This is a genomic window from Blastococcus xanthinilyticus (genome assembly GCF_008124835.1).
Lineage (GTDB): Bacteria > Actinomycetota > Actinomycetes > Mycobacteriales > Geodermatophilaceae > Blastococcus > Blastococcus xanthinilyticus.
On record NZ_VNHW01000010.1, the window covers coordinates 56,205 to 111,361 of the forward strand.

Annotated in this window: 59 protein-coding genes and 3 tRNA genes (2 of these 62 cut by a window edge); 40 read left to right on the forward strand and 22 right to left on the reverse strand. The window is 75.1% G+C overall.

What is annotated here, in order from left to right:
* Together ppc and BD833_RS15470 are read left to right on the forward strand one after the other, a co-directional pair.
* Positions 1 to 254: the end of a phosphoenolpyruvate carboxylase gene (ppc, locus tag BD833_RS15465; protein ID WP_166534045.1), read on the forward strand. Its footprint begins 2,548 nt before the window's first position; 254 of the gene's 2,802 nt are visible here — the last part of the coding sequence; its start codon lies off the left edge, out of view; the stop codon is at positions 252 to 254.
* Positions 247 to 1,350 carry an inositol monophosphatase family protein gene (locus BD833_RS15470; protein WP_166534046.1) on the forward strand — a complete coding sequence of 368 codons (1,104 nt, stop codon included), beginning with the start codon at positions 247 to 249 and terminating at the stop codon, positions 1,348 to 1,350. The genes ppc and BD833_RS15470 overlap by 8 nt, the downstream gene beginning before the upstream one ends.
* Positions 1,351 to 1,357: 7 nt before the next feature.
* Here BD833_RS15470 and BD833_RS15475 read toward each other — a convergent pair whose 3' ends face one another.
* Positions 1,358 to 2,515: an aminotransferase-like domain-containing protein gene (locus tag BD833_RS15475; protein ID WP_243737695.1), complete on the reverse strand. Its 1,158-nt coding sequence runs from the start codon at positions 2,513 to 2,515 to the stop codon at positions 1,358 to 1,360.
* A gap of 45 nt (positions 2,516 to 2,560) precedes the next feature.
* Positions 2,561 to 3,967 carry an FAD-dependent oxidoreductase gene (locus BD833_RS15480; protein ID WP_243737696.1) on the reverse strand — a complete coding sequence of 469 codons (1,407 nt, stop codon included), beginning with the start codon at positions 3,965 to 3,967 and terminating at the stop codon, positions 2,561 to 2,563.
* Between the two features lie 71 nt (positions 3,968 to 4,038).
* Here BD833_RS15480 and BD833_RS15485 point away from each other — a divergent pair, with 71 nt between their 5' ends.
* Entirely contained in the window at positions 4,039 to 4,347 is a 309-nt protein-coding gene (locus BD833_RS15485) for a putative quinol monooxygenase (RefSeq protein WP_166534048.1), read from the forward strand.
* 3 nt (positions 4,348 to 4,350) lie between these two features.
* On the opposite strand, the gene BD833_RS15490 is transcribed toward BD833_RS15485, so the two are convergent.
* From BD833_RS15490 to BD833_RS15500, 3 genes are all read right to left on the reverse strand, one after another.
* Positions 4,351 to 5,241, reverse strand: coding sequence for a glycoside hydrolase family 25 domain-containing protein (locus tag BD833_RS15490; RefSeq protein WP_166534049.1), 891 nt, complete (start codon positions 5,239 to 5,241; stop codon positions 4,351 to 4,353).
* A gap of 64 nt (positions 5,242 to 5,305) precedes the next feature.
* Positions 5,306 to 6,115, reverse strand: coding sequence for an Fpg/Nei family DNA glycosylase (locus BD833_RS15495; protein WP_166534050.1), 810 nt, complete (start codon positions 6,113 to 6,115; stop codon positions 5,306 to 5,308).
* Positions 6,116 to 6,143: 28 nt separating this feature from the next.
* Positions 6,144 to 6,464 carry a GNAT family N-acetyltransferase gene (locus tag BD833_RS15500; protein ID WP_166534051.1) on the reverse strand — a complete coding sequence of 107 codons (321 nt, stop codon included), beginning with the start codon at positions 6,462 to 6,464 and terminating at the stop codon, positions 6,144 to 6,146.
* A 183-nt stretch (positions 6,465 to 6,647) separates the two neighbouring features.
* On the opposite strand from BD833_RS15500, the gene BD833_RS15505 reads away from it, so the two are divergent.
* The 3 genes from BD833_RS15505 (at position 6,648) to BD833_RS15515 (ending at position 9,421) form a co-directional block, all read left to right on the forward strand.
* Positions 6,648 to 6,720 (forward strand) — tRNA-Arg (locus BD833_RS15505).
* 290 nt (positions 6,721 to 7,010) lie between these two features.
* Entirely contained in the window at positions 7,011 to 8,405 is a 1,395-nt protein-coding gene (locus BD833_RS15510; protein WP_166534052.1) for a hemolysin family protein, read from the forward strand.
* Positions 8,402 to 9,421, forward strand: a complete 1,020-nt coding sequence (locus BD833_RS15515) for a hemolysin family protein (protein ID WP_166534053.1) — start codon at positions 8,402 to 8,404, stop codon at positions 9,419 to 9,421. The genes BD833_RS15510 and BD833_RS15515 overlap by 4 nt, the downstream gene beginning before the upstream one ends.
* A 75-nt stretch (positions 9,422 to 9,496) precedes the next feature.
* On the opposite strand, the gene BD833_RS15520 is transcribed toward BD833_RS15515, so the two are convergent.
* Positions 9,497 to 10,036: a DUF4396 domain-containing protein gene (locus tag BD833_RS15520; protein ID WP_166534054.1), complete on the reverse strand. Its 540-nt coding sequence runs from the start codon at positions 10,034 to 10,036 to the stop codon at positions 9,497 to 9,499.
* Between the two features lie 89 nt (positions 10,037 to 10,125).
* Here BD833_RS15520 and BD833_RS15525 point away from each other — a divergent pair, with 89 nt between their 5' ends.
* The 8 genes from BD833_RS15525 to BD833_RS15560 all read left to right on the forward strand — a co-directional run bounded on the left by BD833_RS15525 (position 10,126) and on the right by BD833_RS15560 (position 15,010).
* Positions 10,126 to 10,491, forward strand: coding sequence for an ArsR/SmtB family transcription factor (locus BD833_RS15525; RefSeq protein ID WP_166534189.1), 366 nt, complete (start codon positions 10,126 to 10,128; stop codon positions 10,489 to 10,491).
* A complete protein-coding gene (locus tag BD833_RS15530) occupies positions 10,488 to 11,186 on the forward strand; it encodes a cation diffusion facilitator family transporter (RefSeq protein ID WP_166534055.1) in 699 nt (232 codons plus the stop codon). The genes BD833_RS15525 and BD833_RS15530 overlap by 4 nt, the downstream gene beginning before the upstream one ends.
* A gap of 88 nt (positions 11,187 to 11,274) precedes the next feature.
* A complete protein-coding gene (locus BD833_RS15535) occupies positions 11,275 to 11,973 on the forward strand; it encodes a response regulator transcription factor (protein ID WP_243737697.1) in 699 nt (232 codons plus the stop codon).
* A 50-nt stretch (positions 11,974 to 12,023) separates the two neighbouring features.
* Positions 12,024 to 12,389, forward strand: a complete 366-nt coding sequence (locus tag BD833_RS15540) for a hypothetical protein (protein WP_166534056.1) — start codon at positions 12,024 to 12,026, stop codon at positions 12,387 to 12,389.
* 29 nt (positions 12,390 to 12,418) lie between these two features.
* Positions 12,419 to 12,865, forward strand: a complete 447-nt coding sequence (locus BD833_RS15545) for an SRPBCC family protein (protein WP_166534057.1) — start codon at positions 12,419 to 12,421, stop codon at positions 12,863 to 12,865.
* Between the two features lie 48 nt (positions 12,866 to 12,913).
* Positions 12,914 to 13,771 (forward strand): NAD-dependent protein deacetylase, encoded by an 858-nt coding sequence (locus tag BD833_RS15550; protein ID WP_166534058.1) that lies wholly within the window; start codon positions 12,914 to 12,916, stop codon positions 13,769 to 13,771.
* Positions 13,768 to 14,058, forward strand: coding sequence for a biopolymer transporter Tol (locus BD833_RS15555; RefSeq protein ID WP_166534059.1), 291 nt, complete (start codon positions 13,768 to 13,770; stop codon positions 14,056 to 14,058). The genes BD833_RS15550 and BD833_RS15555 overlap by 4 nt, the downstream gene beginning before the upstream one ends.
* A 31-nt stretch (positions 14,059 to 14,089) precedes the next feature.
* Positions 14,090 to 15,010, forward strand: coding sequence for an MSMEG_6728 family protein (locus BD833_RS15560; RefSeq protein ID WP_166534060.1), 921 nt, complete (start codon positions 14,090 to 14,092; stop codon positions 15,008 to 15,010).
* On the opposite strand, the gene BD833_RS15565 is transcribed toward BD833_RS15560, so the two are convergent.
* Genes BD833_RS15565 through BD833_RS15575 form a run of 3 tightly spaced genes read right to left on the reverse strand, consistent with a single transcriptional unit; the run spans position 14,976 to position 16,605 of the window.
* On the reverse strand, positions 14,976 to 15,842 hold the full coding sequence (locus BD833_RS15565) for a phosphotransferase family protein (protein ID WP_243737698.1): 867 nt from the start codon (positions 15,840 to 15,842) through the stop codon (positions 14,976 to 14,978). The two genes, BD833_RS15560 and BD833_RS15565, sit on opposite strands and share 35 nt — an antisense overlap.
* Positions 15,839 to 16,252 (reverse strand): PaaI family thioesterase, encoded by a 414-nt coding sequence (locus BD833_RS15570; RefSeq protein ID WP_208092699.1) that lies wholly within the window; start codon positions 16,250 to 16,252, stop codon positions 15,839 to 15,841. Before BD833_RS15570 ends, BD833_RS15565 begins: the two co-directional genes overlap by 4 nt.
* The gene (locus BD833_RS15575) at positions 16,249 to 16,605 is read right to left on the reverse strand and encodes a VOC family protein (protein ID WP_166534061.1); all 357 of its coding nucleotides are present in this window, start codon (positions 16,603 to 16,605) and stop codon (positions 16,249 to 16,251) included. The genes BD833_RS15570 and BD833_RS15575 overlap by 4 nt, the downstream gene beginning before the upstream one ends.
* 137 nt (positions 16,606 to 16,742) lie before the next feature.
* Here BD833_RS15575 and BD833_RS15580 point away from each other — a divergent pair, with 137 nt between their 5' ends.
* Positions 16,743 to 17,423: a YbaK/EbsC family protein gene (locus BD833_RS15580; protein ID WP_166534062.1), complete on the forward strand. Its 681-nt coding sequence runs from the start codon at positions 16,743 to 16,745 to the stop codon at positions 17,421 to 17,423.
* A gap of 9 nt (positions 17,424 to 17,432) precedes the next feature.
* On the opposite strand, the gene mscL is transcribed toward BD833_RS15580, so the two are convergent.
* The 3 genes from mscL to BD833_RS15595 all read right to left on the reverse strand — a co-directional run bounded on the left by mscL (position 17,433) and on the right by BD833_RS15595 (position 18,940).
* Complete coding sequence (gene mscL, locus BD833_RS15585; protein ID WP_208092700.1) at positions 17,433 to 17,858, reverse strand: large conductance mechanosensitive channel protein MscL; 426 nt, start codon at positions 17,856 to 17,858, stop codon at positions 17,433 to 17,435.
* A gap of 23 nt (positions 17,859 to 17,881) precedes the next feature.
* Complete coding sequence (gene cpaB, locus BD833_RS15590; protein WP_166534063.1) at positions 17,882 to 18,511, reverse strand: Flp pilus assembly protein CpaB; 630 nt, start codon at positions 18,509 to 18,511, stop codon at positions 17,882 to 17,884.
* A 96-nt stretch (positions 18,512 to 18,607) separates the two neighbouring features.
* Positions 18,608 to 18,940 carry an FmdB family zinc ribbon protein gene (locus BD833_RS15595; protein WP_166534064.1) on the reverse strand — a complete coding sequence of 111 codons (333 nt, stop codon included), beginning with the start codon at positions 18,938 to 18,940 and terminating at the stop codon, positions 18,608 to 18,610.
* Between the two features lie 209 nt (positions 18,941 to 19,149).
* On the opposite strand from BD833_RS15595, the gene BD833_RS15600 reads away from it, so the two are divergent.
* Genes BD833_RS15600 through BD833_RS15610 form a run of 3 tightly spaced genes read left to right on the forward strand, consistent with a single transcriptional unit; the run spans position 19,150 to position 20,867 of the window.
* Positions 19,150 to 19,932, forward strand: coding sequence for an MBL fold metallo-hydrolase (locus tag BD833_RS15600; protein WP_166534065.1), 783 nt, complete (start codon positions 19,150 to 19,152; stop codon positions 19,930 to 19,932).
* 52 nt (positions 19,933 to 19,984) lie between these two features.
* The gene (locus BD833_RS15605) at positions 19,985 to 20,446 is read left to right on the forward strand and encodes a helix-turn-helix transcriptional regulator (RefSeq protein WP_166534066.1); all 462 of its coding nucleotides are present in this window, start codon (positions 19,985 to 19,987) and stop codon (positions 20,444 to 20,446) included.
* A 10-nt stretch (positions 20,447 to 20,456) separates the two neighbouring features.
* Positions 20,457 to 20,867, forward strand: a complete 411-nt coding sequence (locus BD833_RS15610) for a VOC family protein (RefSeq protein WP_166534067.1) — start codon at positions 20,457 to 20,459, stop codon at positions 20,865 to 20,867.
* A 12-nt stretch (positions 20,868 to 20,879) separates the two neighbouring features.
* On the opposite strand, the gene BD833_RS15615 is transcribed toward BD833_RS15610, so the two are convergent.
* Entirely contained in the window at positions 20,880 to 21,590 is a 711-nt protein-coding gene (locus BD833_RS15615) for a MerR family transcriptional regulator (protein WP_243737699.1), read from the reverse strand.
* A gap of 121 nt (positions 21,591 to 21,711) precedes the next feature.
* Between BD833_RS15615 and BD833_RS15620 the strand changes: the two genes are divergently transcribed.
* Positions 21,712 to 24,105, forward strand: a complete 2,394-nt coding sequence (locus tag BD833_RS15620; RefSeq protein WP_166534069.1) for an ATP-binding cassette domain-containing protein — start codon at positions 21,712 to 21,714, stop codon at positions 24,103 to 24,105.
* Positions 24,106 to 24,115: 10 nt separating this feature from the next.
* On the opposite strand, the gene BD833_RS15625 is transcribed toward BD833_RS15620, so the two are convergent.
* From BD833_RS15625 to BD833_RS15645, 5 genes are all read right to left on the reverse strand, one after another.
* Entirely contained in the window at positions 24,116 to 24,589 is a 474-nt protein-coding gene (locus tag BD833_RS15625) for a DUF5313 family protein (protein WP_243737700.1), read from the reverse strand.
* Between the two features lie 38 nt (positions 24,590 to 24,627).
* Complete coding sequence (locus BD833_RS15630) at positions 24,628 to 25,338, reverse strand: AAA family ATPase (protein WP_208092702.1); 711 nt, start codon at positions 25,336 to 25,338, stop codon at positions 24,628 to 24,630.
* 99 nt (positions 25,339 to 25,437) lie between these two features.
* A complete protein-coding gene (locus BD833_RS15635; protein WP_166534071.1) occupies positions 25,438 to 26,958 on the reverse strand; it encodes a carboxyl transferase domain-containing protein in 1,521 nt (506 codons plus the stop codon).
* Positions 26,955 to 28,142: a CaiB/BaiF CoA transferase family protein gene (locus tag BD833_RS15640; RefSeq protein ID WP_166534072.1), complete on the reverse strand. Its 1,188-nt coding sequence runs from the start codon at positions 28,140 to 28,142 to the stop codon at positions 26,955 to 26,957. The genes BD833_RS15635 and BD833_RS15640 overlap by 4 nt, the downstream gene beginning before the upstream one ends.
* A gap of 17 nt (positions 28,143 to 28,159) precedes the next feature.
* Positions 28,160 to 29,497, reverse strand: a complete 1,338-nt coding sequence (locus BD833_RS15645; RefSeq protein ID WP_166534073.1) for an SLC13 family permease — start codon at positions 29,495 to 29,497, stop codon at positions 28,160 to 28,162.
* 133 nt (positions 29,498 to 29,630) lie between these two features.
* Between BD833_RS15645 and galU the strand changes: the two genes are divergently transcribed.
* From galU to BD833_RS15675, 6 genes are all read left to right on the forward strand, one after another.
* On the forward strand, positions 29,631 to 30,551 hold the full coding sequence (galU, locus tag BD833_RS15650; RefSeq protein WP_166534074.1) for a UTP--glucose-1-phosphate uridylyltransferase GalU: 921 nt from the start codon (positions 29,631 to 29,633) through the stop codon (positions 30,549 to 30,551).
* A 114-nt stretch (positions 30,552 to 30,665) separates the two neighbouring features.
* The gene (glp, locus tag BD833_RS15655; protein ID WP_208092703.1) at positions 30,666 to 32,096 is read left to right on the forward strand and encodes a molybdotransferase-like divisome protein Glp; all 1,431 of its coding nucleotides are present in this window, start codon (positions 30,666 to 30,668) and stop codon (positions 32,094 to 32,096) included.
* Between the two features lie 8 nt (positions 32,097 to 32,104).
* Complete coding sequence (locus tag BD833_RS15660; RefSeq protein ID WP_208092704.1) at positions 32,105 to 32,737, forward strand: GNAT family N-acetyltransferase; 633 nt, start codon at positions 32,105 to 32,107, stop codon at positions 32,735 to 32,737.
* Positions 32,738 to 32,926: 189 nt separating this feature from the next.
* Entirely contained in the window at positions 32,927 to 33,631 is a 705-nt protein-coding gene (locus tag BD833_RS15665; RefSeq protein WP_243737701.1) for a hypothetical protein, read from the forward strand.
* A 76-nt stretch (positions 33,632 to 33,707) separates the two neighbouring features.
* Positions 33,708 to 33,784: transfer RNA gene (locus BD833_RS15670), tRNA-Ala, on the forward strand.
* Between the two features lie 135 nt (positions 33,785 to 33,919).
* A complete protein-coding gene (locus BD833_RS15675) occupies positions 33,920 to 34,564 on the forward strand; it encodes a ScbR family autoregulator-binding transcription factor (RefSeq protein ID WP_166534076.1) in 645 nt (214 codons plus the stop codon).
* On the opposite strand, the gene BD833_RS15680 is transcribed toward BD833_RS15675, so the two are convergent.
* On the reverse strand, positions 34,479 to 35,453 hold the full coding sequence (locus BD833_RS15680; RefSeq protein ID WP_166534077.1) for a ScbA/BarX family gamma-butyrolactone biosynthesis protein: 975 nt from the start codon (positions 35,451 to 35,453) through the stop codon (positions 34,479 to 34,481). The two genes, BD833_RS15675 and BD833_RS15680, sit on opposite strands and share 86 nt — an antisense overlap.
* A gap of 170 nt (positions 35,454 to 35,623) precedes the next feature.
* Positions 35,624 to 37,159, reverse strand: coding sequence for a dolichyl-phosphate-mannose--protein mannosyltransferase (locus tag BD833_RS15685; RefSeq protein WP_166534078.1), 1,536 nt, complete (start codon positions 37,157 to 37,159; stop codon positions 35,624 to 35,626).
* Between the two features lie 53 nt (positions 37,160 to 37,212).
* Between BD833_RS15685 and rsmI the strand changes: the two genes are divergently transcribed.
* Entirely contained in the window at positions 37,213 to 38,052 is an 840-nt protein-coding gene (gene rsmI, locus BD833_RS15690) for a 16S rRNA (cytidine(1402)-2'-O)-methyltransferase (RefSeq protein ID WP_166534079.1), read from the forward strand.
* Positions 38,053 to 38,180: 128 nt separating this feature from the next.
* Positions 38,181 to 39,053, forward strand: coding sequence for an endonuclease domain-containing protein (locus BD833_RS23295; RefSeq protein WP_166534080.1), 873 nt, complete (start codon positions 38,181 to 38,183; stop codon positions 39,051 to 39,053).
* 70 nt (positions 39,054 to 39,123) lie between these two features.
* On the opposite strand, the gene BD833_RS15700 is transcribed toward BD833_RS23295, so the two are convergent.
* Entirely contained in the window at positions 39,124 to 40,233 is a 1,110-nt protein-coding gene (locus BD833_RS15700) for a magnesium and cobalt transport protein CorA (RefSeq protein WP_166534081.1), read from the reverse strand.
* 175 nt (positions 40,234 to 40,408) lie between these two features.
* Here BD833_RS15700 and BD833_RS15705 point away from each other — a divergent pair, with 175 nt between their 5' ends.
* The 7 genes from BD833_RS15705 (at position 40,409) to BD833_RS15735 (ending at position 47,963) form a co-directional block, all read left to right on the forward strand.
* Complete coding sequence (locus tag BD833_RS15705) at positions 40,409 to 41,041, forward strand: hypothetical protein (protein WP_166534082.1); 633 nt, start codon at positions 40,409 to 40,411, stop codon at positions 41,039 to 41,041.
* Between the two features lie 58 nt (positions 41,042 to 41,099).
* On the forward strand, positions 41,100 to 42,899 hold the full coding sequence (metG, locus tag BD833_RS15710; protein ID WP_166534083.1) for a methionine--tRNA ligase: 1,800 nt from the start codon (positions 41,100 to 41,102) through the stop codon (positions 42,897 to 42,899).
* Positions 42,896 to 43,783 (forward strand): TatD family hydrolase, encoded by an 888-nt coding sequence (locus BD833_RS15715; protein ID WP_166534084.1) that lies wholly within the window; start codon positions 42,896 to 42,898, stop codon positions 43,781 to 43,783. Before metG ends, BD833_RS15715 begins: the two co-directional genes overlap by 4 nt.
* Before the next feature lie 82 nt (positions 43,784 to 43,865).
* Positions 43,866 to 44,705, forward strand: a complete 840-nt coding sequence (locus tag BD833_RS15720) for a hypothetical protein (protein ID WP_243737702.1) — start codon at positions 43,866 to 43,868, stop codon at positions 44,703 to 44,705.
* Positions 44,706 to 45,065: 360 nt separating this feature from the next.
* Entirely contained in the window at positions 45,066 to 46,157 is a 1,092-nt protein-coding gene (locus BD833_RS15725; protein ID WP_166534085.1) for a resuscitation-promoting factor, read from the forward strand.
* A gap of 40 nt (positions 46,158 to 46,197) precedes the next feature.
* A complete protein-coding gene (gene rsmA, locus BD833_RS15730) occupies positions 46,198 to 47,034 on the forward strand; it encodes a 16S rRNA (adenine(1518)-N(6)/adenine(1519)-N(6))-dimethyltransferase RsmA (RefSeq protein ID WP_243737703.1) in 837 nt (278 codons plus the stop codon).
* On the forward strand, positions 47,031 to 47,963 hold the full coding sequence (locus BD833_RS15735; protein ID WP_166534086.1) for a 4-(cytidine 5'-diphospho)-2-C-methyl-D-erythritol kinase: 933 nt from the start codon (positions 47,031 to 47,033) through the stop codon (positions 47,961 to 47,963). The genes rsmA and BD833_RS15735 overlap by 4 nt, the downstream gene beginning before the upstream one ends.
* On the opposite strand, the gene BD833_RS15740 is transcribed toward BD833_RS15735, so the two are convergent.
* Positions 47,960 to 48,952: an acyl-CoA desaturase gene (locus BD833_RS15740; protein WP_166534087.1), complete on the reverse strand. Its 993-nt coding sequence runs from the start codon at positions 48,950 to 48,952 to the stop codon at positions 47,960 to 47,962. The genes BD833_RS15735 and BD833_RS15740 overlap by 4 nt on opposite strands.
* Positions 48,953 to 49,162: 210 nt before the next feature.
* Here BD833_RS15740 and BD833_RS15745 point away from each other — a divergent pair.
* The 6 genes from BD833_RS15745 to BD833_RS15770 all read left to right on the forward strand — a co-directional run.
* A tRNA-Gln gene (locus BD833_RS15745) sits at positions 49,163 to 49,235 on the forward strand.
* Between the two features lie 31 nt (positions 49,236 to 49,266).
* Entirely contained in the window at positions 49,267 to 50,766 is a 1,500-nt protein-coding gene (gene glmU / locus BD833_RS15750) for a bifunctional UDP-N-acetylglucosamine diphosphorylase/glucosamine-1-phosphate N-acetyltransferase GlmU (RefSeq protein WP_243737704.1), read from the forward strand.
* Positions 50,767 to 50,779: 13 nt separating this feature from the next.
* Entirely contained in the window at positions 50,780 to 51,760 is a 981-nt protein-coding gene (locus BD833_RS15755; RefSeq protein ID WP_166534088.1) for a ribose-phosphate diphosphokinase, read from the forward strand.
* A 354-nt stretch (positions 51,761 to 52,114) separates the two neighbouring features.
* Positions 52,115 to 52,828, forward strand: a complete 714-nt coding sequence (locus BD833_RS15760) for a 50S ribosomal protein L25/general stress protein Ctc (RefSeq protein ID WP_166534089.1) — start codon at positions 52,115 to 52,117, stop codon at positions 52,826 to 52,828.
* A 90-nt stretch (positions 52,829 to 52,918) separates the two neighbouring features.
* A complete protein-coding gene (gene pth, locus BD833_RS15765; RefSeq protein ID WP_243737705.1) occupies positions 52,919 to 53,485 on the forward strand; it encodes an aminoacyl-tRNA hydrolase in 567 nt (188 codons plus the stop codon).
* Between the two features lie 212 nt (positions 53,486 to 53,697).
* Positions 53,698 to 55,157, forward strand: the 5' portion of a protein-coding gene (locus BD833_RS15770) for a sugar transferase (RefSeq protein ID WP_166534090.1). 40 nt of this gene lie beyond the right edge of the window; only the first 1,460 of its 1,500 coding nucleotides appear in the window; its start codon is at positions 53,698 to 53,700; its stop codon lies beyond the right edge, outside the window.

Here is a 55,157-nt window from a genome sequence, read left to right on the forward strand (position 1 = left end):
GCGAGGAGCACGAGCGCACCTGCCGGATGACGCTGGCGATCACCGGGGACGACGACCTGCTCGCCGACAACCCCTCGCTGGCGCGCTCGATCCGCAACCGGTTCCCCTACCTGGAGCCGCTGCACCACCTGCAGGTGGAGATGCTGCGCCGCCGGCGGAGCGGGGAGAGCGGCGCGGACCCCGACGACCTGACCAGCCGGAACATCCAGCTGACCATCAACGGCATCGCGACCGCGCTGCGCAACAGTGGCTGAGCGCTGGTTCCTCCGGCGGCCGGCGCCGGAGGGCGAGCTGCGGGTGGCGGTCAGCGGCGCCGACGTGCGCGCCGCCGCGCTCACCCTCGGCCTGCCGCCGGAGTCGCTGGCGCCGGCCGTGCACGACCCCCGGCTGCGGGTGCTGCTCGGCGGCGGGCAGGCGGCGCTGGTCCGGCGGCAGTGGCACGCCGACGGCTTCGCCGAGGCCGTCGTGCTGCGGCGGGCCGGCGTGCCCCTCGACCACCCGGCCGTGCGGGCGCTGGCCGCCGGCTGGGGCTGCGAGCGGGCCCGGCACGGCAGCACCGACCGCTCCGTGCCCGTGCCGGCCCCCGGCCCGGACGCGCCGCTGGCCGACCGCTTCCGCTATCTGGCCGCGCAGGCCGCCACCCGGGTGGAGGTCGCCGTCGCGCTCGCCCGCGACAGCGGGGAGGAGCGGACCAAGGGCGACGGCAGCCCGTCGCTGGCCGCCGACGAGGCCGCGCACGCCGCCGCCGTGGCGGTGCTGGGCGGGCTCGGGGTCACCGTCCTCAGCGAGGAGCGGCACGACCGCCCGGTGGCCGACGGGGCGCCCTGGATCGTGCTCGACCCCCTGGACGGCACCGGCAACTACTCCGCCGGGCTGCCTCCCTGGGCCTTCTCGGCCGGCCTGGTCGCCGACGGCGTGCCGATCGCGGGCCTGGTCGCCGATCTCGCCTCCGGGCGGCGCTGGACCGGCGTCCTCGGGGCGGGGGCCGAGCGTGACGGAGTGCCGGTCGGGCCGCGGCCGGGCAGCACCGTCGTCGTGCCCAGCGGGCCGGGCGGCGCCGCGGTCGCCGTCCCGTCGAGCGCGCGGCGGGTGCGGGTCACCGGGTGCACCGCGGTCGACCTGTGCCTGGTCGCCGACGGCTCGGCGGCGGCCTGGCACGACCTGGACCGCAGCGGCACGCACGTGCACGACGTCGCCGGCGGCCTGGCCGTGCTGCTCGCCGCCGGCGGGGTCGCGGTGACCGACGACGGCGCCCCCCTGCGGCTGGCGCCGGACACCGAGCGCAAGATCCGGTTCGTGGCGGCGCCCACCGCCGCGGACGCCGACGAGCTGATCCGCGCGGTGGGCTAGGGGCTGGTCAGGCCCGGGCGGCCTCGATCGCCTCGGCCAGCCGGCGCACGCCCTCGTCGACCTGGTCGGTCTGCACCGCCGAGAAGGCCAGCCGGAACGCGTTCTCCCCGCCTTCCAGCAGGAAGTCGGTGCCCGGCACGATCGCCACCCCGCGGGCGGCGGCCTCCCGCGCGATCCGGGCGACGTCGTGCCCCTCGCCGGCGGGCAGCGTCACCCACAGGAAGTAGCCGCCCTCGGGACGGCGGAAGCTCGCCCGCGGCAGGTGCCGGCGCAGCGCCTCGTCGAGGGCGCCGACCCGCTCGGCGAGCGCGCTCTTCACCGTCTCCAGCGCGCCGGCGTACCGGGGCCCGGTGACGAACTGGAACACGGTGCCCTGGGCGACCATGTTCGGCGCGATGTAGGTGTTCGTGGCGCGCACGCGGATGCGGTCGATCAGCGCCGGTGGGCCGACCAGGTAGCCGACCCGGATGCCCGGGCAGACCGTCTTGGAGAACGAGCACGCGTAGACGACGTGGGTGCTCTCCGCCCCGCCGTCGAGCTCCAGCATCCGGGGGAGGGGCTCCCCGCTGAACCGGATGTCGACGTACGGGTCGTCCTCGAAGACGACGAAGTCGAACTCGTGGGCGAGCTCGAGCAGCCGGCGCCGCTTCTCGAGGGAGAGCGTGTAGCCGGCCGGGTTCTGGAAGTTCGGGATGACGTGGGCGAACGCCGGCCGCAGCCCGCCGCGCAGCAGCTGCTCGATCTCGTCGACGGCGACGCCGTCCTCCTCCAGCGTGACCAGGTGCAGGTCGCCGCCGCGGGTCTTCAGCCCGAGCAGGGTGCGGTCGTAGGTCGGCCGCTCGGTGACCACCGCGACGCCCGGGGTGACCAGCTCGTCGAAGAGGAAGGCGTCGGCCTGCATCGAGCCGTTGGTGACCAGGACGTGGTCCTCGGGCACGCCGTGCTTCTCGGCGATCCACCGGCGCAGCGGCACGTAGCCGATCGCCGTCCCGTAGCCGGTCAGGCCGGCGGGGTCGGTGTCGAAGGCCGCGACCGCCGCCTGCTTGAGGCCCTCGACGTCCACGATGTCGGTCGAGGGCGCGCCCCGGGCGAAGGAGATGGCGGCGGGAGGCGGCGCGGGGGAGGGCGCCGTCTCGGGGGTCTGGGTGGTCCTGGGACCGGTCACGGCCCCCAGTCTTCCGTACCGCTCCGGCGGGCGCTGGCCCGAGGGTCAGCCGGCCTGCGCGGCGGCCCGCACCGCGGCCAGCAGGGCGGCCCGTTCGTGCAGCGTGGTCCGGGCCCGGCCGCGGCTGGCGCCGAGCGCCTGCTCGGCGGCGTCGATGGCGCGCCAGTCCTCCAGCAGCACCGGCTCGGCGCCGCGGGCACGGAGCGTGCGCACCAGGTCGTCGCGGTCGCCGTGCACCCGCAGCGTGCCGTCGCCGGCGTCGGCGAGGAGCGCGGCGACGGTCTCCCGCGCGTCGTGCTTGTTGTGCCCGACCACGCCGCTGGGGCCCCGCTTGATCCAGCCGGCGGCGTACTCGCCCGGCGCGGGGCGCCCGTCGCGGAGCACCCGGCCGATGCCGTCGTGCGGAACGGTGCCGGTGCGCTCGTCGACCGGCAGCCCGGGCAGAGGGGTGCCCCGGTAGCCCACCGACCGGATCACCAGGTCCGCCGGGAGCACTTCGAACTCCCCGGTGCCCACGGCCCGGCCGTCGCCGTCGACGGCGGTGCGCTCGACCTCCACCCCGGTCACCCGGTCGGTGCCCAGCAGCCGCACCGGCCGGGCGTAGAACCGCAGCCGCAGCGGGATGTGCCCAGGGGGAAGGGGGTGCCCCGCCCAGCCGCGCAGCACCGCGAGGTTGCGGCTGGCGTTGCGGTCGGTCGCGGCGCGTTCCTCGGCGTCGGGGTCGAGCTCGAGGTCGGCGGGGTCGACCAGGACCGTGGCCGCCGCCAGCTCGCCGAGCTCGCGCAGCTCCTGGGTGGTGAAGGTCGCCTGCGCCGGGCCGCGCCGGCCCAGCACGGTGACCTGCTCGACCGGTGCCGCGGCCAGGGCGTCGATGACGTGCTGCGGCATGTCGGTGGGCTCGAGTTCCGCGGCGGTGCGGGCGAGGATCCGCCCGACGTCCAGGGCCACGTTGCCCACGCCGATCACCACCGCCGACCGGACGCCGGCCAGCGCGGCCTCCACGGTCGCGCGGTCGGCGTCGGGGTGGCCGGTGTACCAGGAGACGACGTCGGTGGCGGCCAGGCTGCCGGGCAGCTCCTCGCCCTCGATGCCCAGGTGGCGGTCCAGCGCCGCGCCGTAGGTGTAGACGACGGCGTCGACGTGGGCCCGCAGCTCCTCCAGCGAGAGGTCGGTGCCCACCTCGACGTTGCCGACGAACCGGACCAGCGGGTGGTCGAGGCTGCGGTGCAGCGTGTCGCGGATGGCCCGCATCTTCGGGTGGTCGGGGGCGATGCCGTGGCGGACCAGGCCGAACGGGGTGGGCAGCCGGTCGAGCAGGTCGATCGAGACCGGCAGGGCGGTCTGCCGGGTGAGGGCGTCGGCGGCGTAGATCCCCGCCGGGCCGGCGCCGATCACGGCCACCCGCAGGGGGTGGCCGTCGGACGGGGGAGCGGGAGAACCGTCGGCGGCCACGACTGGCATCCTGACCCGGCCGGGGCCGGCCCACCAGGGGGCGGCCGGTGCTGTCGCCCCAGGAGGCCCGCGTGTCCGTCGTCGTCGTCGCCACGATCACCCCCCGCCCCGACGCGGTGGACGCCGTCCGGGAGGCGGTCCTCGCCGCCGTCCCTCAGGTGCACGCCGAGCCCGGCTGCGAGCTGTACGCGCTGCACGAGGGCGACGGGGTGTTCGTGATGGTGGAGCGCTGGGAGAGCCCCGAGGCGCTGCGCGCGCACGGGAAGGCCGAGGCGCTCCGCACGCTCGGTGCCGCGCTGGCCGACAAGCTGGCCGCGCCGCTGGACGTGCGGCGGCTGACGGCCGTCCCGGCGGGGGAGCCGGGGAAGGGCGCGCTCTGAGCCTCAGCGGCAGGAGTGGTTGTGGTCCAGGTCGTCCTCGATGTACTGGACCATGCTGACCCGGCCGTCGGGCACCAGCGGGTCCTCGTCGCAGCGGTCGCGGGCGTCGGCGCGGTCGTCGGCGCCGGCCAGCCAGCTGGGCAGCCCGGCCAGCGGGCTGTCCTCGGGCACCTCGCCGACGATCCGGCCCCACTGGTAGCCGGTCGAGTAGAGCCCGACCTCGCCGTCCCGCTCGGTCAGGTACTCCGTCATGCCCTCGAGGGTGGCGCGGTTGCGGGCCAGCGCGTCGTCGGAGCCCGCCTGCCAGGTGTTCATCGTCTCGACGTCCAGCCACCAGGTGTACTTGTCCGCCCGGCTGTCCAGCGGTACCGACCGGGCGGCGGGCCGGAAGAACGACTGGACGCTCGTCTGCGCCCGCTCCCAGCCGTACTGCCACGAGCAGGCCATCGAGTTCCCGCCGTCGCAGTCGCCGTAGGGCGTCTCGCCGTCGTCCGGCCAGGTGGTGACGAGGTCCCGCACCCGGCCCGGGTTGGCGGTGTTCAGGTAGAGCTGCAGCGGCGGCTGGCCGCGCACCGCGCCCGACGAGTCGGCCGCCCACTCCAGCTGCTCGGCCAGGCAGGGGTTGGTGCGCGTGGCCAGCCCGCCGTTGACCCCGACGACGGCGAAGGCGGCGTCCTCGGGGAGGTCGGCACCGCACTGGGGGTGCGAGACGTCGTAGCCCACGGTGCTGCGCGGCTCGGTGCTCCGCGTCTCGGTAGTCCGCGGATCGGTGCTCCGATCCTGGGTGCTCCGCGGCTCGGGGTCCTCGACCGGCGCCGCCGATGCCGCGGTGGGCGCGCCCATCAGCGCCGCCACCGCGGCCGGGACGACTACCCACCGTGGCCCACGTCTCATCCTTCCCGACGGTACACGCGAGCCCGCCGCCGGTGGCCCTGCGCAGGTCAGCGGCCGGTGCTCCTCACCCGGCCTGGCAGACGGGGCACCAGTAGAGGTTGCGGCCGACCATCACCTGGGTGCGGACCCCGGTGCCGCACAGCCGGCACGGCAGCCCGGTCCGGCGGTAGACGTAGTGCGCGTCCTCGCGCCGCACCGCACCGCTGCGCCGGGACCGGTGCTCGGGCCGGGTGGTGACGATGCGCCCCATCCGGACGCCGGCGCGCATGAGGGTCACGAGGTCCGGCCACATCGCCACCCAGAGCGCCGCGTCGACCTCGCGGCCCGGGCGGAACGGGGAGACCCCGTGCCGGAACAGCAGCTCGGCCCGGTAGACGTTGCCGACGCCGGCGAGCACCGACTGGTCCATGAGCAGCGCGCCGATCGCGGTGCGGCTGCCGGAGATGCGCCGGTGGGCGCGCGTGCCGTCGCTGCGGGGGCGCAGCGGGTCGGGCCCCAGCCGGTCGAGGATCCGGTCGACCTCCGGGACCGACAGCACCTCGCAGGCGGTGGGCCCGCGCAGGTCGGTCCACACCCCGGCGCCGTCGGGGCCCTCGCCCTGCCAGCGCATCCGCAGGGCGCCCTTCGCGGGCGGGGGCGTGCCCGCGCCGGTGGTGAAGGTGCCGTACAGGCCGAGGTGGACGTGCAGGCTGTCGCCGCCGAACCGGGCGAACAGGTGCTTGCCGTAGGAGTAGACCTCGTCCAGCGGCCGGCCGTCGAGCAGGGCGGCCCCGGCCTCGAACCGGCCCTGCGGGCTGGTGACGTGCACCGGACGGCCGGCGAACAGCAGCTGCTGCTCCCGCGCCAGGCGGAACAGGGTGTGGCCCTCGGGCATCCGCGCAGCCTAGGTGGCCGCGTCCGGCTCAGTGGTCGGCGGTCTCCAGGCCGAAGTGCGGCCGGTCGGCCGGCGCGACCAGGTCGGTCAGCTCGGGGTGCTGGAGGATGTAGCGCCGGATGAAGGAGCAGTAGGGCAGCACGGTGAGGCCGCGCTCCCGCGCGGCGGACAGCACCCCCGCGACCAGCGCCGTCCCGATGCCCTGACCGCCGACGGCAGGATCCACCTCGGTGTGCGGCAGGGTCATCTGCCCGTTCTCGACGTGGTAGCTGGCCAGCCCCACGACGTGCTCGCCCTGCCGGACCTCGAAGCGGCCCCGCTCGGGGACGTCGACCACCGTGGTCTCCATGTCCTGCTCCACCTCCCGTGACCTCCGGCGCCGGTGCCGGAGCTCGCCGTGTGTCCTCAGACCGTAACCCTTGGAAACGATCTCGTCGCTCTTCACTACCGACGAGTCGGGTGCTCCGGGGGTTCCGCGGGGGACCCGTTAGCCTCTCCGACGTCGGTCCAGGCGCGGGATCCCGCGCCTGAGGCCCCCGTAGCTCAGGGGATAGAGCATCGGTTTCCTAAACCGTGTGTCGCAGGTTCGAATCCTGCCGGGGGCACTTTCCGCCGCGTGCTGCCCGCATGGCGGTGAGCGCCTGGTCCGTGCGGTCACGCCGCAGGCCGCGGTCCGGCCGTTCCCGGGAACGGGACATCCCCCGGCGGCCCGCTGCGGACCGTGGCGGAGCGGGCCGGGGTCGTTCGGATCCACCGCCCGGAACGCCGGCCGGCGCCCCCGCGTTGACCCACGGGGTGACCACCTGCCCCGACTCCACTCGTCGAAGAGAGACATGAGCCCCGATCACAGTCCCCAGGCCGCGCATCCCCGCCCCGGTGAGGAGGTGCGTGGCCGGTGACCGAACTGCTCTCCCTCCTCCTGGGCGTGGCCGTCGTGCTGGCGATCACCGCTGTCACCGGGTACTTCGTCGCGCAGGAGTTCGCCTACATGGCGGTCGACCGCGCCACGCTGGCCGCCCGCGCCGAGGCCGGTGACGCGGTCGCCACGCGAGCCCTGGCGGTCACCCGCCGCACCTCGTTCATGCTGTCGGGCGCGCAGCTGGGCATCACCGTCACGGGACTGCTGGTCGGCTACGTCGCCGAGCCGCTGATCGGTGAGTCCCTCGGGGCGTTGCTCGGGGGCGTCGGCATCCCGACCGGGGTGGGCGTGGCTGTCGGTGCGGTGGCCGCGCTGCTGTTCTCCACCGTCGTGCAGATGCTGTTCGGCGAGCTGTTCCCGAAGAACCTCGCCATCGCCCGGCCCGAGCCGGTCGCCCGCTGGCTGGCCGCCTCCACGACGCTGTACCTCAAGGTGTTCGGCTGGCTGATCTGGGTGTTCGACCAGGCATCCAACCTGCTGCTGCGGGCGCTGAAGATCGAGCCGGTGCACGACGTGGAGCACGCCGCGACCGCCCGCGATCTGGAGCACATCGTCGAGGAGTCCCGGGAGAGCGGGGATCTGCCCGCGGAGCTGTCGATGCTGGTCGACCGGATCCTGGACTTCCCCGACCGCACCGTCGAGCACGCGATGATCCCGCGGCCCCGGGTCGGCACCGTGGCGACGACCGACACGCTCGGCCGGCTGCGCGAGCTGATGGCGTCGGGCCACTCCCGCTACCCGGTGCTCGACGTCGGGACCGGTGACGTGGCCGGCGTGGTGCATCTGGCCGATCTGCTCACCACGACCGAGCCCGACACCGCACCGGTGACCGCCATCGCGCGGGAGTGCCTGGTCGTGTCCACGTACACCTCGCTGCCCGACGCGCTGCGCGAGCTCGCCGACAGCGGCAACCAGATGGCCTGCGTGATCGACGAGTACGGCGGGTTCGCCGGCGTGCTCACCCTGGAGGACCTCGCCGAGGAGCTGGTCGGGGAGATCACCGACGAGCACGACGCCGAGCACCCCGAGTACGTCCCGGTGGAGGGCGACTCCGTGTGGGAGATGCCCGGCGACGTGCACGTCGACGAGGTCGAACGCGCCCTGGCCGTGGACCTGCCGCGGGGGAACTACGAGACGATCGCCGGCCTGGTCATCACCGCCGCCGGCGAGTTGCCCGAGCCCGGTGCGACCCTGGTCATCGATCTGCCGGCCGACCCCGGCGACCTGGTGCACGCCGACGACCCGGAGCCGCGGCTGCTGCACGTTCGGGTGCTCGCCGTGGACCGGCACGTGCCCTCGCGGGTGCGCCTCGAGCTCCCCGGCCGGGCGCGGCCCGACACGGCCACCGCCTCCGAGGAGGGCCCCCGATGAGCGACGACCCGTGGGTGATCGTGGCGGCCACCGTGGTCATCGTCGCCCTGTCCGCGTTCTTCGTCGCCGTCGAGTTCGCCGCGCTGGCCGCCAAGCGGCACCGGCTGGAGGAGGCCGCGCCGACCAGCCGCTCGGCGCGGGCGGCGCTGCGCAACTCCTCGGAGCTGACGCTGCTGCTGGCCGGCTCGCAGCTGGGCATCACCGCGGCCACCCTGGCCCTCGGTGCCATCAGCAAGCCGGCTGTGCACCACTGGCTCACCCCGGTGTTCGAGTCCTGGGGGCTGCCGCTGGTCGCCGCCGACGTCGCCGGGTTCGTCCTCGCGCTGCTGATCGTGACGTTCATCCACCTGGTGGTGGGGGAGATGGCCCCGAAGTCGTGGGCGATCGCCCACCCGGAGCGGTCGGCGACGCTGCTGGCGGCACCGATGCGGGCCTTCATGGCGGTGTTCCGGCCGTTGCTGCGCGCGCTGAACGCCGCCGCCAACACGCTGGTCCGCCGGGTCGGCGTGGAGCCGGCCGACGAGCTGGCCGTCGGGCACAGCCCCGAGACGCTGCGGCACCTGGTGGAGCACTCGGCGAACGTCGGGGCGCTGGACGCGCGGTTCTCCGCGCAGATCTCCGGCGCCCTGGAGCTGCAGCGGATGACCGTCAGAGAGCTGGTCACGCCGGGCGCGCCGCTGGCCGCGGTGCCCGCCGACGCCGCTGTCGATGTCGTCCGCGACGCCACCCGCCGCACCGGGCACCTGCGGATCCTGCTCGGCGACCGCGCCCGGCTGACCGGCGTGGTGCACGTCCGCGACACCCTCACCGCGCCCGACGGGACGGCCGCGGCCGAGTTCGCCCGGCCGGTGTTCGCCGTCGAGGCCGACACCGCCGTGCATGCCGCGCTCAAGGCGATGCGGGAGAGCCGCAACCACCTGGCCGTCGTCACCGACGCCGGCGCCGTCCTCGGCGTCGTCACCCTGGCCGACGTGCTGCGTCGGCTGTTCCCGCAGCCGGCCCCGACCGACGCCTGAGGCCGGGCAGCGGTCCGGCCGGGCTCGTGAGAGGGCCCGGCCGCACCGCTGCACCACGTCGCCGCCCGGGCCGGCTCACCCGTGGGCGCGCCTCGTGTGCTCTCCGCCGTGGGTGCTCCCGGCCTCGTGGTCGCTCCCGTGGCCGCCGTGGAACTGGTGCACCACGGCGTGGCCCTTGCCGCGGCCGATCAGCCAGCGGTTGACCGGCACGGTGACGACGAAGGCGACGGCGAGCGCGAAGGCCAGCGCGCCCCAGAACAGCCAGCTGTCCAGACCGGCCTCCATCGCGCCGGGCACCAGCAGCATGATCGCGTTGTCGACGACCTCCATGACCGTGATGGAGATCGTGTCGGCGGCCAGCGCGACCGGGACCGCGGCCCGCAGCGAGAGCCCCGAGCGCATCACCGGCCCGATGGTGAACGAGTAGCCGAACACGAACGCCAGCGCGACGGCGAGCACGATCGTCTGCACGTCCGACCAGCCCAGCGCGGTTCCGATGACCATGCCGAGCACCTCGCCGATCGCGCAGCCGGTGAGGCAGTGCAGGGTGGCGGAGATCGCCAGTCGGGTGAGGGCTGCGCCGGCAGGGCGGCCGTCGTGCGCAGAGTGGTCCATCGGACCTCCCGGGGGGTGAGTGTGGTGGCGCGGGGAGCACGAGCCCGTGGTGCTTTATTCCAGTTCGGCGCTAACATCGCCGCGTGACGATGAATGCGCCGGACGTGGACGTCCTCCCCGTCGACGAGACCGCTGCGCTCTCCGCGGCCGCGTGCCTGTTCCGCAGCCTGGGCGACCCGAGCCGCCTGGCGATCCTGCAGCACCTGGCCGCGACGGGGGAGCACCGCGTGCGCGAGCTCACCGAGCACCTGGGCCTGGCGCAGTCCACCGTCTCCAAGCACTGCCGCTGCCTGGCCGACTGCGGCCTGGTGCGGTCCCGGACCGAGGGGCGGGCGACTGTCTACTCGCTCGCCGGGCCGGAGGTGCTGGCGCTGCTCTCGGCCGCCGAGGGGCTGCTGGCCACCACCGGCGACGCGGTCGTCCTGTGCCCGGCGTACGGCGAGGCGACGCGGTGACCGCCGTCCACGCGCACCCCGTCCTGCCGGAGGCGGAGCGTGCCCGGCTGGGCCGACGTGCCCGGGTCCTGGCCGGCGCGAGCCTCACCTACAACGCCGCCGAGGCGGTCGTCGCGATCGCCGCCGGCCTGGCCGCCGGATCGGTCGCCCTGATCGGGTTCGGCCTGGACTCCGTCATCGAGGTCTCCAGCGCCGGGATCATCCTGTGGCAGTTCGCCCACCGGCTCCCGGAGTCCCGGGAGCGGCAGGCGCAGCGGCTGATGGCGGTGGCGTTCGGGCTGCTCGCCGCCTACGTCGCCGTCGAGTCGGTGCGGGCGCTGGTCGTCGGCGCGGAGCCCGATGCCTCCCCGGTCGGCATCGCCCTGACTCTCGCCAGCCTGGTCGTCATGCCGTTCCTGTCCCGTGCGCAGCGGCGCACCGGGCGGGCGCTGGGCAGCGCCGCCGTCACCGCCGACGGCACCCAGACGGCGCTGTGCGCCTGGCTGAGCGCCGCGGTCGCCCTCGGCCTGGTGCTCAACGCGACCCTCGGCTGGAGCTGGGCCGACCCCGCCGCCGGCCTCGTCATCGCCGGCATCGCGGCGCGCGAGGCGGTGCAGGCCTGGCGGGGCGAGGGGTGCTGCGCGCCCGGCGGGCACGCCACCGCGGAGCCGGACGCCGACGGGTGCGGGGCCGGCTGCGCCGACGGGTGCTGCTGAATCCGCGAAAGTCCTGCTCAAGCAGTACGTCCTCCCGGTCGATGGAATGCAGGTCAGCTCGTCACCGAACGGAAGCGGAGCTACCAGCGTGTCCATCGCCATGGCAGGCGTCACCCGAGTCCTCGTCCTCGCCGACGCCCCGGTGCTGCGGCGCGGTCTGGCCGGCATGATCGGCGAGACGGCCGGCATGCAGGCCGTCGGCGCGCCCGGCGAGCCGCGGCGGGCCGTGACCCTGGCCGAGTCGGCGCGCCCCGACGCCGTGGTGGTCGAGCTCGGCTCCGGCCGCAGCGAGACGCTGAACGCCTGCCGCGACCTGCGCCGCCGGTTCCCGCGCATCTCGATCGTCGCCGTGGCCACCTCGGACGACCCGGCCGTGGTCAACGAGGCGCTGGCCGCCGGCATCCGCGGCTACCTGCTCATGAACACCTCGGCCACGCTGCTCGGCTGGGCCGTGCTCGCCGCCCGCGCCGGCCGCACCGTCGTCGACCCGCAGATCCGCCGCGTCGAGGGGGGCACCGTTCCGGTGGTCCGCGAGCTCACGCCGGAGGTGCCGCTGACCCGGCGCGAGTCCGACGTCCTCGACGAGCTGGTCCTCGGCCAGTCGAACCGGAAGATCGGCGAGAACCTCTTCATCTCCGAGGACACCGTGAAGTCCCACGTCAAGGCGATCCTGCGCAAGCTCGGCGCCCGCGACCGGGCGCACGCGGTCTCCCTGGTGCTCAAGGCCCGCACCCCCGGCTGCACCTGCGGCGCGCACGACCTCACGGCCGCTCCGGCCCAGGTCTGACCAGGCCGCGGCCCGGCCCTCCGGCCGCCCGCGGGGTTACCGTGCAGGGCATGGTCGGCGTCCTGGCGGCTGTGCTGCTGCTCCTGCTGCTGGCCGGGGTCGTCGTCTGGACGGTCTCGGTGCCGCAGCCACGGATCGCTGCCGGCCGGCTGCTGCCCGCGCGCGAACGCGCGTGGCGGGAGCGGGCGGTGGCCGCCGCCCGCTGGAGCGCGGCGCACGACGAGGTCGACGGCGTCACGCGGGTGCTGCTGCGTCGCGTCTGCCCGGGGCCGGACGGGCATCCGGAAGTGCTCGAGGAGCGGGTGTTCGACAGCTTTCCCGCGCAGGACCCGATGTGGGAGGCCCGCTTCACCGAGGCGATGGCCGGCGCCCGGTTCCGCTGCTCCTACCTCAACACCGAGGAGGGGCAGGCGTAGCCGGCGCGGCGGGAGGCAGGATGGGCGGCATGGGTCAGGTCGTCGCCACCACCGAACGGGTCCTTCGCGCACCGGCGGACGTCGTCCGCGCCGCGCTCGCCGACTACGCCGTCACCCGGCCGCAGGTACTGCCCGAGCAGTACAGCGAGTACCGGGTGGACGCCGGCGGGCAGGGCGCCGGCACGCGGGTGCACTGGCGGCTGCAGGCCACCTCCAAGCGGGTGCGCGAGCAGGACGTCGTCGTCACCGAGACCCCGGACGGGGCGCTCGTGGAGACCGACACCAACTCCAGCATGGTCACCACCTGGACCGTCTCCGGCGCCGACGCGGGGGTGAGCACGGTGCGTGCCCGCACCACCTGGACCGGCGCCACCGGGATCGGCGGCTTCTTCGAGCGCACCTTCGCCCCGAAGGGCCTGGCCCGCATCCAGGACGCGCTGCTCACCCGCCTCGACGAGCGGCTCGCGGCCGGCTGACCCGCCGGCCCGGCGGCGCGACCGCCGTCCGGCAGGGACCATGGGCGGGTGACCCTCGCACTACCCGCCGTCCCGGGGACGGCAGCCGCGCTCGACGCGCTGGCCGATCTGGTCGCCGACGGCGACGTGCTGGTCCTCTCCGGGGCCGGCCTGTCCACCGATTCGGGCATCCCGGACTACCGCGGGGCCACCGGCGCCCTGCGCCGGCACACCCCCATGACCTACCAGACCTTCACCCGCGACCCCCGTGGCCGGCACCGCTACTGGGCCCGCAGCTTCGTCGGGTGGCGGCAGATGCGCGCCGCGCGGCCCAACGACGGGCACCGCGCCGTCGCCGCGCTGCAGGACGCCGGGCTGCTCGCCGGGCTGATCACGCAGAACGTCGACGGGCTGCACCAGGCCGGCGGGGCCCGCGACGTCGTCGAGCTGCACGGCGGCCTGGACCGCACCGTCTGCCTCGGCTGCGGGGACTACGCCGACCGAGCGGCGCTGGACGAGCGGCTGCGGGCGGCGAACCCGCACTTCGGCCCGCACGTGGACGAGATCAACCCCGACGGGGACGCCGAGCTGCCCGACGAGGTGCTCGACGGGTTCGTGATGGTGGGCTGCCTGGCCTGCGGCGCCGGGCCGCTCAAGCCCGACGTCGTGTTCTTCGGGGAGACGGTGCCCCGCGACCGCGTCGACCACTGCTTCTCCCTCGTCGAGGACGCCGGCAGCCTGCTGGTGCTGGGCTCCTCGCTGACCGTCATGAGCGGCTACCGGTTCGTGCTGCGGGCGGCCAAGCTCGGCGTCCCGGTCGCGATCGTCACCGTGGGGCCCACCCGCGGAGACGCGAAGGCCGACGTCCGGGTCGACGCGCCGCTGGGCGACGTCCTCCCGGCGCTCGCGGCCCGCTTCGCGGGATGACTCCGGAGCGCACCCCCGACGGGCGGTACGTCGTCGTCGACGGCCGGCGCTGGCGCACCGCGGACCCCGCGCTCCCGGACGACGTCCGCGCCCGGTTGCTGCACCACCTCGGCGTCGCGCGCTCGGCGGTGCGGAGCGCGCCGGACGACGCCGCGGTGGCCGCCGCCCGTGCCCGGGTGCAGCTGGCCAAGACCGGGCTGGGGGAGCGCGGCACCGCCTGGTGGGAGCAGTCGGACGCGGAACGACGGGACCGCTGGGAGACGGCGCTGCGCGCGCTGGGGGGTTGACCCCGCCCCGGACCGGGCAGGAACCGCCGCGATGCAGACCTTCGTGCCGGTGGCCGACTTCGAGGAGAGCGCGCGGCTGCTGGACTCCCCGCGGCTGGGCAAGCAGCGGGTCGAGACGCTGCAGATCCTGCGGGCGATCGAGCTGCCCGACTACGGCTGGGCCAGCCACCCCGCGGTCGCGATGTGGCGCGGCCGGACGGCGGCGCTGGTCGGCTACGGGCTGGCGATGGTGCGGGTCTGGCGCGAGCGCGGGTTCGCCGACTCGACCGAGACGCTGATCGGGGAGTTCGCCCCCGACGTCGTGGGCGTGCCGCAGGCGGAGCTCGCCGCCGCCGGGCTGCTGCCGTCGTGGGTCGGCAACGAGGCGCTGCACCTCTCCCACCGGTCCAACCTGCTCGCCAAGGACCCGGAGTTCTACCGGGGCCGGTTCACCGAGCTGTTCGGCCCCGAACCCGACGACCTGCCCTACGTGTGGCCCGGCGCCGACGACGTGCCGCCCGCGCCGGAGCCTGCGGGCGCGCGCGTCTGGGTGGTGCGGCCGCGGGCGCACACCGAGCTCGGCGCGTGCCTGGCGGCGGGCGTGGTCGGCCTGGGTACCCAGTCGGGCATCGACGTCGACGCCACCGGGATGGAGCCCGCCGAGCTCCGGGCGCTGGCCAAGGAGATCTCCGGCCGCCGCCCGGCCAAGGACCTGCGCCAGCTCTCGGCCTTCCTCGACGAGATGGCGCCCGGTGACCCGGTCGCGCTGCCCATCGAGCACGGCGCCGGGCTGCTCCTCGGCGAGGTGGTGGGGGACTACCTCTTCCAGGGCCGGGAGCTGCTGCCGCACCGCCGTCCGGCCCGCTGGGACCGGGTGGTGCCGCGCTCGGCGGTCCGCCCGCCGGCGACGCTGCAGGATCCGCGGGCGCTGTTCCAGGTCATCCTCGACCCGGCGGTGCTGGCTCCCCGCTGACCTCGGCCAGCCGCGCGTCGGCGGCGGACCGCAGGGCGGGGTGCCCGAGGGCGGCGACCCGGGTCCAGGCCGCGGCGTGCAGCCGGCGGAGCTCCAGCCACGGGGCCAGCTCCGCGTCGTCCGGGGCGCCGAGGGCATCCAGGGCGGCCCGGCCGTCCAGCCGGGAGGTGGCGCGCAGGCAGGCGAGATCCCACTCGCGCGGGCCGCTGCAGGTGTCCTCGAGGTCGGTCCAGCACCAGCCGCCGGGGGTGGCCAGCAGGTTGCCCGGATGGGCGTCGCCGTGCAGCACCTGCGCGGGGCCGGCGAGCCGGGGGAGCAGCCGCTCCAGGTGCCCGGCCACGGCGGCGAGCTGCCGTTCCGGCACGCCCCACCCCGCGCCCCGGCGGAGGAACGAGGCCAGGTCGTCCAGCGGGGTGGCCAGCGGCCGCCCGCCGACCGGCATGGCGCCGAGGACGCCGTGCAGGTCGGCGAGGGCGGCGGCGACCTCGGCCGGGCCGGGAGCCTCCGGGAGCACCTCGACGTGCGTCCAGAACGACAGCACCACGCCCTGGTGCCGGTGCGGCCCCGGCGGCAGGACCGCGCTCGGCGGGACGACGGCGGCCCCCGCCGCGGCCAGCGCGCCGGCCAGGGCGACCTCCCGGGCGGCGTGCCGCTCGGCGTCCGGGCGGAGCTCCCGGGTCAGCGTCAGCACGCGGGCGACCACCGGTGCCGGCCGCAGGTGCAGGACGACGTTGATGCCGTCCTGCAGCAGGTGCGGCTCGGTGGCCAGCCCGTGGGCGGCCGCGACCGCCCGCGCGGCCGCCACGGCCATGCCGATCCGGGCGGCGCTCACGCCCCGGGCAGCGGCACGTTCTGCAGTCGCACCTGGCCGCGGGCGACGAGCTTGCCGTCCTCCCGCGTCAGGCTGACCTGCCACAGCTGCTGGGTGCGGCCCTGCTGGATCGGCTCGGCGACGACGTCCACCCGCCCGGCGGTGACGCTGCGCAGGAAGTCGGTGTTGTTGTTGACGCCGACGGCGAACTGGCCGCGCTCGCGCACCGCCGCGCTGGCCCCGATGCTCGCCGCGGACTCGATGATCGCGCAGTAGACGCCGCCGTGGACCACGCCCCACGGGGTGTGCTGGTCGGGCCCGAGCTCGGCCCGGCCGGTCACCCGGGTGCCGCTGGCCTCCACCGGGTCGAAGCCGGTCGCGGCGACGAACGGGCCGGCCGCGGCCCGCGCCACCGGGGGGAGGTCGCTCACGCGTCCCACACCAGGCAGAAGGGGTGGCCGACCGGGTCGGCGTAGACCCGGAAGTCGCCGCCGCCCCCGGGCAGCGGCCGGGCGCCCAGGGCCAGCGCCTTCGGCTCGGCCTCGCCGATGTCGGCGACCCGGATGTCGAGGTGGAACTGCTGCGGCCGCGCCGGGTCCGGCCAGTCCGGCGGCTGCAGGTCCGGTGCCTGCTGGAAGGCGATCCGGTACCCCGCGCCGGTCACCACCACCCAGTCGTCGCCGGGCTCGCCCTTCACCTCCATGCCGAGCAGGTCCGCGTAGAAGGTGGCGAGCGCGTGGGCGTCAGGGGCGTCGATGACGACGGAGTGCAGCTGACCGATCATGGGCCCATCCTGGCTTCCGGGGACGGCGGAGGACAGCGGGAGCCCGGCCACCGGTCGCAGCGATCCGGCCCCCGGCTGCGGGCCCGGGGGCGCGTGGCCCAGGATCGGTCCGTGCCCGCCTGCTCCGGACCCGCCCGATGACCGCCCCCACGCTGGGCTCGCTGCGCTGGCTGCCCGCCGCCGAGCGGCCCGACCTGCTGGCCGCGCCGGTCGCGGCCGCGCTGCCCGCACTGACCGCCGCCGCCTGGGTCGCCGAGATCGACGCCGACCTCGCCGACACCACCGCCTTCTCCGACGCCTACGCGGTGCCGCTCGCGGCGTCGGCCAACTGCGTGGTCGTCGCGGCCCGGCGGGCGGGGGAGACCACGCTGGCCGCGTGCGTCGTGCTGGCCACCACCCGCGCCGACGTCAACGGGCTGGTGCGCCGGCACCTCGGGGCCCGCAAGACCTCGTTCGCGCCGCAGGACGTCGCCGTCGCCGAGAGCGGCATGGCCTTCGGCGGGATCACCCCGGTCGGCCTGCCCGGGTCGTGGCCGCTGCTGGTCGACGCCGCCGTCGCCGCGGCCGACCTGGTCGTCGTGGGCTCGGGGATCCGCGGCAGCAAGCTGGCGGTGCCGGGCACGGCGCTCGCGGCGCTGCCCGGCGCGCAGGTCCTCGACGGGCTGGGGCAGCCGCCGGCCGCGCCCGCCCCGCCCGCCGCGCCGCGCGAGCGGGCACCGGACGACAGCGACGTCGGCTGGGGGGAGCGGCCCTCCGACGTCTCCGACGACGACCGGCGCTACCTCGAGGACCGCCCGCCGCACTGGGGGAGCGACTGAGCGCGGAGCTCAGCGCGCCGGCGGGGTGGCCGGGCCCTCCGGGTCCAGCCCCTGCTGGGCGCGCAGCAGGTCGCGGATCTCGGTGAGGAGCTCCAGCTCGGTGGGGCCGACGGGGCCCGCCTCCTCGCCGCGGGCCCGGCGCTCGAACAGCCGGTGGATCGGCAGCACGACCAGGAAGTAGACGACCGTCGCGGTCAGCACGAAGGTGATGACGGTGCTGAGGAACGCCCCCCAGGTGAACTGCTGATCGTCCACCTCCAGCACGCCGCCCAGCTCGCCACCGCCGCCGAGCAACCCGATGAGGGGCCGCAGGAACGAGTCGGCGAACGAGGTGACCACGGCGGTGAACGCCGAGCCGATGACGACGGCCACCGCGAGGTCGACGACGTTGCCGCGGAACAGGAAGTCCTTGAAACCGTTCAGCACGCCGACCATCCAGCCACACCCGAGCCGGTTCCTCAGCCCGGGGGTGGCGGCAGGCTGACCGTCAGCGTCGCGGTGGCGGCCGCCGTCGCGAGCCGGGCCGCCGTCTCCGGGTCGACGGCGAGCAGCAGCAACCCGGCGCCCGGGGCGTCGCCGCCGTCCGCTCCCGGTGCCGCGAGGACCAGCGCGGCCGAGGCGACCCGCTCGGCGGTGCTCCCCTCGGCGCCGGCCGCCAGGACGTCGACCCGGTCCCCGGTGCGCACGAGGGCGGCGACCGCGAGGTCGGCCAGCCGCACGGGCGCCGCGACCTGGCCGGCCGGCAGCTGGTCGGTGAGCCCGGGGCCGACCAGCCGGGCGTCGGTCAGCGGTTCCCCCGCCCGGACCGGGCCGGCGAGGACCCGGCGCAGCAGCACGTCCGGGGTGCCCGCCACGCCGTCGGGCACCGCCGCCGCCGGGAGCCGGACCACGCGCAGGTGGTCGGCGCCCAGCGCGGTACCGGCCGGGAGGGGGACGGCGGCCACCACGACCGGGGAGCCCGGCGGCGGGCGTCCGGCCGGCGCCGTCCCGGGCCGCATCGCGAGCACCAGGGCCATTACGGCCAGTGCGGCGGCGACCGCCCGCCGGGCGGCGAGCAGCGGGAACCGGGGCCGGCGCAGGCGGGGCATGCGCCCACCGTGCCGGTGCGGGGAGGCCGGGTGGGCCGGCTACCCGGTGCTGTGGACGGGCGCCGTCCCTGTGGACGGCGCCCGGCCGCGCGAGCGCTAGTTGGCGGCCTTGGCCGCGCTGCCGGAGGAGGACGCCGCCGGGGTGCTGGAGGAAGAGCCCGACGAGCTCTCCTTCGCCGGAGCCGGAGCCTTGTCCGACGACTTGTCGGCCGACGAGCTGCCGGCGCTCTCCGAGGCCGAGCTGCTCTTCCGGCTGTCGGTGCGGTAGAAGCCCGAGCCCTTGAAGACCACGCCCACCGACCCGTAGACCTTGCGCACCGGGGCGCCGCACTCCGGGCACTCGCTCACCGCCGCGTCGGTGAAGGACTGCACGACCTCGAACTGGTGCTTGCCCTCGGGGTTGGTGCAGGCGTACTGGTACGTGGGCACGACGTGGCTCTCCCTGGTCGAGCGGAGGTGGGTGCCGGGCTGGCACTCCCGCCCGGCGACTGCCAATGATGCGCCATGCATCGACCGTCGTCCACGTGCGGAGGCGAGTGTCCGGCCACCCCCTCCCCGTGCGGGTGACCGCGGAGCCGTGGTCCCGGCGCACTACGGTCGCGGCACGCACGTCCCCCGACGGATCCGCGAGGTGCCCCATGCCCGACGCCACCGCCAGTGACCCTGCCGCCAGCGATGAGGTCTCCGTCCGGGTGTTCGGCGGACCGACCACGCTCATCGAGTACGGCGGCCTCCGGCTGCTCACCGACCCGACCTTCGACGGCCCCGGCGACTACCCCATCGGGCCCGGGCGCGTGCTGACCAAGACCGCCCCCTCCCCGGTCGGGCCCGCCGACGTCGGCCCGGTGGACGCGGTGCTGCTCTCCCACGACCAGCACCCCGACAACCTGGACACCTCGGGCCGGGCGATGCTCGCCGACGTCCCGCTCGTCCTCACCACCGGCAGCGGCGCCGGCCGGCTGGGCGGTACCGCCCGCGGCCTCACCCCCTGGAAGACCGTCGAGCTGCCGCGCCCCGACGGCGGCACCGTGACCGTGACGGCGACCCCGGCGCAGCACGGCCCCGAGGGCTGCGAGCCGGTCACCGGTGAGGTGATCGGCTTCCTCCTCACCGGCGCCGGCCTGCCGACGGTGCACGTCAGCGGCGACAACGCGTCGCTGGACGTGGTCCGGGAGATCGCCGCCCGCGTCGGCCCGGTCGACACCGCGGTGCTGTTCGCCGGGGCCGCCCGCACGGCGTTGTTCGACGGCGCGCTGCTCACCGTCGACGGCGCCCGGGCGGCCGAGGCCGCGGAGCTGCTCGGCGCCCGCCGCGTCGTCCCCGCCCACTGCGACAGCTGGGCGCACTTCACCGAGAGCCGCGACGACCTCGTGGCCGCCTTCACCGCCGCCGGGCTGGCCGACCGCCTCCAGCTGGGGTGAACCGCGGCGGACCCGCTCGACCAGCCGCGCGGGGCTTGGCACGATCGCGGTCGTGACCAGCGCAGCCGCCACCGACCAGCGGCTGCGCGACCTCGCCCGGCTGCGCCGGGTCCGTGACCGGATCGACCGCGAGTACGCCCAGCCGCTGGACGTCGAGGGCCTCGCCCGCGGCGCGCACATGTCCGCCGGTCACCTCAGCCGCGAGTTCCGGGCGGCCTTCGGGGAGTCCCCGTACGCCTACCTCATGACCCGGCGGATCGAGCGGGCGATGGCGCTGCTGCGCCGCGGCGACCTCACCGTCACCGAGGTCTGCTTCGCGGTCGGCTGCTCCTCGCTGGGCACGTTCAGCACCCGCTTCACCGAGCTGGTCGGCATGCCGCCCAGCGTCTACCGGCGGCAGGAGGGCCAGGCGACGGCGGGGATGCCGGCGTGCGTGGCCAAGCAGGTGACCAGACCGGTCAGGCTCCGTCATCGGTCAGGAATCGAGAAGCACCTCCCCGGGCGCCGTCCCTAGCGTGACCGGCATGGACATCACCATCCACTCCAGCTTCCTGCCGCACACCGACCCGGAGGCCTCGCTGGCCTTCTACCGGGACGTCCTCAGCTTCGAGGTCCGCCTCGACGTCGGCTACGAGGGGATGCGCTGGATCACCGTCGGCCCTCCCGGTCAGCCGGACACCGCCATCGTCCTGCACCCGCCGACCGCATCCCCGGGGCTCACCGACGACGACAAGCGCACGATCCAGGAGCTCATGGCCAAGGGCAGCTTCTTCGGCGTCAACCTCGCCAGCAAGGACCTCGACGCCACGTTCGCCACGCTGGAGCGCAGCGGCGCCGACATCGTCCAGGAGCCCACCGACCAGCCCTACGGCCTCCGCGACTGCGCCGTCCGCGACCCGGCGGGCAACATGATCCGCATCCAGCAGCTGGCCTGACGCGCTCCGGTCTCACCCGCCGTCGCGCACCCGGAGGTGCTCGGCCAGCGCACCGGCCGCGGCGAGCATCGCCCGCCCGCGGCCGGTGAGCCGCTGCCGCCAGGCCTCCAGCGACCCGGCGAGCGCCTCGGTGCCGCCGGCCGTGCGCACCTGGTGCAGCACCGTGGCGATGTGCTCGAGCGGGTGCCCGCCGCGCCGGAGCAGGTGGGCGAGGGAGGCGTCGCGGACGTCGTCGGCGGTGAACCGGCGCTGGCCGGTGCGCGGGTCGCGGCCGGGCGCCAGGATGCCGATCCGCTCCCACGTCCGCAGGGTCGCCGGCGAGACCCCCAGCCGGTGCGCCAGTGCGCCGATCGCGACGGCGCCGTCCCGGCGTGCCGAGGCGGGCGGCTGCACGAGCGCGCCGGCGGCGGCCGAGACGGCGTCGAGGGTCTCCCGGTCGCGCAGCAGCTGGGCGTGGCTGCGGTCGATCTCGCGCAGCGCAGCGTCCAGGTCGCCGGCGTTGACCGCCCGCATGACCTGCCCGCCGGTCGCGTGGCCGTGCGCGGCGACCAGCGCGAGGTAGGCGCGCAGCGCGGAGGCGTGCGCGGCCGAGTAGCTGCGGTAGCCGCTGGGAGTGCGCTCGGCCGGCGGGAGGAAGCCGTCGCGCTCGTAGTTGCGCACCGCCTGCGTCGAGATCCCGTGCTCCCGAGCGAGGTGCACCGGGCGCAACGGCGTACCGGCCACCTGTACCTCCCTTTGAGGGTCCATCGCCCTGCCCCCTTGCATCCGGAGAAGGAACGTTCAACGGGCCGTTCAGCGATACGGTAGAACGCGCACCGTCGGCCCGCCCGAGACAGGAGATGCCATGAGCACGGTTCCGAGCACCGGGGAGCGGCCGCCCGGGCTGCACCCCGCCGACACGCACGACCTGATCCGCGTGCTCGGAGCGCGGGTGAACAACCTCAGGGACGTCAGCGTCGAGATCCCGAAGCGGCGGCTGACGGTCTTCACCGGGGTGTCCGGCTCGGGGAAGAGCTCGCTGGTCTTCGACACGATCGCCGCCGAGTCGCAGCGGCTGATCAACGAGACCTACAGCGCCTTCGTGCAGGGGTTCATGCCGGCCCTGTCCCGGCCGGAGGTCGACCTGCTCGAGGGGCTGACGACGGCGATCCTCGTCGACCAGGAGCGCATGGGCGCCAACCCCCGGTCCACCGTGGGCACGGCCACGGACGCCAACGCGATGCTGCGGATCCTGTTCAGCCGGCTCGGCACGCCCCACATCGGGCCGCCCACGGCGTTCTCGTTCAACGTCCCGACCCGCAGGGCGAGCGGGGTGATGAGCACGGAGAAGTCCGGCGGCCGGGTCGAGAAGGCCGTGGTGAAGGACGCCGTCTACCTGGGCGGCATGTGCCCGCGCTGCGAGGGCATGGGCTCGGTCTCCGACTTCGACCTCACGGCGCTGTACGACGAGGGCAAGTCACTGGCCGAGGGCGCGCTGACCGTCCCCGGCTACAGCATGGACGGCTGGTACGGGCGGATCTTCGCCGGCGCGGGCTTCGACATGGACAAGCCGATCAAGCGGTACACCAAGAAGGAGCTGCACGACCTCCTGTACAAGGAGCCGACCAAGATCAGGGTCGAGGGCATCAACCTCACCTACGAGGGCGTCATCCCGAAGATCCAGAAGTCCATGCTTGCCAAGGACGTCGACGCGCTGCAGCCGCACATCCGGCGCTTCGTCGAGCGGGTGATCACCTTCCAGACCTGCCCGGCGTGCGACGGGACGCGCCTGACCCCGGAGGCCCGGTCGTCGACGATCGAGGGCAGGAACATCGCCGACCTCTGCCAGATGCAGATCAGCGACCTCGCCGGCTGGGTCCGCGAACTCGACGACGCCTCGGTGGCCCCGCTCCTCACCGGTCTGCGGCACCTCCTCGACTCCTTCACCGAGATCGGGCTGGGCTACCTCTCCCTCGACCGGCCGGCGGGCACGCTGTCGGGTGGCGAGGCGCAGCGCACCAAGATGATCCGCCACCTCGGGTCCTCGCTCACCGACGTCACCTACGTGTTCGACGAGCCCACCATCGGCCTGCACCCGCACGACATCGAGCGGATGAACGACCTGCTCCTGCAGCTGCGGGACAAGGGGAACACGGTGCTCGTCGTCGAGCACAAGCCCGAGACGATCGCCATCGCCGACCACGTCGTCGACCTCGGTCCCGGCGCCGGCACCGGCGGTGGGAAGGTGGTGTTCGAGGGCACCGTCGAGGAGCTGCGGGCCGCCGACACGGTGACCGGACGGCATCTCGACGACCGGGCCAAGCTGAAGGACTCGGTGCGCACACCGTCCGGTGCGCTGGAGATCCGCGGCGCGAGCACCCACAACCTGCGCGACGTCGACGTCGACATCCCGCTCGGGGTGCTCGTCGTCCTCACCGGCGTGGCCGGCTCGGGGAAGAGCTCGCTGATCCACGGCTCGGTCGCCGGCCGCGACGGCGTGGTCATGGTCGACCAGGGCGCGATCCGCGGGTCGCGACGGAGCAACCCCGCGACCTACACCGGCCTGCTCGAGCCGATCCGGAAGGCCTTCGCGAAGGCCAACGGGGTCAAGCCGGCGCTGTTCAGCTCGAACTCCGAGGGCGCCTGCCCGACCTGCAACGGCGCCGGCGTCATCTACACCGAGCTCGGCGTCATGGCCACCGTCGAATCACCCTGCGAGGAGTGCGAGGGCAGGCGCTTCCAGGCCGCCGTGCTCGAGTACACCCTGGGTGGCCGGAACATCGCCGAGGTCCTGGCGATGTCGGTGACCGAGGCCGAGGAGTTCTTCGGTGCCGGCGAGGCGCGCACGCCCGCGGCGCACAAGGTCCTGGAGCGGCTCGCCGACGTCGGGCTCGGCTACATCAGCCTCGGCCAACCGCTCACCACGCTCTCCGGCGGCGAGCGGCAGCGGCTGAAGCTGGCCACCCAGATGGCCGACAAGGGGGATGTCTACGTCCTCGACGAGCCGACCACCGGCCTGCACCTGGCCGACGTCGAGAACCTGCTCGGCCTGCTCGATCGGCTGGTCGACTCCGGGAAGTCGGTCATCGTGATCGAGCACCACCAGGCGGTCATGGCGCACGCCGACCGGATCATCGACCTGGGCCCCGGCGCCGGCCACGACGGCGGGCGGATCGTCTTCGAGGGGACGCCGGCCGACCTGGTCGCCGCCCGCTCGACCCTCACCGGGGAGCACCTCGCCGCCTACGTCGGCGGCTGAGCGGCGCCGCTCAGCGCCCGGTGCGCTGCCGGTAGCGGGCGGCGCGCCGGGCGGCGGCGGCCCGCTTGCGCTCGCTCTCCCGCTGCTGGCGGCCCAGGCCCGCCTGGTCGCGGACCGCGGTCGCCGTCCCCGCCGGGTAGCCCGCCTTCACCACCCGGTTCTCCGTCGTCTCGGGCATGTAGGCCAGCGAGAAGATCATCCCGAGGAAGATCCCGCCGCCGGCGACCGCCAGTCGCAGCCCCAGCGGGGCGGGCAGGAAGATCACGACGAGCGCGATCGGCACGGCCAGCTGGACCAGCGTGCGGACGACGTGCCGGGCCCACCAGGTGCCGGTCGTCGTGTCGTGCAGCACCCAGCCGCGGTGCCGGGTCGGTAGCCCGCCGCCGAGGGCGTACCAGAACCACCGGTGCGGAGCCGGGCGGACGACGGGGTCGCCCGGCCCCGGGCGGTCGTCGGCCACGGCGCTCCCGTCGGTGGGGTTCACGCACGCCATGGTCCCAGCACCCGGGAGACCGGAGGCGGTCAGGACAGGTGTCGCAGGAAGGACCGCGGATCGACCAGGAACTGCCGCCAGCTCGCGACCAGCTCCAGCTCCGACCACTCGGCCTCGCGCAGACCCCAGGAGCCGACCTCGAGGATGCGTGCTCCGGGGAGGGCCGCGAGGAGCGGGGAGTGGGTGGCGATCAGCACCTGCGCGCCGCGGTCGACCAGCCCGGCCAGCTGCACGACCAGCGAGAGGGTGCCGGTGAACGACAACGCCGCGTCCGGCTCGTCCAGCAGGTAGAGACCCCCGGAGGACATGCGGCTGCCCACGATGGCGAGCAGGCCCTCGCCGTGGGACATCTCGTGGAAGAGCGGGTCGGGACCGCCGGTGGACTCCAGGTAGCTGTACAGCCCGTGCAGGGTCTCGTCGCGGAGGAAGTAGGCCCAGCGATCGGCGCCGGGAGGGCGCTCGACGATGAGGTCCAGCGATCCGGGTTCGCTCCGCCGGGTGACCAGCCGGGTGTTCCGCGAGCCGCCCTCGGCGTTGATCCCCAGCGCGGCGGCGAGCACCTCGAGCACGGTCGACTTGCCGGAGCCGTTCTCACCGACCAGCACGGTGGCGCCCGGCCCCAGCGCGAGACCTTCCCGGAGGATCTGCGCGATCGCCGGCACGGTCGCGGGCCAGACGTCGGGCGCCGGCGGTGGGGCACCGGGGTCGGGCCGGAACCTGCGCACCGGTTGACTCGCCACGAACGCATCCTGGCTCACCGTGCGTGGTCCTGGCTCACCGTCGACGGTGAGCCAGGACCCTTGACGATCAGGTCACCTGATCATCAGGGGCGACGGGCGTCAGCGGCCGAGGTGCCGGTAGCGGTGCAGCCGGGTGCGGAAGCGCTCGGTGTCGTCCCGGCCGAGCAGCCCGGCCAGCTCCTCGCCGAGCACCCGGCCCAGCCTGCGGCAGAACTCGACCGGCTCGTCGGCGGCGTCCGGGCGCTCGGGCACCACCCGGTCGACGATCCCGGCGCGCCACAGGTCGGTGCCCCGCACGCCCTGCGCGGCGGCCATCTCACCGGCCCGGTCGACGGTGCGGTGCACGATCGCCGAGGCGCCCTCCGGCGGGAGCGGGCCCAGCCAGCCGTTGGCCGCCGCGAGCACCCGGTCGGCCGGGACCAGCGCGAGCGCGCCGCCGCCGGTGCCCTGCCCCAGCAGCACCGAGAGCGTCGGCGCCCTGAGGACGACGAGGTCGTGCAGGCAGCGGGCGATCTCCCCGGCCAGGCCGCCCTCCTCGGCCTCCCGGGACAGCGCCGCCCCGGGGGTGTCGATCAGCGTCACCAGCGGCAGCCGCAGCTCCTCGGCCAGCCGCATGCCGCGCCGGGCCTCGCGCAGCGCCGCCGGGCCCAGCTGCGCCGACATCGACTGGCCGCGCCGGTCCTGGCCCAGCACGACGCACGGCGCGCCCCCGAACCGGGCCAGCGCGAGCAGCAGCCCCGGGTCCTTCTCGCCGGCGCCGGTGCCGGACAGCCCGACCACGTCGGTCGCCGCCGTCCGCAGCAGCCGCCGGACGCCGGGCCGGTCCTCCCGCCGCGACGCGGTGACCACGTCCCAGGCGCTGCGCCCGTCCTCCGGGTCGTCGGCGTCGCTGCCGTCCTCGGCCGTGGGCCGCTCGGCGCCGGCGACGTCGAGGTGCCAGGTCTGCCGGGCGGCGAGCACCCGCAGCGCCCGGTCGGCGACCTCCGCGATCTCCTCGTGCGGGACGACGGCGTCGAGCAGGCCGTGCTCGGCGAGGTTCTCCGCCGTCTGGACGTCCTCGGGGAACGGCTCGCCGTACAGCGCCTCGAACACCCGCGGGCCGAGGAAGCCGATGGCGGCGCCCGGCTCCGCGATGGTCACGTGCCCGAGCGACCCCCAGGAGGCGAGCACCCCGCCGAAGGTGGGGTGCCGCAGGTACACCAGGTAGGGCAGGCCCGCCTCCTTGTGCCGGGCGATGGCCGCGGTGATGCCGATCATCTGCAGGAAGGCGACGGTGCCCTCCTGCATCCGGGTGCCGCCGGACACCGGCGCGGCCAGCAGCGGCAGCCCCTCGTCGGTGGCCCGCTCCACGGCGCCGATCAGCCGCTCGGCCGCCGCCACCCCGATGGACCCGGCCAGGAAGCCGAACTCACCGGCGACGACGGCGACCCGGCGGCCGCGCAGCCGCCCCTCGCCGGTGATGACCGACTCGTCCTGCCGGCTGCGCTCCGCCGCGCGGGCCAGCTCGGCGGCGTACTCCGGTGCGACGTCGCGCGGCGGGATGGGCGAGTCCCACGACTGCCACGACGCCGGGTCCAGGACAAGGTCGCGCAGCGTCCGGGCGTCCACCCGCGCGGTCACGGCTCGGACCCGCCCAGCCAGGCCCGGATCGTGTCGCCGTCGGCGCCCAGCACCGGGGGAGCGGTGTGCTCGCGCCGGGTCGTCTCGGTCTCGCCGTCCGGCCCGGCCGAGAAGAACCGGAGCGGCGGGCCGGGCAGCTGCACCCGCCCGAGGGTGGCGTGGTCGACGTCGACCAGCAGCCCCTGGGAGAGCGCCTGGTCCCAGCCGTAGACCTCGTCGATCGAGCGGACCTTGCCCGACGGGATGCCCACCTTCCCGAGCCGGGCGAGCAGCTCCTCGGCGGGGATGTCGGCGAACGCGGCCTCGAGCAGCGCGATCACCTCCTGGCGGTGCTCCACGCGGTCGCCGTTGGTCTCCATCCCGGGCGCCTCGGGGTCGAAGCCGAACTCGGCGCAGAGCTTCCGCCACAGCGAGTCGTTCGCGCAGGCCACCTGCACGCTGCCGCCCTTGCAGTGGAACAGCCCGTAGGGCGCGATCGAGGGGTGGTGGTTGCCCTGAGCGGCGCCGACCTTGCCGGCCACCGTCCACGCCGTCCCCTGGAAGGCGTGCACCCCGACGATCGCGGCGAGCAGCGAGGTGCGCACCACCTGGCCGCGGCCGGTCCGCTCCCGCTCCATGAGCGCGGCGAGCACCCCGTAGGCGCCGTACATGCCGGCCAGGAGGTCGCCGATCGGCACCCCCACCCGCTGGGGGTCGTCGGGCCCGGAGCCGGTGAGCGACATCAGCCCACCCTCGCCCTGGGCGATCTGGTCGTAGCCGGCCCGGCCGCCCTCGGGGCCGTCGTGGCCGAACCCGCTGATCGCCAGCGTGACCAGCCGCGGGTTGAGCCCGGCCAGCACGTCGGTGCCGAAGCCGAGCCGGTCGAGCGTGCCGGGCCGGAAGTTCTCCAGCAGCACGTCGGCCCGCCGCAGCAGCTCGGTGAGCACCGCCGTGTCGGCCGCGTCCTTGAGGTCGAGGGTGATCGACTCCTTGTTCCGGTTCGTGGACAGGAAGTACGTCGACTCCCGCTCACCGGAGTCGGGCTGCACGAACGGCGGCCCCCAGCCGCGGGTGTCGTCCCCGCTGCCGGGGCTCTCCACCTTGATCACCCGGGCGCCGAGGTCGCCGAGCATCATCGCGGCGTGCGGACCGGCGAGGGCGCGGGTCAGGTCGACGACGAGGACGCCGTCCAGAGGTCCGGTCATGGCGGGGTTCCCTTCGGTCACAGCCAGCCGGGGACGACGAACACCAGCCACGCGAGCAGCGGTCCGACGGCCACGACGATCCCGGCGTAGCCCAGGATCTGCTTGTAGAAGCGGTCACGGTCGATGCCGTGCGCGTTGGCCAGCACCAGCGCGCCGTTGGTGGAGAACGGGCTCACGTCGACGATCGTCGAGGCCACGGACAGCGCGACCACGACGCCCACGGCCCCGATCTCGCCGGCCAGCAGGAACGGCACCGCGAGCGAGATGGCCACCCCGATGATCGCCGTCGACGACGCGAAGGCCGACACCACGCCGCCGATGTAGGCCAGCAGCAGGGCGATCAGCAGCGGTGCGCCGAGGCCGATGACCGCGTCACCGACGTAGTCGATCGTCCCGGCCTCCTCGAGGACGAAGACGAAGGTGAGCACGCCGGCGATCAGCAGGACCGTCGACCAGCTGATCTGGGTGACCGCGCCCTTGTGCTTCTGGGCGGAGAACAGCGCGAGGACGACGGCGACGGTGATCGCCACGAAGCCGATGTCCAGGTCGAAGACCAGGGCCAGGACGGCGAGCACGAGCAGGCCGACCAGGGTGAGCACCTGCTCGAAGCCGACCGGCTCGGGCCGGTCGGGGTGCACGTGCTCGTCGTCGTCGCCCCCGACGCCCGGCCCGGGAGCGGCCCCGTGCCCGCGGACGACCGTGCCGTGGGCGTGCTCGCTGTGCGGCACCGGCTCGGCGCCGACCTTCCGGCCCAGCAGCTTCCGGCCGCCGAGCACGAAGAACAGCACGACGGCGATCGCGATGTTGAAGAACAGCGCGCCGAGGAACACCGCGAGCGGGCTGCCCTCGAGGTCGGAGCGCTCGACGATGTCGTTGACGGTGACGCCGTAGACGCTGATCGGCGAGAACCCGCCACCCTGCGCGCCGTGGATCACCATCATCCCCATCAGCAGCGGGCTGATGTCGTGCCGCGCGGCGAAGCTCAGCGCGATCGGGGCGATGATCGCCACGGCCGCCGGCGAGAGCGCGCCGATCGCCGTCAGCAGCGCGGTGACGAAGAACATGATCCAGGGGATGGCGGCCACGTGACCGCCGACCATCCGCACCGCGCCGCGGACCAGCAGGTCGACCGTGCCGTTGTTCTGCGCGATGGCGAACAGGTAGGTGACGCCGATCAGCGTCAGGACCAGGCCGGCAGGGAAGCCCGCGAGGATGTCGTCGGTCGAGAGCCCGACCGACAGGGTGCCGACCACGAACGCGGCGACGAACGCCAGCGCGCCCATGTTGATCGGCAGGAGCGTGGCGATCGCGAAGATCACGACCAGGGCCAGGATGGTGACGATCTCGGGTGACACGCGAACTCCTGTCGTCGCCGGTGACGAGGCTGGCGATCACTGTCCCAGTGACCGGCCGGTAGCGCCTGCCCGGTCGGGTGACGTGGCCGCCCGACCGACACGCCCGTCCGCGGGGCCTGGCTAGGCTGCCGCCATGCCGATCACCAGCACCCGCCGGGCCCGGAAGGCGGTCATCCCCGTCGCAGGCATGGGCACCCGCTTCCTGCCGGCGACGAAGGCCGTGCCCAAGGAGCTGCTGCCGGTGGTGGACCGGCCGGCGCTCCAGTACATCGTCGAGGAGGCCGCCCGCGCGGGGCTGCCCGAGGTGCTGATGGTCACCGGCCGCAACAAGGCGGCCATCGAGGACTACTTCGACCGGACCCCCGAGCTCGAGGGCGCCCTGGAGAAGAAGGGCGACGCCGGCCGGCTGGCCGCGGTGCAGGAGTCCACCGACGTGGCCCAGGTGCACTTCGTCCGCCAGGGGGAGGCCCGCGGGCTCGGGCACGCGGTGCTGCAGGCGGCGGCCTTCGTCGGTGACGAGCCGTTCGCGGTGCTGCTCGGCGACGACCTCATCGACGCCCGGGACCACCTGCTGGAGCAGATGCTCGCGGTGCAGGCCCAGCACGGCGGGTCGGTCATCGCGCTGCTCGACGTGGGCCGGGAGAACATCGACAAGTACGGCGCCGTGGCCGTGGAGCCGACGGCCGACGGCGGGGACGTCGTGGCGGTCACCGGCCTGGTGGAGAAGCCGCCGGTCGACGAGGCGCCCAGCAGCCTGGCCATCATCGGCCGCTACGTGCTCGCCCCCGAGATCTTCGACGTGCTGCGCGAGACCCCGCCCGGCCGCGGCGGGGAGATCCAGCTGACCGACGCCCTCGCCACGCTGGTCGAGCGGGGCGAGCCGGTCCACGGGGTCGTCTTCAGCGGCCGCCGCTACGACACCGGCGACAAGCTGGACTACCTCAAGGCCGTCGTCCGGCTGGCCTCCGAGCGCGACGACCTGGGGCCGTCGTTCACCGCGTTCCTGCGCGAGTTCGTGACCGAGCTGCCCGCCGAGGGCGCGTCGCCGTCCTGACCGGCGCCCCTGGGGGCACGATCGGACCGCGGCGCGGCCCAGGTCCCTCCCGGGACCGGCCGCGCGGTGCAGGCCGGCGCCGGCACGTGGCCCGGCAGGACGACGGTGGTGGGGATGTCCGGGCAGAGCGACGACGGCAACAACGGCGGCGGGGGCGCCCGGGTGCACCGGGACACCACGCAGGTGGACATGCCCATGGCGCCGCCCCGCCCCGCCGGGCCCCCGGCCCCGCCACCCCGGCCCGCACCCCGGCCGGCCCCCGGCTCGGTCACCGGGCCCGTCCCGCTGCCCGCTGACGGCCGCTCGGACGCCTCCCCGCTGGTGCGGACGGTGGAGCGGCACCTGGACGAGATCCTGGCGGCGGTGCCGCAGCCGGACGCCATCGAGCTGGCCGTCCTCGACGCCCAGGGCCTGCTCTGCGCCGAGGACGTCGTCAGCCAGCGGGCGCTGCCGGCCTTCGACCAGGCGGCGCTGGACGGCTACGCGGCCCGCGCCGAGGACGTGGCTCCCGCCTCCGTGCGCGAGCCGGTGGCGCTCTCGGTGGTGGGGGAGAGCGTCGCGGGGATGGCCGCGCCGTCGTCCATCGGCCCGGGACTCGCGCTCAAGGTCGCCGCCGGGGCGATGCTCCCCGCCGGTGCCGACGTGGTGGTCCCCGCCGTCTGGACCGACCAGGGAGCGGTGCAGGTCGCGGTCCAGGCCGGGCCGCCGGCGGGCAGCTACGTCCGGCGGGCCGGCGACGACGTCGCCCCGGGCGACTCCGCGGTGCAGGTCGGCACCCCGATCGGCCCGGCGCAGATCAGCCTGCTGGCCGCCGTCGGGCGGGAACGGGTGCTCGTCCGGCCCCGGCCGCGCGTCGTCGTCCTGAGCGCCGGCACGGAACTGGTCGACGTCGCCGCCACGCCCGCGCCCGGCCAGGCGGTGGACGTGAACAGCTACGCCCTGGCCGCGGCCGCCCGCGACGCGGGCGCCGACGCCTACCGGTCGGGCATCCTGCCCGCCGACCGGCGGCGGATGGGCGAGGTGCTGGAGAGCCAGCTGCTGCGCAGCGACCTCGTGCTCGTCTCGGGCACCTTTGCCAGCGGCGGGTTCGACGTGGTGCAGGAGGCGCTGGCCGAGCTCGGCCCGATGCGCTTCCGCCAGGTGGCGATGCACCCCGGCCCGGCCCAGGGCTTCGGCCGGCTCGGCCGGGACCAGGTGCCGGTCATCTGCGTGCCCGGGGAGCCGGTGGCGGCGCTGGTCTCCTTCGAGGTGTTCGTGCGGCCGGCCATCCGGCTCATGCTCGGCAAGCGGCAGCTGTTCCGCCGCACCGTCCAGGCGATCGCCGGCCAGGAGCTGCTCTCCCCGCTGGGCTACCGCCAGTACCTGCACGGCACCGTCATGCGGCACCCCGACGGCGGGTACGTCGTCGAGCCGGTCGGCGAGGCGACCGATGCGCTGCTGGCCCGGATGGCGCGGGCCAACTGCCTGATCGTGATCGACGAGGACGTCACCGAGGTGGCCGCCGGCGGGCTGGTCACCGTCATGCCCCTGCTCCTCGGCGGCTGACCGGCGCCGTGATCGATCCCGTGCCGCACCCCGGCTGGCCCGCGCGGCTGGCCTGGGGGCCGGTCGAACTGCACCCGCTGCGCCGGCGGGACGCGGTGGCGTGGAGCGAGCTCCGGCTGGCCGGCGAGAGCTGGCTGCGGCCGTGGGAGCCCACGTCGGCGGTGGCCTGGCGGGCGCGGCACACCCCGGCGGCCTACCGGGCCATGCGGCGGATGATGGCCGCCCGGGCGCGGCAGGGGACCTCGCTGCCCTTCGCCGTCCGCGTCGACGGCCGGCTGGCCGGCCAGGTCACCGTGGACAACGTCGTCCGGGGCGCCCTGCGGTCGGGGTACCTGGGCTACTGGATCGACCCGGCCGTGGCCGGGCGCGGGCACGCCTCCCTGGCGGTCGCGCTGGTCTGCGACCACGCGTTCGGCCCGGCCGGGCTGCACCGGCTGCAGGCCGACATCCGCCCGGAGAACGGGCCCAGCCAGCGGCTCGTGGAGCGGCTGGGGTTCCAGCGGGAGGGCCTGCTGCGCCGCTACCTCGACATCGACGGCGACTGGCGCGACCACCTGAGCTACGCGCTGCTGGCCGAGGACCTGCCCCGGGGAGCGCTCGCCCGCTGGCAGCAGATGGCGCCGGGTCGACCCGTCGACTGATCGGCTCGCCGACATAGCACGCGCCCCGGTCCGGGTGCGGGTGCGCGGCGGGGACACGCCGTCCCGAGTCACACCGGTCCCACGACTCGCGCGACACTCCCGCGCGCCTCCCCGATCCGGGTGTCGCGGCTGCTTAATCTCGCCGGGCGAGTGACGGATGTGACAGGTGGTGTTCGTATGGGATCGGGCGTGCTCTTGGCCGCTCTGGTCGTGCTGTGGTTCGTCGTGCTGGTGCCCATGGTGGTGACCCGCGGCGACGCGCAGGACGGCCGGGTGGAGGCTGCCGACTCGGGGCGGACGTTGCAGCGGCGACGGACGGTGGACCCGGTGCGGCACGCCGAGACCGAGAAGGTGGCGGTCGACCGCGAGGTCCTGCGGACCACCGGTGAGCTGAAGGTGGACGTGCACGCGCTGCGGCGCCGGGCGCTGGGCACCCTCGTCGTGGCGACCCTGGCCGCGCTGGCGGGTGCGCTGCTGCTCACCCCGTGGCTGTGGATCGCCGAGGCGTTCTTCGCCCTCGCGACCGTGGGCTACGTGCTGGTGCTGCGCAAGGTCGCCCGCCGCGAGCGGCTGGCCGCCCGGCGCGCCGCCCGGGCCGCCGCCCGGCAGGCCATGCGCGCCCCCGCCCGTCCGGAGGCGCGTCCCGCCCCGGTCCAGCGGACCGCACCGCCGGCCGTGGCGCACGAGACGGTCGCGCAGGAGGCCCTGCCGCTGCTGCCGCATCCGAGCCTCCCGCTGGCCCCGGTGCACACCCTGCGTCCGGCCCGCACCGTGGCCGCGCGCGCCGCGGCGCCGGCCGGCTGGCAGAACAGCGCCGTGGTGGGCCTGGACGACGACGACATCGGCTTCGCCGACATCGACGAGTACCAGCCGCCGCGCGTCGTCAACGGCTGAGCGGTTCGACACGCCCCCCGGCCCCGCCCCGGTGGTGGGGCCGGGGGAGCCGGGCGGTAGTCTTCCTCCAGCACTTGGGGCTGTGGCGCAGACCGGTAGCGCACCTCGTTCGCATCGAGGGGGTCAGGGGTTCAAATCCCCTCAGCTCCACCAGGACAACGGCCGGCGCCGTCGGGGATCTCCATTCCCGGCGGCGCCGTTCGCGTCGCGTCCGGCCCCGTCGGTGGGTGCCGGCCGCTACGCTGCCCCGGCGACACGGGGCACGGCGTCCCGGGCGGGAGGCGAGTGATGTCTGAGGCACCGGTGGGCGCCGCGGCACCGTCCCGTCGCGCGCGCGGGCGCGGCAGCGACAGCGCCGCCACCCGGCAGCTGATCATCGACGTCGCCGCCCGGGAGTTCAGCGAGCGCGGGTACGCGGCCACGTCGCTGAGCGACATCGTCGCGGGCACCGGGATGACCAAGGGCGCGCTGTACTGGCACTTCGCCTCCAAGGAGAGCGTCGCGGTCGCCGTCGTCCGGCAGATGTTCGACACCTGGCCGGCGTTGCTGGGCGGTGTCCTCAGCGCGCACGACGACGCCCTCGACGCGCTCGTCGCCGTCACGTACGTGGCGGGGGAGCAGTTCGCCCAGGACCCGGTCACCCGGGCCTCCAAGCGGCTCATGTCCGAGCTGCCGGCGACGGCGATGGCCCAGCTGCCGCAGCCCTACGTCGGCTGGCAGCAGGCGCTCACCAAGCTGATCGCCGACGGCCAGGAGCGCGGGCAGATCAACGCCGCGGTCGACGCGGCGAGCGTGGCGCAGGTGATCGTGGGCAGCTTCTTCGGCATGCAGCAGGTGTCGCAGGAGCTCAGCGCCCGGCGGGACCTGCCGGGGCGGCTGGACGGGTTCTGGGCGCTGGTCCTGCCGCAGCTGCGGCCCGCGCCGCCGGCCTGAGCCCCGGCTCGCCACCCTCCTCGGCGAGGACTCTCGCCCGGGCAACCGGCTCCTCGCCCTGCCCGAGCCGGACGTCCACCGCAGGACCGCCCGCGTGCCGCACCGACCGGGTGCGCACCCACGTGTCCCGGTCCAGCTCGGCGAACCGGTCGAAGGTCACGTCGAGCCCGACCAGCGGGGCCCCGGCCCGGGCCGCCGCGGCCCGTAGCGCCGCGTCGATCAGCAGCATCCCGGGCAGGTGGTCGAGCTCGTGGTCGAAGAACGTGGGGTCGGTCAGGTCGACGGCGACCGGCGTCCGACCCCCCGCGGAGCGCCCGTCGTACCCCGGACCCCGGGGGTGCGGCACCAGCGGGCCGGCACCGGGGGGCGGCACGGCGCGCCCGGCGGCGCGCAGCCGGTCGTACACCCGCCGGGGTGTCCACGAGTAGTCCGCCTCGGCGCTGGCCCAGAGGCGGCCCTCGTGCCGGATCTCCACGGCGAGCACCGCCCCGGAGGGGCGGCCGCCCCGGAACCGGGGGCTCGGCTCCACGGTGGTGACCGTGCCGGCGGGCTCGGTGCCGGCCAGCTCGGCGACCGGCGCGGCCAGGCGCACGGACATGCGGTGGAAGATGAACTGCTCGCCGAGCGGGACGCCGAGGTGGGCGTGCGCGACGCACAGACCGGCCTGGCGGATCGTCTCGACCACGAGCAGCAGGTGCCCGACGGTGCCCGCCCGCCGGTCGTAGAGCCGGTGGCCGGCCGGCCACCGGGCCGCGACGGCGACGAGGCCGGGGCTCACCGGCGCCAGGTCCGTGACCAGCACCTCGCCGGCCGCCACCTTGTGCACCAGTCGCTGCTCCACGGCCCGCCACGGTCCCGGCCGCGTGGTGGTCTCAGGTGTCGGTGGCATGCGCTCTCCCCGTGCGGACTGCGCCGGGCCGACGGATCGCCCATCGAGAGCGTGCGGTACCGGTGCTGTGCACCCGAGTGTGGATCAGCCGTCGACCCGGTGGCGGCGTCCGTGACGTGCCGGGCCCGTTCCGGCGCCCATCGGCACCGGCGGACCCGCCTGCCCCACCGTCAGAACCAGGAGGGGAACCACATCCGCTGCAGCCACTCGGCGTGCGACAGCGGTTGCCCGGTGAGGACCGGCCAGAAGAAGACGAAGGTGGCGGCCACGATCCCGACGTAGCCGCACGCGGCCACCAGCCCGGCCTGCCGGCGGAGCGGCCCGGCGTCCCGGGGACCCACGACGTCCTGCAGCACCAGCGCGACCGCCAGCACGAAGAAGGGCACGACCGGCGCCATGTAGAAGATGAACATGGTCCGGTCGAGGTTCACGAACCAGGTGAGCCAGCCGGCGGCGATCCCGACGGCGACCGGGACGGCGGCCGGGTCCCGCCGCGCGACGATCCGCCAGCAGAGCCACACCACGGCCGGCACGAACGCCAGCCAGAGGGTCGGCGTCCCCACCATGAGGATGTAGCGGACGACCTGCTCGCCCCGGTCGTCGACGATGCCCTGCGGGTTCCACATGAGGATGGGCCGCCCGTCGACCAGCCACGACCACGGGCCGGACTCCCAGGGGTGGGGGCTGGACAGGCCGCTGTGGAAGGTCAGCCACTGGGCGTGCTCGTGCCACAGGGAGCGCAGCGGGCCGGGGATCCACGGGAACGCCGTCCCGGGGTTCTGCTGCGCCCACGCCCGGCCCTGGGAGGTCTCGCCGAGGAACCAGCCGGTGAACGACGCCAGGTAGGTGAGCACCGGCAGGGCGGCGAGCGCCCACAGGGCTCCGGGCAGCCCGCGGCGGGCGGCCGTGCGGGTCGGGCGCGGCACCCCCGCCTCCCACCAGGCCGCTCGGTCCCAGAACAGCGCCAGGACGGCGAAGAAGGCCAGGAACCAGACCCCGCTCCACTTCACCGCGCAGGCGCAGCCGAACAGCACCCCCGCCGCGATCCGCCAGCCGCGCGGCCCGAGCCGGAAGCCGGCGCCCCCGACCTGCGGCGCGGCCCGCACCCGTGCCCGGACGACGTCGCGGTCCACCACCAGGCAGGCGACCGCGCCCAGGACGAAGACCTGCAGGAAGACGTCGAGCAGGCCGACGCGCGCGAGGGTGAACGCGAAGCCGTCCACCAGCAGGAGCACCCCGGCGAACAGCCCGACCAGCGTCGAGCCGCTCAGCCGGCGGGCCAGCCGGAACAGCACGACGACGGCGATCGAACCGGCCACCGCCGAGGGGAAGCGCCAGCCGAAGGAGGTGTAGCCGAACACCTGCTCGCCGGCCGCGATCAGCCACTTGCCCAGCGGCGGGTGGACGATGAAGGAGTAGCCGCGGTTGTACTCGTGGCCCCAGGTCAGCAGCTCGCGGGCCTCGGGCGGGTAGTACGCCTCGTCGAAGACCAGGTCGCGCGGGTAGCCGATGCCCCACAGCCGCAGGGTGAGCGCCACCGCGCCCAGCACGGCGGCGACGATCCACGCCGTCCGCCGGTCGTCGGGCAGGTGTCGGACGGCGTCCACCCGGCGCCGCGGGGGAGCCGGCCGCCGTGGCCGCAGCAGCGGCGGGCGCCCGGGGGCCGGTGGGGAGGACCCTGCCCGCTCGGGTGCCACCACCGCCATGCCGCCAGGGTAGGGGCGCCGGTGCGGAGACCGGCCGTGACAGGCTCATCCGTGTGAGCGGACGGTTGGTGCTGGGTGGCGCGCCCCTCGGGCAGCCGGGCGACGTCGGCCCGCGGCTGCGCGCCGCGATGGCGTCGGCCGACGTCCTGGCGTGCGAGGACACCCGGCGGCTGCACCGCCTCGCCTCCGACCTCGAGGTCACGCTGACCGGCCGGGTGGTCACCTTCCACGAGTCGGTGGAGCGGGCCCGGCTGCCCGGGCTGCTCGAGGCGCTCGGCTCGGGGGCCACGGTGCTGCTGCTGACCGACGCCGGCATGCCGTCGGTCTCCGACCCCGGCTACACGCTGGTGCGGGCGGCGATCGACGCCGGCATCGACGTCACCTCGGTGCCGGGGCCGTCGGCGGTGACCACCGCGCTGGCGGTCTCCGGGCTGCCGGTGGACCGCTTCTGCTTCGAGGGCTTCCTGCCGCGCAAGGGGGGCGAGCGGCGGTCCCGCTTCGCCGGGCTGGCCGACGAGCGCCGCACGATGGTGTTCTTCGAGTCACCGCACCGGCTGGCCGACGCGCTCGCCGACGCGGCCGGCGCCTTCGGGGGCGAGCGGGAGGCCGCCGTCTGCCGGGAGCTCACGAAGACCTACGAGGAGGTTCGCCGCGGCGGGCTGGCCGAGCTCGCGGCCTGGGCGGCCGAGGGGGTGCGCGGCGAGATCACCCTCGTGGTGGCCGGGGCGCCGGAGCGGGCGGTGGAGCTGACCGCCGGCGAGCTGGCCGCCGCCGTCGCCGTGGAGGAGGCCGCGGGCGCGACCCGCAAGGACGCCATCCGCGCCGTCGTCACCCGCACCGGGCTGCCCCGGCGCACCGTCTACGACGCCGTCGTCGCCGCCAAGTCCACCTGACACCGGTCCCTAGCGCCTTCTGTGCACGAACGGTTGCCTCCGGCCAGCGGCGACCACCTTCTGTGCACGAATGGCACGTTGTGGACGACGGCGGCCGGCTCCGGGCGCGGCCCGGGCAGCCTGCCGCGGTGCCCGTGCAGCCCCGCGTCCCAGATCGTCTGTGCGGCAGGTTCTTCCGCGGGAGCGCCGTCGTCCGTGCCGGGTGGCTGACCCGGCAGCAGCTGCGCGGGCCGGCGTGGCGCCGTCTCTTCCAGGACGTGTACGTCGACGCCCGGGTCCCGGACACGCACGGCCTCCGAGCCCGTGCCGCGGCCGCGGTGCTGCTCCCCGGCGCGGTCGTCACCGGGGCGAGCGCGGCCGTGCTGTGGGGAGTCGACCTGGCCGACGTCCGGGACGACGTGGAGGTCACCGTCCCGCCCGGGACGCACCCTCGACGGCATCCCGGTCTGGTCGTCCGGCGCTCGCCCCTCCCGGAGACGGACGTCGTGCTGCGCCACCACGTGCAGGTCACGACGCCGACGGCCACCGCGCTGCGGCTGGCCCGGGCGCTGCCCCGGGACGAGGCCGTGGTCGCGGTCGACCAGCTCGTCGCGGCCACCGAGCTGGATCTCCGGCGGCTCAGGGCGCGTGTCCGGCCACCCGGGTCTGCCCCCGCGCGGGTGCGGGCGGTGTGCGAGCTGGCGGACGGTCGTGCCGAGTCGCCCCAGGAGACCCGGCTGCGGCTGCTCCTGCACCGCGGCCGGCTGCCCGTCCCGGTGGCCCAGCTCGTCGTGCGGCACGGCGGCGAGTTCGTGGCGCGGGTCGACTTCGCCTGGCCGGACGTGAAGGTCGCCGTCGAGTACGACGGCGCGTGGCACGGTGCACCGGGGGAGCTGGCCCGTGACCGGCGGAGGATCAACCGGCTGCAGGAGGCCGGCTGGCGGGTCCTCTACGTGACGGCCGCCGACATGCACCACCCGGAGCGGCTGCTGGCCCGGATCCGTGCCGCGCTGGCGCGGTGAGCGGCGCCGTTCGTGCACGAACGGTCGCGTCCGGCGCGCCGAGACACCGCTCCGTGCACGAACGGTGGGGTCAGAGCCAGCCGCTGCGCTTGAAGCCGGTGTAGAGGAGCGCGATGGAACCCAGGATCACCAGCACGATGAGCCAGAAGCCCCAGGCCGACGTGGACAGCGGGATGTACTCGAAGTTCATGCCGTAGATCCCGGCGATCGCGGTGGGGACGGCGATGATGCCGGCGTAGGCCGAGATCTTCCGCATGTCCTCGTTGTCGGCCATCGTCGCCCGGGCCAGGGACGCCTGGAGGATCGAGGTCAGCAGCTCGTCCATGCCGGACACCTGGTCGCGCACGCGGATCGCGTGGTCGTGCACGTCCCGGAAGTACGAGCGCATGGCGTCCGCTACCACCTCGACCGGCCGCTCGGCGAGCTTCTGCAGCGGCGCCTCCAGCGGGAGGACCGCCCGCCGCAGCCCCATGAGTTCCCGCTTGAGCTGGTACAGCCGGCCGATGTCGTCGGTGCGCTGGGGGCTGAAGACCGACGCCTCGAGCTCCTCGACGTCCTCCTCCACGGCGGCGACGACCTCGACGAAGGTGTCCACGACCAGGTCGGCCACCGCGTAGAGCACCGCGGCCGGGCCCAGGCACAGCAGCTCGCGCTGCTGCTCCAGCCGCTGCCGCAGCTCGGCCAGGCCACCGTGCTCGCCGTGCCGGACGGTGATGACGTGCCGCGGTCCGAGGAACACCATCACCTCGCCGGTGTCGAGGACCTCGCTGGTCGCCGTCAGCTGGTCGTGCTCCACGTAGGTGGCGGTCTTCAGCACCATGAACAGCGCGTCGTCGTAGCTTTCGAGCTTGGGCCGCTGGTGGGCGTAGACGGCGTCCTCGACGGCGAGCGGGTGGAGGTCGTACTCGTCCGCGATCGCCTCGAGCTCGGCCTCGGTCGGCTCGTAGAGACCGAGCCAGACGTAGCCGCCGCGCTCCTCGGCCACCCGCAGCGCGTCCCCGGGTGAGACGGCTTCCTGCCGCCGGCCGTCGACGTAGACGGCGCAGTCCATGATGGCGCCCTGGCCGGGAGGTCCCGTGGCGGTGCGCGGCCGCCGGCCGGCCGGCCGCGGCCGCAGGGTCGGGGGTGCGTCGGGCGCCATCGGGAGCGGCGGAGCCGGTGGGGTGTCCCGGGTGGTCATCGCGGTCCCCTCCTCGGAGCTCGGTCGGCAGGACGCCGGTTGCAGCGTAGGCGCGCCCACCCGCGGCCGAGACGTGTCACCCGCGCGGGTGGAATCGCCGGCCCGGCTCTCCAGCAGCGGCCCGCGCCCGCCGTCCTGACCGGGGACAGCACCCACCGGTCAGGGAGTCAGCCCCGTGGCGAGCACGATCCTGGACGTCCGCGACACCCTCGCGCCGGCGCCCGCCCGCACCGCCCGCCGGGTGCCCGTGCCGGCGCTCGCGGCCGGCGTCCTCGCCGTCCTCGAGGCGGTCGGGCTGCTCGCCACCGGGCTGACGCAGGCCGGCGCCCTCCTGTCCCCGGCCACCCGGCCGGCGGCCGGGCTGCTCGTCGCTGGCGTGGTCGTCCTCGCCGGCTGGATCGTGCTCTGCGCCGGTGGCGGTGCGGCGCTGATCGACGGTGCCGGCCGCCGGCTGGTCGTGGCCACCTCGTCGGTGGAGCTGCTGGTCGTCACCCTGCTCGGGGTCCTCGCCGTCGTGGCGCCGGCGCCGTCCTGGCTGGCCGCCGCGCCGCCGCTGCCCGTGCTGTTCGCCCTCGCCGTCGCGCTTCCGGTCGGCAAGCTGCTGCTGGCCGACGCGCCCTCGGCCCGCCGGTGGGTCCTGGCCGGGCCGCGGCCGCGGGTCCAGCGGCCCGATCCGGTGCGCCGCCACCGGGTGCTGTGCACCGTCACCCTGGGCGCGATCGCGCTCGGCCTGGTCGCCGTGACCGTGCTCGCCCCCGCCGACGAGGCCGTCGGCACCCCGGCGTCCAGCGTCGTCTACCAGCCCTGAACCCCGGTTCCCCCGCCCGTGCGGGCGCCCGCTCGACGGGGCCGCCTAGGCTCAGGCCGTGAGTGATCGGCACATCCTGACCGCAGTCGCCTGGCCCTACGCGAACGGGCCGCGGCACATCGGCCACGTCTCCGGGTTCGGCGTCCCCTCCGACGTCTTCAGCCGGTACCACCGCATGGCCGGGGACGACGTCCTCATGGTCAGCGGGACCGACGAGCACGGCACCCCGATCACGGTCGCGGCCGACGCCGAGGGCATCACGCCCCGGCAGATCGCCGACCGCAACAACCGGATCATCGTGGGCGACCTGCAGTCCCTCGGGCTGAGCTACGACCTCTTCACCCGGACGACGACGGCCAACCACGCCGCGGTCAGCCAGGAGATCTTCCTGGGCCTGCTGAAGAACGGGTACGTCTTCCCGAAGACGACGCTCGGCGCGATCAGCCCGAGCACCGGCCGCACCCTGCCCGACCGCTACATCGAGGGCACCTGCCCCATCTGCGGTTACGACGGCGCCCGCGGCGACCAGTGCGACAACTGCGGCAACCAGCTCGACCCGATCGACCTGATCAACCCGGTGAGCAAGATCAACGGCGAGACGCCGAAGTTCGTCGAGGAGGAGCACTACTTCCTCGACCTGCCGGCGTTCACCCGGGCGCTGGGCGACTGGCTCGGCACCCGGAAGAGCTGGCGCCCGAACGTCCTCAACTTCAGCGTCAACCTGCTCGAGGACCTCAAGCCGCGCAGCTACACCCGCGACATCGACTGGGGCGTGCCGGTGCCGCTGGACGGCTGGCGCGACCGGCCGGACAAGCGCATCTACGTCTGGTTCGACGCCGTCGTCGGCTACCTGTCGGCCTCGATCGAGTGGGCCCGCCGCTCCGGGGACCCGGACGCCTGGCGGCAGTGGTGGCAGGCGCCGGACGCGGGTGCCTACTACTTCATGGGCAAGGACAACATCGTCTTCCACTCCGAGATCTGGCCCGCCCAGCTGCTCGGCTACAACGGCGCGGGCGACAAGGGCGGCACGCCGGGCTCCCTGGGCCGGCTCAACCTGCCCACCGAGGTGGTCTCCAGCGAGTTCCTGACGATGGAGGGGCGGAAGTTCTCCTCCTCCCGCAACGTGGTCATCTACGTGCGCGACTTCCTCGCCCGCTACGACGCGGACGCGCTGCGCTACTTCATCGCCGTCGCCGGGCCGGAGAACCAGGACACCGACTTCACCTGGGCGGAGTTCCTGCGCCGCAACAACGACGAGCTGGTCGCGGGCTGGGGCAACCTGGTCAACCGGTCGGTGTCGATGGCGGCGAAGAACGTCGGCGCCGTGCCCACGCCCGGTGAGCTGACCGACGACGACCGCGCGCTGCTGGCCACCACCTCCGGCGCGTTCGCCCCCGTGGGCGACCTGCTCTCCCGCAACCGGCAGAAGGCCGCGATCAACGAGGCCATGCGCGTCGTCGGCGAGGCGAACAAGTACCTGTCGGACCAGGCCCCGTGGAAGCTCAAGGAGGACCCGGCCCGCCGGGACACCGTCCTGCACACGGCGCTGCAGGCGATCAAGGACTGCAACGCACTGCTGACCCCGTTCCTCCCGCACTCGTCCCAAACGGTGCACGAGCTGCTGGGCGGGACGGGGGTCTGGTCGGTCGCGCCGGAGATCCAGGAGGTCACCGACCTCGACGACGGCTCGCCGTACCCCGTCATCACCGGCGACTACGAGCAGGGGCAGGCCGTCTGGGCCTCCACGCCGCTGCCGGCCCCCGGAACGCCCCTGGCGCCGCCGAAGCCGATCTTCACCAAGCTGGACCCGTCGGTCGTCGACGAGGAGATCCGGCGACTGGAGGAGGGCGGGGAATGAGCCGCTCGGCGTCGTCCCGCGCCAACCGGCGGGGCGAGCCGCCGCCGTCCCCGGAGCCGTTGCCGGCGCCCGCGCTCGACAGCCACACCCACCTGGACATCGTCCTGGGCGAGCGGCCGGCCGACGGGGAGCACGGCGAGTGGGCGTCCGAGGCCGCCGTCGACGCGGAGATCGCCGCGGCGGAGGCGGTCGGCATACCGCGGCTGGTCCAGGTCGGGGTCGACGTCGCCTCCTCGCGGTGGTCGGCCGACCTGGCGGCCCGGCACCCCAACGTGCTCGCCGCCGTCGCCCTGCACCCCAACGAGGCGGGGGAGGGCCGGGCCACCGACGACGCGCTCGCCGAGATCGACCGGCTCGCGGCGCTGCCGCGGGTGCGCGCGGTGGGGGAGACCGGGCTGGACCGGTTCCGCACCGGCCCCGAGGGCTGGGCGGCCCAGGAGGCCTCGTTCCGGGCGCACATCGGGATCGCCAAGGAGCGCGGGCTCGCGCTGGTCATCCACGACCGGGACGCCCACGAGGAGATCCTCCGGGTGCTGGAGGACGAGGGCGCCCCCGAGCACACCGTCTTCCACTGCTTCTCCGGGGACGCGGTGTTCGCGAAGGCGTGCGTGGAGCGGGGCTACGTGCTCTCCTTCGCCGGCACCCTGACCTTCGGCAACGCCGGGTACCTGCGGGAGGCCGCGGCGCTCACCCCGGTCGGCCAGCTGCTGGTGGAGACCGACGCGCCGTTCCTCACCCCGGTCCCGTACCGGGGCCGCCCGAACGCCTCCCGGCTGGTCCCGCACACCGTGCGCGCCCTGGCGGAGGTCACCGGCACCGACCTCACCGAGCTCTGCTCCGCGCTCACCGCCACGGCCGAACGGGTCTTCGGCCCCTGGAGCTGAGTGCCCGCCGGCCGGAGGGCGCCGTTACCGGAGCGTGACCGGCGGCTGCCCCATGGTCGGAATTCAGGGGGACACTGACGGCGTGGGTCGTCTCATCGCCGTCGTGGTGTTCATCGCGCTGCTGGTGCCCGGTGTGCTGCTGGCGCGAGCCTGGGGGCTCGCCTCCGGGCGGCGCGCCGTCGCCGGCGGTGGGGTCGAGCTGGTCGAGCCGACGGCGCAGGGGACGGCGGCGCTGCGGCGCCAGGCCGCCCACGGCCGCCGCTGGCGCGGCCTGGGCCTGCTGCTCGGCGTCGTCGGGATCGTGGTGAGCGTGGTGCTCCTCGCCGAGGCGTCGGTCTTCCTCTGGCTCCCGCTGCTCGCGTTCGGGCTCCTGGCCGGCGTCCTGCTCGCCGAGGCGACCCGGCCGCGTCCTCGCTGGGCGCTGAGCGCGCCCCCGCGGCGCCCCCGGCAGGGGGAGCAGATCTCCGCCTGGCTGGTGTGGACGATGCGGCTGGTCGTCGTGGCCGAGCTGGTCACGGCCGGCGAGGCGTGGTCCTCGGGGGATCTCGGCCCGGCCGCGGGGTGGGCCGTCGTCGTCGCGCCGCTGGTGGCCTGGCTGCTGGCGGAGGTGGCGCTGCTGCGGGCGCTGCTGCGACCGCTGCCGGCGGAGGGTGCGGACGTGCCCGTCGACGAGGCGCTGCGCACCTGGACGGCGCACCTGGTGGTCGCGGCCGCCAGCGTGAGCGCCCTGCTGCCCTTCGGCACGCTGCTGCTGCGTGCCGGCCTGGGCCGCGGCGGGGAGGCCGGCGAGGGCTTCGACGTGCTGCCGGTGGCCCTCGTCGCCGGTGGCTTCTCCGCGCTGGCGGCCGGCCTCGCGGTGGCCGGGTTCCTGCTCACCTGGCTGCGGCCGGTGCGCTCGAACAGCCGGGCGCTCACCGGCTGATCGCCGCCCGGCTGCCCCGTCCGGCCGGTTCCACGCGGTGGCGTTCGTCACGGGCCACGCCAGCGCCCGGTGGGCGTCCCTACCCCGGGATCCCGGGGGTCTCCGGCACGTCCGTCACGGTCCGTGTCGGCGAGTCGACAGTCCGGAGGCGGTCGGCTCTGCTTGACTGCTGGCGCGCCGTTGCCAGGCGTGCGGTGTTCGTTATCGTGTCGTGACCGACAGCCGGGGTGGAGGACGACCCCGGGCGGCAGTCCGGCCGGGCCTCCCGGCGGCCGCCGCCCGAGTCCGCGCCGCGACCGGGCCGCTCCGTGCGGACCGGCCGCGCCTTCCTGCCCGGGTTCTGTGACAACTGGAAGTGTCGTGCGCCGTCCTCTGCAGCTCAGCCTCTTCGCCCTCGTCCTCCTCGGACTGGTGGGCGGCACGCTGGCCTTCTTCCTCGCCCAGAAGACCGTCCTGCTCACCGTCGACGGGCAGACCCGCGAGGTCGGCACCTACGCCGGCACCGTCGGTGAGGTGCTCGAGGACGAGGAGCTGGCGCTCGCCGCGCACGACGTCGTCCTGCCGGCCGCCGACCAGCCGCTGTCCGACGGCGATGCCGTCGTCCTCAGCCGGGCACGCCCGCTGGAGCTGACCGTCGACGGCGTCTCCCGCGAGGTCTACGTCACCGCGCTCTCGGTCGACGAGGCACTCGAGCAGCTCGGCATGCGCGCCGACGGCCTGCAGGTGTCGGCCAGCCGCAGCGAGCGCCTGCCGCTCGAGGGGATGCAGCTGACGATCACCACGCCCAAGGAGGTCGTCCTCGTCGCCGACGGCCAGGAGCGGGTGGTCACCACGACCGCCGCCACGGCCGGTGACCTCCTCGCCGAGCAGGGCATCGCGCTGAGCGGGACCGACCGCATGAGCCTCCGGCCGACCCAGGCCCTGCTCAACCGGATGCGCCTCCAGGTGTTCCGGGTGCAGGTCACCGAGGTCGTCGAGAACGCCCCCATCGCGCACGGCCGGGTCGAGACCCCGGACGCCGCGGCGTTCCAGGGCGACGAGCAGGTCACGCAGCAGGGCGTCGACGGCGAGCAGGCCACCACCTTCCGCGTCACCGTCGTCGACGGCCGGGAGACCAGCCGCGAGCAGCTGGCCAGCACGGTCACCCGCGCGCCGGTCGACGAGCACGTGACGGTCGGCACCAAGGCCCGCCCCGTGAACAAGCCCGGCGCCGACGGCCTCAACTGGGCCGCCCTCGCCGCGTGCGAGTCCGGCGGGCGCCCCGACGCGGTGAGCGGCACCGGCAAGTACCACGGGCTCTACCAGTTCTCGGTGGCCACCTGGCAGGCCGTCGGCGGCTCGGGCCTGCCCTCGGCCGCCTCGCCGGACGAGCAGACCTTCCGGGCGCAGCAGCTCTACAACCGCGCCGGCGCCGGGCAGTGGCCGCACTGCGGCCCCCGCCTGTTCGGCTGATCGGCACCCCCTGAGCACTCCACCCGGGCAGGCCGACGGGTTGCTGGGCCCGGCCGCGATCCGCGAGCTGGCCCAGCAGCTCGACCTCCGCCCGACCAAGACGCTCGGGCAGAACTTCCTGCACGACGCCAACACCATCCGCCGGATCGTGCGCACCGCCGGCGTGCGCCCCGACGACGTCGTGCTGGAGGTCGGTCCGGGCCTCGGCTCGCTGACCCTGGGGCTGCTGCCGGCGGCCGCGCGGGTCACGGCGGTGGAGATCGACCCGCGCCTGGCCGCCCTGCTGCCGGCGACCGTCGCCGCCCGGCGACCCGACCTGGCCGACCGGCTGGCCGTGGTGGAGGCCGACGCCCTGCGCGTGACCGAGCTGCCCGGTCCGCCGCCGACGGCGCTGGTGGCGAACCTGCCGTACAACGTCGCCGTCCCGGTGCTGCTGACGCTGCTGGAGCTGCTCCCGACCCTGGACCGGGCGATGATCCTGGTGCAGGCGGAGGTGGCCGAACGGCTCGCCGCGGCGCCCGGCGCACCGGCCTACGGCGTCCCGTCGGTGAAGGCCGCCTGGTACGGCGAGGTGCGCCGCGCCGGCAGCGTCGGCCGCCGGGTCTTCTGGCCCGAGCCCAACGTCGACTCGGGGCTGGTGGGGCTGGTCCGCCGCCCGCCCCCGCCGGGCGACCGGCAGGCGACCTTCGCCGTGGTCGACGCCGCCTTCGCCATGCGCCGCAAGGGGCTGCGCGCCGCCCTGGCGCGCTGGGCGGGCAGCCCGGCCGCCGCGGAGACGCGGCTGCGGGCGGCCGGGATCGATCCGGCTGCCCGGGGCGAGCAGCTCTCGGTCACCGACTTCGCCCGCCTGGCCGCCACCGAGCCGGTGCAGCCGTGAGCGCGGCGTCCGAGGTCGTGGTCCGCGCCCCGGCGAAGATCAACGTCCACCTCGGGGTGGGGCCGGTGCGCGCGGACGGCTTCCACGCCCTGCACACGGTGTACGTCGCCGTCTCGCTGTACGACACGGTGACCGCCCGGCCCGGGAAGGGCCTGTCCCTGACCGTCTCGGGCGAGGGTGCCGGCGGCCGCGGCGCCGGGCTCGTCCCTGCCGACCGCACCAACCTGGTCTGGCGGGCGGCCGAGCTCCTCGCCGCCCACGCCGGGGTCCGGGCCGACGCCGACCTGCACGTCGCCAAGGAGATCCCGGTCGCCGCCGGGCTGGCCGGCGGCAGCGCGGACGCGGCGGCGACGCTGGTCGCCCTCGACGCGCTGTGGGGCACCCGGGCCGGCCGCGAGGACCTGCTGCACCTGGCCGCCCAGCTCGGCAGCGACGTCCCCTTCGGCCTCGTGGGCGGGACCGCGCTGGGCACCGGACGCGGGGAGCAGGTGTCCCCGGTGCTCGCCGGTGGCCGCTGGCACTGGGTGCTCGGCATCGCCGGGGAGGGGCTGTCGACGCCGCGGGTGTACGCGGAGCTCGACCGGCTCCGGGCGGCCGGCCAGGTGCCCGACGTGGCGGAGCCGGGGTCGGCCGACGCGGTCCTGACGGCGCTGCGCAGGGGCTCGGCCGACGAGCTCGGGGCGGTGCTGTCCAACGACCTCCAGGCGGCCGCGCTCAGCCTGCGGCCCGATCTGCGCCGGGCCGTGCGCGCCGCGCGGGAGGCCGGTGCGCGGGCGGCGCTGGTCAGCGGCTCGGGGCCGACCGTGGCGGCGCTCGCCGACGACGGGCGGGGCGCCGTCCGGCTGGCGGCCGAGCTCGCCGGGGCGGGCGTGTTCCGGACCGTCCGCGCCGTGACCGGCCCGGTGCCCGGCGCCCGCCCGGCGTCCTAGCTGCCGGCCGGCGCCGGGACGCGGCGCTTGGCGGCCAGCCGCACCGGGTCGGGCCACTTGACGTTCCAGGCCCAGCCGAGCTTCTCGAAGGCCCAGATGACGCGGGCGCTGATGTCGATCTGCCCGCGCAGCACGCCGTGCCGGGCGCAGGTCGGGTCGGCGTGGTGCAGGTTGTGCCAGGACTCGCCCGCGCTGAGGATCGCCAGCGGCCAGAAGTTGGTCGCGCGGTCGCGGCCGGGGGAGACGAACGGGCGGTCGCCGACCACGTGGCAGACCGAGTTGATCGACCAGGTGACGTGGTGCAGCACCGCGATGCGCACCAGGCCGGCCCAGAAGAACGCCGACAGCGCGCCGGCCCAGCTCTGGGTCACCAGGCCACCGATGAGGGCCGGCAGGAAGAGGCTGGTCCCGGCCCAAACCACGAACATCCGGTCGGTGCGCACCAGGGCCGGGTCCTTCAGCAGGTCCGGCGCGTAGCGCTCCATGCTGGTCTTCCGCCGCTCGAACAGCCAGCCCAGGTGGGCGTGGAACATCCCCTTGAGCACCGAGCGCAGGTCCGTGCCGTAGCGCCACGGCGAGTGCGGGTCGCCGTCGCGGTCGGAGAACGCGTGGTGCCGGCGGTGGTCGGCCACCCACTGCACGACCGGGCCCTGGATCGCCATCGAGCCGGCGACGGCCAGGCCCAGGCGCAGCGGCCGCTTCGCCTTGAAGGAGCCGTGGGTGAAGTAGCGGTGGTAGCCCACGGTCACGCCGAGCAGCGTGAAGAAGTAGAAGCCGATCGCGAGACCGACGTCGAGCCAGGACAGGCCCCAGCCCCACACCGCCGGGACCACTGCCGCCAGGGCGACGAAGGGGACGATGACGATGACGTACAGCGTCACGATCTCCAGCACGCTCTTGCGCCGCCCGATCGCGTTGGCCGGCAACCCGGTGTGCGGTTCCGCCGGGCGCGGTGGAGCGGTGGGCCGGGTGCGAGCAGGAGCGGACAAGGTGCCTCCGGGGCGACCGAGGTGGGGGGAGTGCCGGCCCACGTCGGACCCGGCTATCTGGTGCGCAACCTACGGCACCGCCGGGAGCGCGGCGACCGCAGCAGCGGCTGCGCAGGTGGTGGGCGGGTGCCCTCTCCCGGGCCGGGCCCTAGGCTCGCGGGCGGGCGCCGGTGCACACGGGCGCCCCCGGCGCCGGAACCGGCACCGGGGTGGGGGATGGGGTAATCGGCAGCCCGCCGGCCTTTGGAGCCGGGAAGTCTCGGTTCGAGTCCGAGTCCCCCAGCAGCTGTCGTCGTCGCCGACCGAGGAGATCCGTGACCCACCCGGCTTCCGAACCCGCCCCCGCCGTGGCCGCCGTCGTGGTGCTGGCCGCCGGCCAGGGCACCCGCATGCGCTCGTCGGTGCCCAAGGTGCTGCACGCCCTCGGCGGGCGCAGCATGCTCGGCCACGTCCTCGCCGCGGCCGCGCCGCTGCGGGCCGCGCACACCCTGGTGGTGGTCGGCTCCGGTCGCGAGCAGGTCCGGGCCCACCTCGCCGAGGTGGCCCCCGCGGCGCGCCCCGTGGTGCAGGAGGAGCAGCTCGGCTCCGGCCACGCCGCCGAGGTGGCGCTGGCCGCCGTGCCGGACCTCGAGGGCTCCGTCCTCGTCGTCAACGGGGACTCGCCGCTGCTGACCAGCCGCACGCTCACCGGGCTGGTGGCCGCCCACGACGCCGCCGGCAGCGTCTTCACCGTCCTCACCGCCGAGGTGGCCGACCCCACCGGCCTGGGCCGGATCGTCCGCGACGAGCACGGCGCGCCGCGGGCCATCGTCGAAGAGCGGGACGCGACCGACGAGCAGCGCGCCATCCGGGAGGTCAACGCCGGCGTCTACGTCGCCAACGCCGGCACCCTGCGCCGGGTCCTCGCCGGCCTCGGGACGTCGAACGCGCAGGGCGAGCAGTACCTCACCGATGCGCTCGCGCCGCTGGTCGCCGGTGGTGCGCCGACGGCCGCCGTCCGAGCCGAGGACCCCGACGACGTCCTGGGCTGCAACGACCGCCGGGAGCTCGCCGTCCGACGCCGCACCCTCAACGACCGGGTGCTCGACGGCCTGATGCGCGACGGGGTCACCGTCGTGGACCCGGCGACCACGTGGGTCGACGTCACCGTGACCGTGGGGAACGACACCGTCCTGGAGCCGGGCACCCAGCTCCGCGGGACGACGACGGTCGCGCCCGGGGCGAGCGTCGGCCCGGACACCACGCTGGTCGACTGCGCCGTCGCCGCCGGCGCGACCGTGGTGCGCTCGCACTGCCTGGGCGCCGAGATCGGGCCGGAGGCGTCGGTGGGGCCGTTCAGCTACCTGCGCCCGGGCACCCGGCTCGCCCGGGGCGCCAAGGTCGGTGCCTTCGTCGAGACCAAGAACGCCGAGGTGGGGGAGGGGTCCAAGGTCCCGCACCTGTCCTACGTCGGCGACGCGACCATCGGCGCCGGGGCCAACATCGGGGCGGCCACGGTGTTCGTCAACTACGACGGCGTGACCAAGCACCGCACCACGATCGGCGACCAGGTCCGCATCGGGTCGGACACCATGCTCGTGGCGCCGGTGGTCGTCGGGGACGGCGCGTACACCGCCGCGGGATCGGTGATCACCTCCGACGTACCCCCCGGGGCGATGGCCGTCGCGCGGGCGCCCCAGCGGAATGTGGCAGGCTGGGTCCGTCGCCGACGGCCCGGAACCGCCGCTGCGGAGGCCGCGGCAGCGGCCGAGAGCCGGGCCGAGGCACCACGCGAGGACCGGGACGAGCCCTCCCGTGCGAACTCCGACAGCTGAGGACGCCAAGTCGATGAGCGCCATCCGGCAGACCACCAACAAGAGCCTGATGCTCTTCTCCGGCCGGGCCTACCCCGCCCTGACCGAGGAGATCGCCGGGCACCTGGGCGTGACGCCGACGCCGACGTCGGCCTACGAGTTCGCCAACGGCGAGCTGTTCGTGCGGTTCGAGGAGTCGGTGCGCGGGTGCGACGCCTTCGTGGTGCAGAGCCACACCGCGCCGATCAACACCTGGCTCATGGAGCAGCTGATCATGGTCGACGCGCTCAAGCGCGCGTCGGCCAAGCGGATCACGGTCGTGGCGCCGTTCTTCCCCTACGCCCGGCAGGACAAGAAGCACCGCGGCCGCGAGCCCATCTCCGCCCGCCTGGTCGCCGACATGTACAAGACCGCCGGCGCCGACCGCCTCATGACCGTCGACCTGCACACCGCGCAGATCCAGGGCTTCTTCGACGGCCCGGTCGACCACCTCTTCGCCATGGACCTGCTGATCAACCACGTCAAGGAGCACTGGGCCGACCGGGACATCACCGTCGTCTCCCCGGACTCCGGCCGGGTCCGGGTCTCGGAACGCTGGAGCGACAAGCTCGGCGGCACCCCGCTGGCCTTCATCCACAAGACCCGCGACCCGCTGGTCGCCAACGAGGTCGTGGCGAACCGGGTCGTCGGCGAGGTCGAGGGCCGGGTCTGCATCCTGGTGGACGACATGATCGACACCGGCGGCACGATCGTGAAGGCCGCGGAGACGTTGTTCGACGCAGGGGCCGCGGACGTGATCGTCGCCGCCACGCACGGCGTGCTGTCCGGTCCGGCGGCCGAGCGGCTGTCCAACAGCAAGGTCAGCGAGGTGATCGTCACGAACACGCTGCCCATCGAGCCGGCCCGCCAGTTCGACAAGCTGACCGTCCTGTCGATCGCGCCGCTCGTCGCGCGGGCGATCAAGGCCGTCTTCGAGGACGACTCCGTCACCAGCCTGTTCGACGGGGCTTCGTAGGACTGTCGCCCTCCGGGCTCCGACCGCGGCCAGGAGGCGTTCCCGGCTTGCGCTGAGCCGTTGCCCGGCTCCGCCTCGGGGAGCCTCCGGCCCCCGCTCGGCGGACTGGCCTCGCGGGGCGCGTCACGTACCAGCGTCTTCGTCCTGCGTCCCGTCCGTCCTCGGGGGAGCCTCCGGCCCCCGCTCGGGCGGACCGCTGCGCGGCTGCCGGGGCGGAGCGGGTATCGTCTTCCCCTGTTGCCCGGCGAGGGAACGCTTCCGCGTTCCGTGATCGACGTGCGTGTGCCCCTCGGGGGTGCGGTGCGCCCGGTCGCCGGCACGCACGCAGACCCTCATCGCTAGGAGCACACCACCGTGGCTGACTTCCGCCTCGACGCCGAGTCCCGCACCGAGTTCGGCAAGGGCAGCGCCCGCCGTACCCGCCGCGCCGGCCGCGTCCCCGCCGTCCTCTACGGGCACGGCCAGGACGTCGTCCACCTGTCGCTGCCGGCCCGCGAGTTCGCCGCGGCCCTGCGCAACGGCGGCACCAACGTCCTGCTGACCATCGTCCTGGACGGCAAGGAGCAGCTGGCCCTGACCAAGGCGGTCCAGCGCGACCCGCTGACCCGCGTGCACGAGCACGTCGACCTGCTGCTGGTCCGGCGCGGCGAGAAGACCACCGTCGAGGTGCCGATCGTCATCGTCGGCCAGCCGGCGCCGGACGCCATCCCGAACCACCAGCTGAACACCGTCTCCATCGAGGCCGACGCGACGCGTCTCCCCGACAGCATCGAGGTCGACGTCACCGGCCGCGAGGCCGGTCAGGGCATCACCGCCGGCGACCTGGCGCTGCCGGCCGGGTCCACGCTGATCACCGACCCGGAGGCGCTGGTCATCGGCTTCCTGGGCGCGCCCACCGCCGAGGCGCTCGAGGCCGAGCTCGCCGAGGCCGAGGCCGAGGCCGGGATCGAGCGCGAGGAGTCCGACGAGGCGGCCGAGGGTGCCGGCGAGGGCGACGTCGTGCCCGAGCCGCAGGACCAGGGCAGCGGCGAGTCGATGGACGCCGCCGAGAACAGCAAGAACGACTGAGGCACAGCACTGACCGAGAGCACCGCCCGCAGGGGCGCCGGCACCGCCGGCGCCCCTGCGGCGTCCGCGCCCCACGAGGGCCCCTTCCTGGTGGTCGGCCTCGGCAACCCCGGGCCGGGGTACGCCGGCAACCGGCACAACGTGGGCGCGATGGTCCTCGAGGAGCTGGCCCGCCGTGCCGGGGTGCGGCTCGCCGCGGGCAAGGGCGCGCGCGCCCGGGCGCTCTCCGGTGAGGGCCGGCTGGCCGGGCGCCGGGTCGTCCTGGCCCAGCCGCTCACGTACATGAACGAGTCCGGCGGGCCGGTCCGCGGGCTGCTGGACTACCACAAGCTGGCCGCCGAGCAGCTGGTCGTCCTCCACGACGAGCTCGACATCCCCTTCTCGGCGGTCCGGCTCAAGCGCGGGGGCGGCGAGGGCGGCCACAACGGCCTGCGCTCCATCAGCCGCAGCGCCGGCACGAAGGACTACCTGCGGGTGCGCGTCGGCATCGGCCGCCCGCCCGGCCGGCAGGACCCCGCGGACTTCGTCCTCAAGGACTTCTCCGGGACCGAGCGCAAGGAGCTGGAGCTGCTGGTCGTCGAGGCTGCGGACGCCGCCGAGACGCTGCTGGAGCTCGGCCTGGAGGCCGCCCAGAACCAGGTCCACCCCCGCACCTGACCCCGGGGCGCAGCACGCCCCGGAGCGACCGGGGCCGATGCCCGGTCCGTTCGGGTGAAGAGTGCCGCCGCGCGTTGACGCCGATCATAACGCTCTGTGAGTGTGGCTGGGCAAGTGCACCGGCGCGGGGTGCGAAAGGGCTGCTCAAAAGCCTGGACGCTGACCGTATGTACCAGCTTGGTCACGGTGTGTGATGTTGTTCGGGGGGACGCATGCTTCTGGATCGCCAGCAGGCGAGCTCCGGCGAGGTGATCCTGCCGGGGCTTCCCGGTAGGGCTGACGCCGGTGCCCGTCCGCGCCCGCTCACCCGGCGCCCGGCGCCGTCCTGGGTACGCTCGTACACGGCCGCGCTGGTCATCGTCGAGACGCTGCTGGCCGGCGCCGCCGGCGCCGCGGTGCTCCTGGCCCGTGCCGACCAGATCACGCCGAGCACCCGGCTGTTCTGGGCCGCGCTGGTCCTCCTGGTCGCCTGGCCGGTGCTCCTCGGTGCCACCGGCGCCTACTCCGAGCGGGTGTACGGCACCGGCAGCGACGAGTACCGGCGGGTCGGCCGCGCCGGGTTCATGCTCGTGGCCCTCGCCGCGCTCGTCTCCTACGTGGGCGCGCTGGACCTCAGCCGCTCCCTCGTGCTCGTCGCCCTGCCCGCCCTTGTCCTGGTGACCCTGCTGGGCCGTGTCGCCGCCCGCTGGCAGCTGCGCCACCTGCGCACCCGCGGTCTGTGCACCAAGCGCGTCGTCGTGGTGGGACGCGGTGGCTCGGTCCTCGAGCTGCGCCGCCTCCTCCAGCGGGAGCACTCTGCCGGCCTCGACGTTGTGGCTCTCTGCGTGCCGCCCGCGGACCGGTCGCGCGTGACCGACGCCGCCGATGTCCCGGTCGGGGGCCTCGACCAGGTCGTGGAGCTCGCCACCCGGCTGGGTGCCGACACCATCGCCGTGACCTCGGCCAGCGAGACCGCGGCCCAGTACCTGCGGCAGCTGTCGTGGCAGCTTGAGGGCAGCGGGATGGAGCTGCTCGTGGCCCCCGGCCTTATCGAGGTCGCCGGTCCGCGCCTGCACATCCGGCCCTTCGAGGGCCTGCCGCTCCTGGCGGTCGAGCAGCCGCGCTTCGAGGGCTGGCAGCGGATGGTCAAGGGTGCCTTCGACCGCACCACCGCCGCCCTGGCGATCGTGGTCCTGTCCCCCCTCCTGGTCGGCATCGCCCTGGCCGTGCGACTGTCCAGCCCGGGGCCGGTGCTGTTCCGGCAGGAGCGGATCGGCATCAACGGCCGTTCGTTCACGATGCTGAAGTTCCGCAGCATGGTCGTCGACGCCGACAACCGCGTCGACGAGCTGAGCGAGTCCAACATCTCCGACGGGCTGCTGTTCAAGCTGCGTCGGGACCCCCGGGTCACCCCGGTCGGCCGGTGGCTCCGTCGGCTGTCGCTCGACGAGCTGCCCCAGCTGCTCAACGTCATGGGCGGCACCATGTCGCTCGTGGGCCCGCGGCCGCCTCTGCCGCGTGAGGTCGCCCGCTACGACTCGTCGGTGAGCAGGCGGCTGCTCGTGAAGCCGGGCCTGACCGGTCTGTGGCAGATCTCCGGCCGAAGCGACCTGCCGTGGGAAGAGGCCGTGCGCCTGGACCTGCGCTACGTCGAGAACTGGTCGCTGGCGCTGGACACCAAGATCCTCTGGAA

What these genes read in the sequence shown, in the direction of transcription:
- BD833_RS15490 (WP_166534049.1), bottom strand. Translation starts at nt 5,241, where the DNA reads ATGAGACGTGGGCCACGGTGGGTAGTCGTCCCGGCCGCGGTGGCGGCG.
- BD833_RS15495 (WP_166534050.1), bottom strand. Translation starts at nt 6,115, where the DNA reads ATGCCCGAGGGCCACACCCTGTTCCGCCTGGCGCGGGAGCAGCAGCTG.
- BD833_RS15500 (WP_166534051.1), bottom strand. Translation starts at nt 6,464, where the DNA reads ATGGAGACCACGGTGGTCGACGTCCCCGAGCGGGGCCGCTTCGAGGTC.
- BD833_RS15515 (WP_166534053.1), top strand. Translation starts at nt 8,402, where the DNA reads ATGAGCGACGACCCGTGGGTGATCGTGGCGGCCACCGTGGTCATCGTC.
- BD833_RS15520 (WP_166534054.1), bottom strand. Translation starts at nt 10,036, where the DNA reads ATGGACCACTCTGCGCACGACGGCCGCCCTGCCGGCGCAGCCCTCACC.
- BD833_RS15525 (WP_166534189.1), top strand. Translation starts at nt 10,126, where the DNA reads ATGAATGCGCCGGACGTGGACGTCCTCCCCGTCGACGAGACCGCTGCG.
- BD833_RS15540 (WP_166534056.1), top strand. Translation starts at nt 12,024, where the DNA reads ATGGTCGGCGTCCTGGCGGCTGTGCTGCTGCTCCTGCTGCTGGCCGGG.
- BD833_RS15545 (WP_166534057.1), top strand. Translation starts at nt 12,419, where the DNA reads ATGGGTCAGGTCGTCGCCACCACCGAACGGGTCCTTCGCGCACCGGCG.
- BD833_RS15555 (WP_166534059.1), top strand. Translation starts at nt 13,768, where the DNA reads ATGACTCCGGAGCGCACCCCCGACGGGCGGTACGTCGTCGTCGACGGC.
- BD833_RS15560 (WP_166534060.1), top strand. Translation starts at nt 14,090, where the DNA reads ATGCAGACCTTCGTGCCGGTGGCCGACTTCGAGGAGAGCGCGCGGCTG.
- BD833_RS15575 (WP_166534061.1), bottom strand. Translation starts at nt 16,605, where the DNA reads ATGATCGGTCAGCTGCACTCCGTCGTCATCGACGCCCCTGACGCCCAC.
- BD833_RS15580 (WP_166534062.1), top strand. Translation starts at nt 16,743, where the DNA reads ATGACCGCCCCCACGCTGGGCTCGCTGCGCTGGCTGCCCGCCGCCGAG.
- mscL (WP_208092700.1), bottom strand. Translation starts at nt 17,858, where the DNA reads ATGGTCGGCGTGCTGAACGGTTTCAAGGACTTCCTGTTCCGCGGCAAC.
- cpaB (WP_166534063.1), bottom strand. Translation starts at nt 18,511, where the DNA reads ATGCCCCGCCTGCGCCGGCCCCGGTTCCCGCTGCTCGCCGCCCGGCGG.
- BD833_RS15600 (WP_166534065.1), top strand. Translation starts at nt 19,150, where the DNA reads ATGCCCGACGCCACCGCCAGTGACCCTGCCGCCAGCGATGAGGTCTCC.
- BD833_RS15610 (WP_166534067.1), top strand. Translation starts at nt 20,457, where the DNA reads ATGGACATCACCATCCACTCCAGCTTCCTGCCGCACACCGACCCGGAG.
- BD833_RS15620 (WP_166534069.1), top strand. Translation starts at nt 21,712, where the DNA reads ATGAGCACGGTTCCGAGCACCGGGGAGCGGCCGCCCGGGCTGCACCCC.
- BD833_RS15640 (WP_166534072.1), bottom strand. Translation starts at nt 28,142, where the DNA reads ATGACCGGACCTCTGGACGGCGTCCTCGTCGTCGACCTGACCCGCGCC.
- galU (WP_166534074.1), top strand. Translation starts at nt 29,631, where the DNA reads ATGCCGATCACCAGCACCCGCCGGGCCCGGAAGGCGGTCATCCCCGTC.
- glp (WP_208092703.1), top strand. Translation starts at nt 30,666, where the DNA reads ATGTCCGGGCAGAGCGACGACGGCAACAACGGCGGCGGGGGCGCCCGG.
- BD833_RS15675 (WP_166534076.1), top strand. Translation starts at nt 33,920, where the DNA reads ATGTCTGAGGCACCGGTGGGCGCCGCGGCACCGTCCCGTCGCGCGCGC.
- BD833_RS15680 (WP_166534077.1), bottom strand. Translation starts at nt 35,453, where the DNA reads ATGCCACCGACACCTGAGACCACCACGCGGCCGGGACCGTGGCGGGCC.
- BD833_RS15685 (WP_166534078.1), bottom strand. Translation starts at nt 37,159, where the DNA reads ATGGCGGTGGTGGCACCCGAGCGGGCAGGGTCCTCCCCACCGGCCCCC.
- BD833_RS15700 (WP_166534081.1), bottom strand. Translation starts at nt 40,233, where the DNA reads ATGACCACCCGGGACACCCCACCGGCTCCGCCGCTCCCGATGGCGCCC.
- BD833_RS15715 (WP_166534084.1), top strand. Translation starts at nt 42,896, where the DNA reads ATGAGCCGCTCGGCGTCGTCCCGCGCCAACCGGCGGGGCGAGCCGCCG.
- BD833_RS15755 (WP_166534088.1), top strand. Translation starts at nt 50,780, where the DNA reads ATGAGCGCCATCCGGCAGACCACCAACAAGAGCCTGATGCTCTTCTCC.